We start from the raw sequence: 51,193 nt of genomic DNA, 5'->3' as shown, positions 1-51,193 counted from the left end.
GCGTTGAGGGCTAGGTTCACGGCCAGGGCTCCCCGGAATTCTGCGGCCGGGGCGTCTTGGCCCGCGTCCTCGAGATCGCAGATCGTCGCGGTCGAGGCGATCCAGATCGCGCCGAACAGGGTGGTCCACACGAGGGGGAAGGCGGCCGCGGGCGGCTGCCAGGCGGGCTTGGCCAGACGCCGGTACCAGGCGCTGTTCGGGGTGGTCAGGACGGAGCCCGCGACCGCGCACGCGGCCACGCCCGCCCCGACGCCGGCCAGCGTGCGACTCCACCGCCGGGGACGCGTGTTCGCCGTGGCGCGCCGGATGGCCTCGTCGAATCCCACGGTGCCTCCGGGCGGGTCGCCGAGCAGAGCGGAGGCGTCCTGCTCGCTACGCACGGCGTCATGGATGAGGCTGCCCACCAAAGGACGCGCCACGTGGTTCGACACCGGGGTGACGAACCCCACCCAGTGCGACGCGAGCCCCGGCGTGAGCACGGGTACGGTTCCCACGAGCCGGGGCGCGAGCCCGGTCACCCGGGCGTACCGCCGCATCATGTCGGTGTAGGTGAGCACCTCGTCCATCCCGATGTCGATGGTGCGGTTGACGCCGGGGTCGAGCTTGGCCGCGGCGATCAGGTAGTGGACGACGTCGTCGATGGCGATGGGCTGGATGCGGTTGCGCAGCCACCGGGGCCCGACGCTGACCGGGAGACGCTCGGTGAGGTGCCGCAGCATGTCGAAGGACGCCGACCCCTCCCCGAGCACCACCCCGGCCTGCAGCACGGCGGTGGGGACGCCGGACGCCATCAGGATCTCGCCGACCTCCACGCGCGAGGCCATGTGGTCGGAGAGCTCGCCCTCCGGATGCAGGCCGCTCAGGTAGACGATGCGTTGCACGTCGGCGTCGAGGGCGGCCGCGGCGAAGGTCCGGGCGAGTGCCCGGTCGCGCTCGCGGAAGCGGCCGGCGGCGTCCATGGAGTGGAGCAGGTAGTAGGCGACCCCGATCCCGGCGAGCGCGCCGGCCACGTCGTCGGCGTCGGAGGCGTCCCCCTGGACGACCTCGACCCGGTCGCGCCACGCCGGATCGAGCTTGGCCGGCGTGCGGGCCAGGACGCGCACCGCCCAGCCCTCATCCAGGAGCGCGGGGACGAGCCGGGCGCCGACGGCTCCAGAGGCGCCGGTCACGAGAGCGAGGGGTGGGGTCATGTCAGCCTCCCAGGGCGAAGACGTAGGGCAGCGCCAGGAGCATCCCCAGCGACCAGGTGAGATGAGACGCGATGGGCCCCAACACCCCGCCCGTGACGCGGCGTTGGGCGGTGGTGAGAAACCCGAGGCAGAGAGCGGCGAAGGTGAGCAGCGGCACCCCGGAGAACAGGGTGGACGACGCGTACAACACCGCGGAGCCGAGCCCGTTGACCCGCCGGTCGAGCGAGGCGTAGACGGCGCCGCGGAAGAACAGCTCCTCGGCCATCCCGTTGATGGCCGTGATGATGGCGACCACCCACAGGGATCCGTACCGGGCATGGTTGAGCAGGCCCTCGACGGGCGCGCGCAAGAAGGGGATTTGGGCGACCACGAACGCGCCGGCCAGGAAGATCGCCAGCAGCATCAGCCCCAGGATCAGCCCCTGCAGGACGCCGCGGGTCGGGCCGCCGGAGCGGCCCCGTCCGCGGCCCAGATGCAGGGGGCCGGACGCGAAGGCGCCCACGGTCCACAGTGCGGCGACCCCGAGGGTGGCTGCGTAGAACAGCGGGTCTCCCGGGCGGACGGCCAGCGCCAGGCCCAGCGCGACCGCCCCGAGCACCAAGGTGACCCCGACGACGACGCGTCGACGCCGGCGGACGGCGGGGCTCTCCTCGTGGTTCCGCTCCACCGGACGGATCAGCGAGGCGGTGAAGAAACTCCGCAACTCACCGAACGGATCGGTCACCGGGTCAGACCTCGACGGTGCCGGCGTCGCCGGGCTCGGCCATGGGCGTGTCCTCTCGGGAGTCGCTGCGCTCACCCTAAACGTGAGACAAACCTTGTACAAGCAGGTCAGCCGTTCGAACGGCGCTGGCTCGCGGCGCGACGCCGCTACGCTCGCGGTTTTCCCGGCCCCTCAGTGGGTGGGCCGATAGCCGGAGCGGTCGGCGTCCGTGATGCGTCGGAGGATTCTCGCGGGGGTTCCGGCGACGATGGTGCGCGCCGGGACGTCCTTGGTGACGATGCTGCCGGCCGCGATGACGGCCCCGTCTCCGATGGTCACGCCCCCGAGGATCGTGACGCCTCCGCCGACCCAGACGCTGTCGCCGAGAGTGATGGTCCTTGCGCGGCACGCTCCCTCGCGGCGTTCGACCGGGTCGAGGGCGTGGTCGGCGGTGTAGAGGCCGACTTTCGGGCCGAGCAGGACGTCGTCCCCGGTCGTGATGGGCGCCCCGTCGAGCATCACGCAGTCGAAGTTGCCGTAGAAGCGATCACCGAGGTGGATGTTGCGCCCGAACTCGCAGCGGAACGTCGGCTCGAAGCTCGCCCCCTCACCCGCCGACCCGACCAGCGCGTGCAGCAGCGCCTCGCGCTCGGCCGGCGGGCGGCCGTAGGACGCGTTGTAGTCGTCGCTCGCGCGGACCGCCGCTGCGCGTGCCTCGATCAGCTCGGGGCTGAGATCGTCGTACATCGCGCCGGACGCCATCCGGGCGAACAGGGCGTCGAGGGTCATGGGGGTCCTCCAGATTCGTGGTCGGATGGGCGGGGGAAGCGCGCTTCACCGCGCGCGGTCGTGCGCCGGAAAGAGCTCGCCCAGCACCTCCAGGACGCCGTCGGCAGCGTTCGCCGGCGCGACGCGGTCGGCCGCGTCCTTCACCTCGGGGCGCGCGTTCGCCATCGCGACGGCGAGCCCCGCGGCGTCCAGCATCTCGAGGTCGTTGTGGTTGTCGCCGAAGGCGACGACGTCCGCCCAGTCGACACCCCAGTGGTCGAGGAGTCGGGCGAGTCCCGTGGCCTTGTGGTGGCCGGGCGCGTTCACGTCGACGTCCTCGGGGCCGGACGCCGCCGCCGCGACCCCGTGGCCCAACGCGCGGCTCAGCTGTTCGGCGACCGCGACCGGGTCGTCGACTCGCAGGGACGCCTTCACGACCGTCTCCGCGATCTCGCCGACATCGTCCAGCATCGTCAGGCGCGGGTAGTACAGCCGCGCCCAGGCCTCGTCGGCGTCCCGGACCCAGGTGGCATGCAGGCGCCCTCGACCGAGGAGACGAGGTAGGGGTGACGTAGGTCTTCCAGCGTGCCGACGAGGGCGCGGCCGAGGGCTGGGTCGGGCTCGACCGCGAAGAGCGGCGTCTCGCGGCCCGTGTCGTAGACGAAGTGGCCGTTCTCCGCGGCGAAGGCGACGGCGTCCGTGGGTTCGAAGAACGAGCGCAACTGCCAGCTCTGGTTGCCGCTCGCCACCACGAACCGGACGCCGCGCTCGCCCAGCCGCGCGAGCAGCCGCGCGAAGCGGGGCCGGTCGTAGGTCATGTCGGGGCGCAGGAACGTGCCGTCCATGTCGACGGCGACCACGCGGAGGCTCATGGGCTGACTCTAGACGGCCGCAGAGGAGACCGATTCCCGGCCCCGGCGGGTCGCTTGCGCGACGGTCGGCCGCCCCGGACGCCCGCGTGGGCCACGTTGACGAAGAACACACGTGTGATTACTGTCCGGGGTGCTGGTTCAGCCGCCGGACCCCCTCCCGGGCCGGGTGGCTGAGGCAACAGGGAACCCGGTGCGACTCCGGGGCTGCCCCGCAGCGGTATGAGGGAACGACCGGCGGCATCGAGCACTGGCCAGGTGGCTGGGAAGCGTCGCCCAGTAGGACCAACGCCCTTGGCGTCCGCCCTCGAGCCCGAAGACCTGCCGGCGCTCAGACAGACCACTGCTTCGAGGAGAGAGCATGTCGAACACGACCTCTGACAAGGCGATTCGCACCACGACGTCCGGCAGCCTGCCCCGGACGGACGCCCTCATCGCCGCCAACGCCGCCCGCACGCTGGCCGACGACGGGTTCACGCTGCAGAAAACCCCCGAGTTCGACCGGCTCGTCGCCGAGGCGGTCGCCGACGTCGTCGCGCGGCAACGGGAGGCCGGCATCACGCTGCTGGGCGACGGCGAGTTCGGCAAGGCGATGTCGAACGCGGTCGACTACGGCGCCTGGTGGTCGTACTCGTTTCAGCGGGTCTCCGGACTCGAACTCGCCGACGGCGACCTGTTCACCCAGCCGGACGCCGTCTCCACCCCGGGCAACCTCCGCCTGACCTCGTTCCCCAACCGACGGGATCGGCAGCTCTTCCCCCGCGTCTACTCCGACCCGGTCGACGTCGGCGGGGTCTCCACGGGCTCGATCGCCACCGCGTTCCCGTCGACCACCGGACGGCTCGCTTACACGGGGCACGACGCGGTGGCCACCGACATCCGCAACCTCAAGGCGGCCCTCCGGCCGGGCGAGCAGGGATTCCTGACCGCCATCTCGCCGGGCAGCGCCGCCCGCGTGGGGAACCAGTACTACGCCACGGACGAGGAGCACATCTGGGCCTGGGCGGACGCGCTGCGCGAGGAGTACCGCGCGATCACGGACGCCGGCCTCGTCGTTCAGATCGACGACCCGTCGCTGGCCGAGAACTGGGACCAGATCACGCCCGAGCCCAGCGTCGCGGACTACCAGCAGTTCACCCAGCTCCGCATCGACGCCCTCAACCACGCCATCGAGGGTCTGCCGACGGAGCTCGTCCGTCTCCACCTGTGCTGGGGTTCCTGGCACGGCCCGCACACCACCGACATCGGGATCGCCGACATCCTCCCCGTCGTCCTCAACGCCCGGGTCGGGTCGCTGTCTTTCGAGGCCGGCAATGTCCGCCACGAGCACGAATGGGTGGTCTGGCGCGACGTGGCGGTGCCCGACGACCTCGTCCTCGTGCCGGGCGTGGTGAGCCACGCCACCAACGTCGTGGAGCACCCCGACCTGGTCGCCCAACGCATCCGCCGATTCACGGACGCCGTCGGCGCCGACCGGGTGATCGCCTCCACCGACTGCGGGCTGGGCGGACGTGTCCATGCCGACGTCGCGTGGGCGAAGCTGGGCACCCTCGGCGAGGGCGCCCGACGCGCGATCGCGTCGGCGTCGTAGCCCGGGAGGCGACGTCATGGCTGGTCAGACGCACGCTGCCGAGGGTGAGCGCGGCGCGACGGAAGGTGCGGCGACGAGGGAACTCGCCCTCATCGGCATCGGTGCCGGCGACCCGGACTGGATCACGCTCGAGGCCGTGAAGGCCATCCGGTCCCTCGACGTCCTCTTCGTGGTCGTCAAGGAAGAGGAGTACGACGAGCCCGTCCGGTTCCGGCGCGAGCTGGTGGCCGCCCACCGGACGCCTGAGCCACCCCTGCGCGTCGTCGAGTTGCGCGACCCGCCGCGTCCCTGGCAGACGACCGCCGACTATCCGGCGGCGGTCGCCCGGTGGCGCGCCCAGCGTCTCGCGCAGTGGTCGGACGCCGTGGCGTCCGGCCTGAACGACGGCGAGCGGGGCGGATTCCTGGTGTGGGGCGACCCGAGCCTGTACGAGAGCACGCTCGCGATCGTGCGCGAGCTGGTGGACGCCGCGCCCGCGGGCCGGCGGATCGGCGTCCGCGTGATCCCCGGCATCTCGTCCGTGCTGGCCCTCGCGGCCCGCCACCGCATCCCGCTCAACCGCCAGGGCCGGGCTGTCCAGATCAGCCCCGCCCGGCTCCTGTCCGACGGCATGCCCGCCGACGCCGACGACGTCGTCGTCATGCTCGACGGACGCCAGACCTTCGCCCACATCGACCCCACGGGGATCGACCTCTACTGGGGCGCCTACCTCGGTACCCCCGATGAGATCCTGCTGGCCGGTCCGCTCGGGGAGATCGCCGACGAGGTGCTCCGCGTCCGCGCCGAGGCGGCGGCTCGCAAAGGCTGGATGTTCGACACCTACCTGCTGCGGCGGCGCTGACGGCGTGCAGGGGCCGCGATCGTTGCCGCCCACGAAACAGTTGACACAACGGAAACCATCTAGCTAAAGTTTCCGTCATGGAAAACAACCTCAGTGCTCAGGACGCCGCCTCCGCCCGCGCGGCACTCGCCGATGTGGACGCGGCCAAGAAGGCCGTCAAGGACGCTCCGTGGCCGACGTGGCTCTACTTCGTGAACGCGGCGTTGCTGACGCTGATGGGCTTGTCCCTGCTGCTGGGCGAACCGGCGTGGATCTGGGGCTGGTGCGCGATCGGGGTGGCCATCCTGGTGGTGAACCTCGGCGCGGCCCGGGCGATGGGCATCTCGAGCGCGTTGCCGTCGAGCGTGGCCTTCCTGACGTGCGTGGGGGTCGCGATCGGGCTGCTGGTCGTCCCGGCGGTGCTGCGCGAGGCCGCGTTCTTCCCGGTCGGCCCGGCGCTGATCGTGCCGTGCGCGCTGGGGGCCGGCGTGGTGTACCTGGTCGGGTCCGCGATCCATTACCGGAGCACGCGCCGATGAGCGCGTCCGACCTGGATCCGGTGATCCACCCCACGCATCGGCTGCGGATCTGCGCGATGCTCATCGCCGGCAACTCGGTCGAGCTGGGTGTGGTGCGCGATCACCTGGAGTTGAGTGCCTCGGCGCTGTCGAAGCAGGTGTCCGCGCTGGTGGACGCCGGGTACGTCAAGCAGGAGCGGGACCGGGCCGACTCCCGCAGAGTCTGGCTGTCGCTGACGCGACGGGGGGCGTCCGCTTATCGCAGGCACGTGAGCGCCCTGCGCGAGATCGTCGCCGAAGCCGAGCGGGCGTCGGCGGAGACGTCCTGACGTTCCCGCGGGAACGTCCCCGGGTCGTCAGGGGCCCTCCCGCCGGACGCCGAGCAGCCGCGCGACCAGCGCGGCGAGGCGGGCGGCGTCCATGCTGGGATGGCCGGAGAGCGGGACGACGATCTCGGGCAGGCTCCAGCCCTCGACGTTGAGGCGGGCGGTCTGCGCCGCGAGGTCGACGTGGATCCAGTAGTCGATGCAGGGTGCCTCGTCGAACTGGCTGCCGTACGACTCGCGTAGGCCGGCGTCCGGGTAGCGGGCGTCGAAGAGGCGCGGGTCGGCCTCCCAGAGGAGGGCGGCGAGGCGTCCGTCGGGCTCGGTCACGCACTGCCACACGAAACCGACGCCGGCCGCGTCGAACACCGGGGCGCACGCGGCGACCACGGCGTCCGCCCAGGCGCGATCGGGCTCGGCGAGGCGGTCGAGGTCGCTCATCGGGGATCTTCGGAAAGGTGCGCAGGACGACATCTCATGCGCCCATGGTGACAGCCGACGGCGCCCGGCGTCCCCACGGGGGTGGCCTGCCGGACGCTGCGTGCGTTCCCGCGGGAACGCACGCGCAGGCGTCCGCTCTGGCAGGCTGGCCGTATGCAACGACGCATCGGCTACGCGGACCGCACCGAGAACGCGGCCGCTCTCGCCCGCATGGGCTACGACTACCTGGAGGCGCGGCTGACCGAGTTCGACCTCGGGACGCCCGACGGCACCCGCGCCGGCGCGGCCGCCCTGGGGCGGATCGCGGCCGAGATCATCGCGATCGACGTGTTGCAGTCGTTCATTCCTCAGGGCCTCTTCATCGCGGGCCCCCGGCGCAGCAGCGAGGACGCCCTGCGCACCTACTTCGCGCGGGCTGCCGAGGTCGCGGACGCCGCCGGCGCCGGTTCCGCGGTCTTCGGGGCCGCCTGGTCGCGGAATCTGCCCGACGGCTACGACCGCGACCGTGCCCGCGCTGAGCTTCTCGAGGCGTACCACTGGTGCGCGGACGCCTTCGCCGGCTCCGGCTGCGTCGTCGGCATCGAGCCGCAGAACATCAAGGAGTGCAATTTCGTGCGGCTGGTGAGCGAGGCGACGTCGCTGGCGCGGGAGGTGGGGCGTCCGGAGATCGGCGTCGCCGTGGACTTCTACCACATCGACGAGGAGGGGGAGTCGCTCGACGACGTCGTCGACGCGGGGGCGCTGATCTGCGCGGTCCAGACCGCCGACACCGGACGCAACGAGCCCGGCACGGGCCAGTATCCGCATCGAGCTTTCGTCCGGGCGCTGGACGCTGCCGGCTACCGCGGGCCCGTGTCGGTGGAGATCATGCACGACATCCCGGACGTCCAAAAAGCCGCCTCCCTGGCGTTTCTGCGGGAGCTGTTCGCGTAGGGGTTCGCAGGTCCGTCGCCCTCCCGCGGGATGAGCGGCATTCAGGCGCCCGGGGCAATCAGCATGGCGTGCACGCGATCGGCCGGGTCGAGCCAACTCAGGAGCGCGCGATCGAACGTCGCGAGGCGGGCGCCGTGCTGGGCGGCGAGGTTGACGAGATGCAGATCGGTCACCTGACGATGCCCGACCAGCACCGCCGTCCGAACCATGGGTGCTGCGAGTGTCGTGTCGTCGGCGAGGAACCGCCAGCGGGGGTCGCGCCGAAACCCCCGCACCACCGCGTCCACGTCGGCGACCGAGTGCTCGGCCGCCGTGACCTGGGGATTCAACAGCAGCCGGTACAGCGCCGCCTCGGTGACGGGGGTTGTCGCCCACGACTCGACCGTCGCCAGAAACGCGTGGGCATCGCGGTGGTGGAGATGGTTGGTGACGCACAGCGCGACGAGCGCATCGACGTCGGGGAGGGCGAGCTGCGGCTCACTCATCGCGGTGCGCCGCCACCATGTCGTCGGTGATGACGTGGACGGCGTCGCCGACGAGCAAGGGGAACGGGCTGTAGGAGAGATCGACCGGAGCCGTCGCGCTCTGCTCGATACCGCGGCGCGCCAGCTCGGAGATGGCCGCCCCCAGCGAGACGCTCCGCGAAGCGGCCAACGCTCGCGCGACGGCGAGCACCTGATCGTCGATCTCCAGGGTGGTGCGCATGCCGCATCATAGCATCACCGCATCATGATGCGCACTGGGCCCGCGCACGTCCCGCGGGCCGCGCTATCCAGCGCCGGCCACCGGCAGTACCGTGTGCGGGTGCCGTCTGCCCTAGCCGAGGGGCTGTCCCTCCTGCTGCTGGTGGGCGTCCTCGTGTTCGCGGTGACGCGCCCGCGCGGGCTGCCCGAGGCGGTGGCCGCCGTGCCCGCGGCTCTCGTCCTGTGCCTGACAGGCGCGATCGGCTGGCCCGAGGCGTGGCGGCAGGTCGAGGGGATGCTGCCGACCGTCCTCTTTCTGGCCGGCGTCCTGATGCTCTCGCACCTGTGCCAGCGCGAGGGCATGTTCGACGCCGCGGGGCGGCTGATGGCCCGTCGCTCGGCCGGCCGCCCCGGACGCCTCCTCGGCCTCGTCTTCGTGATCGCCTCGCTCACCACCGCCGTCTTGAGCCTGGACGCCACCGTCGTCCTGCTCACCCCCGTCGTGTTCGCGACGGCGTCCCGGCTCGGGGTCCGGCCGAAGCCGCACGTGTACGCGACCGCGCACCTGTCGAACTCGGCGTCCCTGCTCCTGCCGGTCTCGAACCTGACCAACCTGCTCGCCATGAGCGCCGCCGGCCTGTCGTTCGCCGGTTTCGCCGGCCTCATGGCCGGCCCGTGGCTGGTCGCGATCGGCGTCGAGTACGTCGTGTTCCGGCGCTACTTCGCCTCAGACCTCTCCGTCCACACCGGCCACGACCCCGACGAATCCAGGACGCCGGCCCCCGTCTTCGCGCTCGTCGTCCTCGGGGCGACGCTCGCGGGATTCGTCGCCTCCTCGCCGCTGCACATCGAACCCTTCTGGGCCGCCCTCGCGGGCGTCGCCGTGCTGGCCGCCAAACGCCTGATCGTCCCGGACGCGTCCGGCCGCGGGCCGGACGCGGGGTCCGCCGCCCAGGACGCCCCGGCGTCCGGTGGATCGCCCGGGCGGAGGGCCGGCGGCGAACTGAGCGCCCTGGTGACCGCAGCGAACCCCTGGTTCCTGCTGTTCGTGCTCGGCCTGAGCGTCGTCGTGCAGGCGGTCGTCGACCACGGCGTCGCGGACGCCATGCGCGCGATCGTCCCCGAGAGCCAGACCCTCGGCAGCCTGCTGCTCGTCGCGCTGATCGCGGCCGTGCTCGCGAACCTGGTCAACAACCTGCCCGCGGTGCTCGTGCTGCTGCCGCTGGTCGCTCACGGCGGACCGGTCGCGGTGCTGGCCGTGCTGATCGGCGTGAACGTCGGGCCCAATCTCACCTACGTCGGCTCGCTGGCGACCCTGCTGTGGCGGCGCATCCTCGCCGAGCACGACCACGACGCCGAGCTCGCCGAATTCACGAAACTGGGCCTGCTGACGGTGCCCGTCAGCCTGGTGTTGTGCACGCTTGCCCTGTGGGGGAGCGCCGGCCTGATGGGGGTGTTGCGATGAAGGTTCTGGTGTGGATCGCGCCCGGGACGTGGCCGTCCGCGATCGAGGCGGCGCGCGGCCGTCCGGACGACGACGAGATCACCCTCATCGCCGCCGACGACCCCGCCGAGTCGCTCCCGGCCGGCCTCCTCGGCGGGCTGATGGGGCGCGGGCATCGCGGCCCGCACCCGCACCCCGAGGTGCCGACGCTCACCGGCGACGAGGCGCGCGCCCTGCTGGCGAAGGCGTCCGGCGAGCTGGGGCGTCCGTGCGAGACGCGGGTGGCGTCCGGGCGGACCGAGCGCGTCATCACGGCCGCCGCCGCGGACGCCGACCGGCTCATCATCGCCCGCGACGGCGACCGCAGCCGCCTCGGACCGCCCAGCCTCGGCCGGCACGCGCGGTTCGTCATCGACCACGCGCCCTGCACCGTCGAGCTGATCTGGCCGGAGAATCCGCCCGACCTGGCGACGATCCCGCCGCCGCCCCGCTGAGGGCGGCGTCCGAGAGCGCATGCCCTCGTGGACGCCCGGTCAGTACGCTGAGTGCCGGCGGCCGGCCCCGCGCACGGAGGGGCGCCGGACGCCGGGAGGGAAGGCAAGGACCAGCGATGACCAGCTCCACCAAGCCCCCCGCGGGGGGCGCGGGCAAACCCGCGGCGCCGAACTCCGCCGCGACGTCCGGGCCGACGAAGCGGGCGGGGGCGGCGTCCCCGCCCTCGACGCCTCAGCCCGCCGCGATGCGCCAGCGCGAGGACGCCCTCGCGCTGCTCGCCGCCGTCGCCCACCGGCACGAGTTGCGCGACATCGAGGCGCGCTGCCGGGCCGCGATCGAGCAGGCGCACGGGGCGGTCGTCAACGTCGCGGTGCTCGGCAAGTTCAAGGCCGGCAAGTCCACGCTGCTGAACCGGCTGCTGGGCGCGGACGTCTTGCCAGTGCAGGCCATCCCCGCGACGGCCGTGATCACGCGCGTCCGGTTCGGCCCGGCGCTGAAGGCGACCGTCCACAAGACGGGCGGCGAGACGCTCGCCATCGAGCCGTCCGCGCTCGCCGACTGGGTGACCGAGACCGGCAACCCCGGCAACGCGCGCGGCGCGAGCTGGGTGGAGGTCGAATCGCCGGGGCTCGCAGGCCTGGAGCGGCTCGTGCTCGTCGACACCCCCGGCACCGGCGGCACCTGGGAGCACCACACCGCGACCAGCCTGTCCTGGCTGCCGAACGTGGGCGCCGCGCTGCTCGTCGTGAACGGGACGCACCCGCTCGGCGACGAAGACCTCACGCTCATCGAGCAGGTCCGCCCGCACACCCCGACGCTCATCGTCGTGCTCAGCAAGATGGACCTCATGAGCGAGGCCGACCAAGAGGCCGTCCTCGCCCACGTCCGCGGGGCCCTGCAGCGCCGCATGGAGGACGCCCCGGCCGTCCTCCCGTTCTCGATCGCCGACGAGCACGCCGAGTACCGCGAGCAACTGCGCGCCCTGCTGCGCCGGCTCGACGACGGCCACGTCGTCGCCGCCGAGGCGCTGGCGGCCCACCGGGTGGGGCAGCTGGCGTCCGAGTGCCGCGACTACCTGGAGGTCGCGCTGGCCGCGGCGTCCAGCCACGCCGAGGCGATCGGCGAGCTGCGCGTCGCGCTGGACGCGGAGGCGTCCCGGCTGCCCGAGCTGCGGCAGCAGGCCGCGCGGCAACTGGAGCCGATCAACAAGTCCCTCACCGAGCACGCGCAGAAACTCGCGCGCCGGCACCTGCGCGCCACCGTGGAGCGCCTCGACCGCGACCTCGCCGAGCAACAGCCCACGTGGACCGGGAGCCTGAAACAGGAGAACGAACGCTTCCGGGCGTGGCTGCGGCCGGCGTTGTCGGAGGCCATGGCGCCCGTCGCGCCGGCGATCGCGATCGGGCTCGACCGGCACCTCGACGACGCCATGGACGCCGCAGCGCGCATCGGCGAGGCGTTCGTCCAGCGGCTCGGACGCCACGTCGCCCAGGCGACCGGCGTCGAGCTCTCGCTGCCGGCGCCCGACCCGCGCCGGGTGCCGACCGAGAGCGTGGAGGATCCGGTCAGCGCCACCTACGAGAGCCCGCTCGAGCTGCTGTCGCCCGTGATCCCGATGGGGCTCGCCCGCACCTCCGTGCGCCGGCGCATGAGGAACGCCCTGCCGTGGGAGGTCGAGAAGAACCTCTCCCGCGTCGCCTACCGCACGGCCAAGACGGGCCGCGACGGCCTGCAGCAGGCGCTCGACCTCTACATCGACGGCCTCGCCGCCGTGCTCGACAACTGCCGGCGCGCCGCGGACGCCAGCCCCGCGGACGTCCCGGCGATCTCCGCCGACCTCGAGCGGGTGCGGGGCCTCGCCTGACGGCCCGCGTCGCGTCTCGACGATCGGTCCGCCGCGCGATTGCGACGTTCGGCCCCCGGACGATCGCGACATACTGTCATCATGGGCGGGACGCCGGGCGGGAGGGGGTGTGCGGGTGCGTCTGACACACAAGTCGATGAACCGGAGCGCCCAGCGCCTCGGCATCGTCTGCTACACGCTCATCTTCACCGCGGCGGTGGGCGGAGCGATCAGCCACAACCCCTATCCACCGCTGCTGACGGCGTCCGCACTGATGGCGATGGGCGTGCTCACCACGCTGAGTTGGGTCGAGCTGGTGGTGCGTCCGGGCTCCGCCCTCGTGGGACGCCTCGTCTACGGGCTGTGCATCCTCGTGACGATCGCGCAGGTCCCGCTGCTGCCCACGCTGCGCGGAGAGTCGGACTTCCCCACCCTGGTCTTCCTCAGCCTGCTGGCCGTCGGGTACGCGGCCGTGAGCTTCCGGACGTGGGTGGGGCGCGCGCACGCCCTCGTCTTCGGCGTCTTCTACGGGGCGCTCCATGCGGAGTTCCGCAACGTGCAGAACGGCATCGCCGAGGGCATGATCCTGATGGTGCTCATGCTCGGCGTCGTCGAGCTCTCCCGGCTGGCCGAGACCGTCGCGGCCAACATCGAGGCGTCCTCGCCGCGGCAGTGGCAGCTCCGGGAGGCGCTTGCCCGGACGCGCCGGCGCGCGTTCGAGCGCCAGCGCTGGAACGGCCTCATCCACGACAAGGTGCTGGGCGCCCTGCTGTCGGCGTCCCGCGAGGGGACCATCAGCGAGAACTCCCGGGAGCTGGCCACCGAGGCCGTCGCCGCCCTCCGGCCGGGCAGCGGCCCGGGTGGGCTGCGCTCGGGCCTGTCGGCCGTCGTGGCGGCCGCCGCCGAGCGCCTGGGCCTGAAGGCGATCGTCGACATCGAGGGCGACGACCCGCCCAGCCCGGTGCTCGAGACGCTCGGGGAGGCGACCGTCGAGGCGCTCACCAACGTGGCCAAGCACTCCGGCCAGCGGGTCGTCAGCGTCCAGGGACGCCTCAGCCCCGCGGTCAGCACCGTCACGGTCGCCGACGAGGGCCTCGGGTTCGACCCCGGCGCGCACTCCGGACGCCGCGCCGGCATCAGCATGGGCATCGTCGGACGCATGGCCTCCATCGGGGGTGCCGCCGAGGTGGATTCCCGCCCTGGCGAGGGGACGCGCGTGACGCTGTCGTGGCACACTCATGAGACGCCCCCGACCGGCCTCGAGACGAGCATCGTGCTCGCGGCGCCGTTGCGCAACGTGCTGCTCGTGACGACCGGCATGCAGGTGCTCTTCGCCTGGATCTTCCGCGACCCGATCAGAAACGACTCCGTCCTGCTGGCCACCATGGCCCAGTGCGTGATCACGACGGCGGCGGTGGTGCAGAACCGCGACCGCTCCTGGGTCACGGCCGTCTGCGGCCTGTCGATGATCCTCGCCCCGATCCCGCTCGTGATGAACCTCGCCGACCCGACCTCGTTGGACCGGCACTACTGGTGGGGCGGCGCCTACTCGTCCGCGGTGGGGATCCTGGCCTTTCGGTTCCCGACGTGGGTCGTCGCCGTGATCACGGGCGGGATGGTTCTGACCGAGGCGGTCGTGGAGGCCGCCGTGCTGGGCGCCCCGTCGGCGGCCATCCTGCTGTGGAACTACATCACGACGCTCGTCGTGCTGATCCTGGGCATCGGGACGCGGCGCTCCCTCGACCACGCCGCCGAGGTGCTGGAGGCGTCCGCGGCGGTGGAGGGGCGCGGCCGCGTCCAGCTCGCCGAGGAGCAGGAGCGCGAGGCCGTGGCGTCGGCCCGCCGGTCCGAACTCGAGGCCAAGGCGGTTCCGCTGCTGACGCGCATCGCGGAGGGCGGCGTCCTCACCGACGCGCAGTGCGCCGCCATGGCGCGTGCGGAGGCCGAGGTGCGCGACCGTCTGGTGGCCGACGTCTTGCTGGACCCCTCCCTGCAGGCCGCCACCGCGGAGGCCCGCGACCGCGGCGTCCGGGTGGATCTGGTGGCCACCGGGGAAGAGACACCCTCGCTCGCCGCCTTCCGCGATCTGCTGCGCGAAGCCCTCGCCACGGCGCCCCGATCGAGCCGTCTGACCGCGCATTGGGCGGCCACGGACCGCGTCCGTGGGTCCATCGTGCTCCTCGGACGCCTCGGCCCGGACGCCGTCGGCCGCCTGCGTGGCGCCGGCGGCCGGGCCGCCGGCGTCCTGACGGTCACGCTCGACGCCGACGAGGAGTCCGTGCTGATGGAATGCGGGACGCCGGCGGTCAGTCCGGCGTCCGTGCCCTCTCGCTAGGGGGGACGCCGCCCGCCTTCGCGCGCCGGCGGCCCTGCGCGCCCGTAGTGCGCGGCCTGTTGTGGGTTCGCGCACTGCTTCGGGACGCCGCCCGCCGGGCCCTGGCAGGGGGAGGGTAGATCTACCCGGGGACGATATACCCGCGGGAACTCGCCTCCGGCTACGGCGTTAACCGGGCGACGTAAGTGAAGCGAAGGCCCTGGAACAAGCAAGAAGTTTCGTTGACTGATCGCGACACTCGCACATATTCTGGAGCAGTCATCAGGTGATCGATCTGAAGATCCCGGTGACCATCGCCCGGCAGTCATCCCCCGTCTGCCGTTGTGCGTAAGGGGGGCGCGGGAACTGGTCCCTTCCGCCGCCCCCCTTCTCAATTCCCTCGAGATGCCTCGAAACGACGCACGATTCGGCCGTCGAGCGCCCGGATTCGGGTCGCCTGGCCGGACGCCGAATCGCCCAGCTGACTGCGTCAAACCCGCGGCGAGAATCGCTTCTCCGGGTACGATTCTGCCAGCTATTCAGCCCGCTTGACCACCGGGCTGCGAGGGACCTGATAGGGGAGGAGCGCACGTGCCGACCAACGAGGTAGCCAGGCAACGAGCGAGAACATTGGTGCAGACAGAGATGGCGCGACAGGGGCTGACCTTCGCCGCCTTGGCCGCCAAGGCGGAGATCGATCCCGGCACGTTGGGGAAGTTCCTCGACGGCACCCGCTGGCCGCACATTCCGACGCGCGCGAAGATCGAGAGCGCGCTGGGCCTGGAGCCGGGGTCACTGTCGGCGCCGGGCGTCTCGGTGACGTCGGCGAGCACGCCGGAAGAAGCGAGCCGAGGGCGGGCGGCGGACGTGATTCCGACCGTCGGCGACGTCTCGGCGCTGGTGGAACGCCTGCGCGAGTTGTCTCCGGAGGTGCGGGAGTCCGTCCTGCGGCACATGGCCCACGAGGTGGGCGTCCATCTGTCCAACCAATTGCCGCTCATCGGCACGGTGGACGCCGAACTCGTCCTGGAGGACGGGCGGATGGATCCCATGGTGCGGTTCACGAACCGCATGCTGGGCCAGGGCTTCTACGCGGTGATCACGCCGCTCGACGAGAGCGACCGGCCGGTGTTGGAGAGCCTGGTGGCGATGTTCATGGACGAGGCGAGGCGTGCCCAGCAAGCGCTCTTGCCGGTGAGGGTCGCCAGCGTCTAACCGGCCATCGCCGGCTCGACGTGTGCCTTGCTCTTGTTTCGGCTAGGCTGAATTGGCGCCTGATCGCGGATGTAGCTCAATGGTAGAGCCCCAGTCTTCCAAACTGGCTACGCGGGTTCGATTCCCGTCATCCGCTCCAATGACGTCGACCAAGCAAGCAACCAACAGGAGTCCGTTCGTGCCCAGCACCGTCGAGCAGCTCAGCCCGTCCCGGGCGAAACTCACCATTGAGGTTCCCTTCAGCGAGCTGCAGCCCCACCTGAAGAAGGCCTACGCCGAGATCGCCGCCCAGGTGAACATTCCCGGCTTCCGCCGGGGCAAGGTTCCGGCCGCCATCATCGACCAGCGCTTCGGGCGGGGGGCTGTGCTGCAGGAGGCGATCAACGCCGCCCTGCCGAGCGCGTACGAGCAGGCCGTGCGCGAGACCGAGATCGTCCCGCTGGGCCAGCCCGACATCGACGTGACCAAGCTGGAGGACGGCGATCTGGTGGAGTTCACCGCCGAGGTCGACGTGCGTCCCGACTTCGAGCTCCCCGACTTCTCGGCGGTCTCCGTGACCGTCGACCCGGTCGAGGCCACCGATGCGGGCGTCGACGAGCGCCTCGAGGTCATGCGGCAGCGCTTCGCGACGCGGGTGGACGAGGATCGTCCGGCCGCCGAGGGCGACGTCGTGACGCTCGACATCACCGCGTCCCGCGACGGCGAGCAGCTGGCCGACGCGGAGGCGTCCGGCGTGACCTACACGATCGGCTCGGGCGGCATGCTCGACGGGCTGGACGAAGCGGTCACCGGCAAGTCCGCGGGCGAGTCGGCCGACTTCACGTCCACGCTCGTGGGCGGCCCCGAGGCGGGCAGCGAGGCCGACATCCACGTCGAGGTCACCAAGGTGCAGTCGGAGACGCTGCCCGAGGTCGACGACGAGTTCGCCCAGATGATCTCCGAGTTCGACACGGTCGACGAGATGCGCGAAGACCTCGCCACCCGCGTGGCGCAGATGGCGCGCGCCGAGCAGGTCAACCAGGCCCGCGACAAGGTGCTCGAGGCGGTGCTGGAGCAGGTCGACTTCGAGCTGCCCGAGAAGCTGGTCGAGACCGAGATCGAGGGCCGCACGCAGCAGATCAACGAGCAGCTCGGCCAGGCCGGCTACACGCTCGAGCGCTACCTCGCCGAGACCGACGAGGAGGCGGATACGCCCGAGGAGTTCTGGGCGGAGATCGCGAAGCGGACGCGGGAGGCGCTGAAGGCGCAGATCATCCTCGACAAGCTGGCCGACGAGCAGGAGATCGGCGTCGACCAGCAGGAGCTCACCGAGATGCTGTTCCGCCGGGCCGCGCAGAACGGCTCGACGCCCGAGGCCGAGGCGCAGCACATGATGGAGCACAACCACGCTCCGGAGTGGATGCAGGAGATCCGCCGCAACAAGGCCCTGCAGACCATCGCGACGGCCGCGACCATCACCGACACCGACGGCGAGACCGTCGACGTCAGCGGCGTGAACGCCGACGGCACGCTGGCCGACCCCGAGGCGGAGGGCGACGAGGAGTCGCCCGAGTCCCCGTCGTCGCCCAGCTCGCCCGAGTCGGCGGAATCGGCCGACAGTGCGGAGGAGCCGGAGGCGTCCAAGGAGGCCGAGGCCGACGGGCCGGAGGCGTCCGAGAGCGACGACGAGGCGACGAAGAAGTAGTCCGGACGCCCACGCACGAGCCCTCGCGACCCTCCGGTCGCGGGGGCTTTTGCCATCAGCGAACAAGGAGGGCGTTCTCTCGGTTTTGTCGGTCGCTCCAGGTAGGTTCAGGCTGTGAACGAAAACAAGCCTCTTGGTCCCAGCGCCGCCGGCGCGGCCCCCGGCTCCGTGGGCATGAGCGACTCGGTGTACCAGTCCCTGCTGGCGAACCGCATCATCTTCCTCGGCTCCGAGGTGAAAGATGAGAACGCCAACGCGATCTGCGCCCAGATGCTCCTGCTGAATGCGGAGGATCCGGAGAAGGATATCTACCTCTACATCAACTCCCCCGGTGGGTCGGTGACCGCCGGCATGGCGATCTTCGACACCATGCAGTGGATCAGCAACGACGTGGCGACCGTGGCGATGGGGCTCGCGGCGTCCATGGGTCAGTTCCTGCTGAGCGCGGGCACGAAGGGCAAGCGCTACGCGTTGCCGCACGCGAAGATCATGATGCACCAGCCGTCCGGCGGTCTGGGCGGCACGGCGTCCGACATCAAGATCCTCGCCGAGCAGATCATCCAGACGAAGAAGGAGATGGCCGAGCTCATCGCCGAGCACACGGGCAAGAGCATCGACCAGATCGAGTCCGACTCCGACCGCGACCGTTGGTTCACCGCTCAGGAGGCGCTGGAGTACGGGTTCATCGACCACGTGTACACCCGCGCCGCCGAGATCCTCGCCAACGACGCCCCGAACCAGTGAGGACGCGCATGACCACGATGACGAACACCCCGGCCCCGGGCGGGCTCGCTCCGCAGGGCCCCGGCATGGAGTACTACATTCCGCAGTGGGAGGAGCGCACGAGCTACGGCGTCCGGCGCGTCGATCCCTACACCAAGCTGTTCGAGGATCGCATCATCTTCCTCGGCACCCCGATCAGCGACGACATCGCGAACGCGGTGATGGCCCAGTTGCTGTGCCTGCAGTCGATGGATCCCGAGCGGCCCATCAGCATGTACATCAACAGCCCCGGCGGGTCGTTCACGGCGCTGACCGCGATCTACGACACGATGCAGTACATCAAGCCCGACGTGCAGACCGTGTGCCTGGGCCAGGCCGCCTCGGCGGCCGCCGTGCTGCTCGCGGCCGGCGCCAAGGGCAAGCGGCTCGCGCTGCCGAACAGCCGCATCCTGATCCATCAGCCTGCGACCGAGGGTGGGTACGGGCAGAGCTCCGACCTGGAGATCCAGGCGCGCGAGATCCTGCGCATCCGTACCCTGATGGAGAACATGCTGGCGAAAGACACGGGGCAGACGCCCGAGAAGGTCAGCAAGGATATCGAGCGTGACAAGTACCTCACGGCCGAAGAGGCGCGCGAGTACGGCATCATCGACGACATCCTGATGTCGCTGAAGGACGTTCAGAACTAAGTTCGATCCGGACCATCGAGACAAGGACGACGACATGGCGAGAATCGGGGAGACCTCTGATCTGCTCAAGTGTTCTTTCTGCGGAAAGAGCCAAAAGCAGGTGAAGAAGTTGATCGCCGGGCCGGGCGTGTACATCTGTGACGAGTGCATCGACCTGTGCAACGAGATCATCGAGGAGGAGTTCTCCGAGGGCCATGACGTCGGCCTTCTCGAGGAGCTGCCGAAGCCGCGGGAGATCTGCGAGTTCCTCGACAGCTACGTGATCGGGCAGGAGACGGCGAAGAAGGCGCTCGCCGTCGCCGTCTACAACCACTACAAGCGCGTGCAGGCGCAGGGGGCGTCCCCGTCGCGGCGGTCGCCCGACGACGAGCTGGTCGAGCTGGGCAAGTCGAACATCCTGCTCATCGGGCCGACCGGCTGCGGCAAGACGTACCTGGCGCAGACCCTCGCGCGCATGCTGAACGTGCCGTTCGCGATGGCCGACGCGACCGCGCTGACCGAGGCGGGGTACGTGGGGGAGGATGTGGAGAACATCCTGCTCAAGCTCATCCAGGCCGCCGATTTCGATGTGAAGAAGGCCGAGACCGGCATCATCTACATCGACGAGATCGACAAGGTCGCGCGCAAGAGCGAGAATCCGTCGATCACGCGCGACGTGTCGGGCGAGGGCGTCCAGCAGGCGCTGCTGAAGATCCTGGAGGGCACGACGGCGTCCGTGCCGCCGCAGGGCGGGCGCAAGCACCCGCACCAGGAGTTCATCCAGATCGACACGACGAACATCCTGTTCGTCGTCGGCGGCGCGTTTGCGGGGCTGGAGGAGATCATCAATGCCCGCGTCGGCAAGCGTCCGCTCGGGTTCAACAACGACCTCGCGCTGCGCAAGAAGGAATTCGCGAACCCGTTCGCGGAGGTACGTCCGGAAGACCTGCACAAGTTCGGCCTGATCCCCGAGTTCATCGGGCGCCTGCCCATGATCTCGACGGTGAACCCGCTCGATCGGGAGGCGCTGGTGCGCATTCTCGTCGAGCCGAAGAACGCGCTGATCAAGCAGTTCCGCAAGCTGTTCGAACTCGACAGTGTCGACCTGGAGTTCTCCGACGAGGCCATCGAGGCGATCGCCGAACTGGCGCTCGATCGGGGCATCGGCGCGCGCGGGCTGCGGTCGATCCTGGAGGAGATCCTGCTCAACGTGATGTACCACGTGCCGAGCGAGGAAGACATCGCGCAGGTGAAGATCTCCGCCGAGGTCGTGCGTGACGGGGTCGAGCCGGTGCTCGTCCACCGTTCCCAGCTGAACCGGCGGCGCAACAAGTCCGCCTGAGGCCGCGCGGCGTCCGGCCCGTGTGACGTGACTCTGCTGGGGGACGTTTCTCTGCTGCGTTCTCCCCAGCAGAGGGTGGAGAACGCAGCAGAGCAGCCCGCCCGGGGGCTCCGCTACTGAGCGGGGGCCAGTTCGGCGTCCACGTGCAACGCGGCGTCGCCGGGCGTCCACGCGATGGGGGCGACGATGCGCCCGACGGCCCGGAGGTCGGCCTCGATGGCGCGCAGCCGCTCCAGCGTGTCGGAGGGCCCCGACACGGACGCCGCCGTGATCTCGGTCTTCATCGAGACCTTCGCGGTCGACTTCGCCCCCCGGACGCCGATCAGCACGGCCGCGAGGTCGTCGAGCAGGGCGGCGTCCCCGGCGTCCGGAAGCTCGGACGCCTCCGGCCACGCCGCGTGGTGCACCGAGCCCTCGTGCCACCACGACCAGACCTCCTCGGTGACGAACGGCATGAACGGCGCGAAGAGCCGCAACTGCACGTCGAGCGCGAGCACCAGCGCCGCCCGCGCGGACGCCGCCGCCTCGTCACCCTGCGCCCCGTAGGCGCGCTCCTTCACCAGCTCCAGGTAGTCGTCGCAGAACGTCCAGAAGAACTTCTCGGCGGCCTCCAGCGCGATCGAGTAGTCGAACTGCTCGAAGGCGTCCGTCGTCTGCGCGACGACCCGCCGCAGGCCCGCGAGCATCGCGAGGTCGGCCGGGTTCGTCACGGCGGCGGCGCCGGCCTCCGGCGAGCCGCCGTCGGCAGGCGCGGCCATCCCCAGCACGAACTTGGACGCGTTCAGCACCTTCATCGCGAGGCGGCGGCCCACCTTCATCTGGGTCTCGTCGAACGGCGAATCCATGCCGGGGCGCGCCATCGCGGCGCGCCAGCGGACGGCGTCCGCCCCGAACCGGTCCAGGATCTGCGTCGGGACGACCACGTTGCCCTTGGACTTGCTCATCTTCTTGCGGTCGGGGTCGACGACGAACCCCGAGATCGCGGCCCGCTTCCACGGGAGCTCGTGCTCCTCCAAGTGGCTCCGGACGACGCGGCTGAACAGCCACGTGCGGATGATGTCGTGCGCCTGGGGCGCCAGATCCATCGGGAACGTCAGCCGCCACAGCTCCTCGTCGCGCTGCCATCCGCAGGCGATCTGCGGGGTCAGCGAGCTGGTCGCCCACGTGTCCATGACGTCGGGGTCGCCGACGAACCCGCCCGGACGCCCGCGCTGGGCCTCGTCGAAGCCCGGCGCCGGGGTGGACGCCGGATCCACCGGCAGGGACGCCTCGTCGGCCACGATCGGCTCGTCGTAATCGGGCTCGCCGTCGGCGTCCAGCCGGTACCAGACCGGGAATGGGACGCCGAAGAACCGCTGCCGGCTGATGAGCCAGTCGCCGTTGAGGCCGTTGACCCAGTTCAGGTAGCGGTAGCGCATGTGCTCGGGCGTCCACTGGAGCTCTTCGCCGCGGGCCAGGAGGTCGGCGCGCAGCTCGGGATCACGGCCGCCGTTCGTGATGTACCACTGGCGCGTCGACACGATCTCGAGCGGCTTGTCGCCCTTCTCGTAGAAGTTCGCCATGCGCTGGGTGGGCTTGGGCTCCCCGTCCATGTCGCCGGTCTCGAGCAGCTTGGCGACGATGGCCGCCCGCGCCGAGAACGGGGTCTTGCCGGCGAGCTCCTCGGTGTAGAAGTCGGGGCGGGTCAGCCAGCCGGGCGTCTCGCGCGCGAGGCGTCCGTCACGCTGGATGACCGTGCGCGTCGGCAGGTTCAGCTCGCGCCACCACTGCACGTCGGTCGCGTCACCGAACGTGCAGCACATCGCGATGCCGGCGCCCTTGTCCTTCTCGGCGGCCGGGTGGGCCAGCACCGGGATCTCGACGTCGAAGATCGGCGAGGTCACGGTCGTGCCGAACAGCGGCTGGTAACGCTCGTCGTCGGGGTGTGCGATGAGCGCGCAGACGCTCGGGATCAGCTCGGGGCGCGTCGTCTCGATGTAGACCGGCTCGCCGCCCGGACGCCGGAACGCCACCCGGTGGTAGGCGCCCGGGTAGTCCCGCGCCTCGAGCTCGGCCTGGGCGACGGCGGTCTGGAACGTCACATCCCACATCGTCGGGGCCTCGGACATGTACGCCTCGCCCCGCGCGTGGTTGCGCAGGAACGCCCGCTGGGCGACCGTCTGCGCCTCGGGGGAGATGGTCTCGTACAGCGTGTCCCAATCCACCGACAGGCCGAGGTGGCGCCACAGATCCTCGAACACCTGCTCGTCGACCGCGGTCAGCTCGAGGCAGAGCTCGATGAAGTTGCGGCGGCTGATCGAGACCTGGCGCTTCGGGTCCGGTTTGGCGGGCGGCGTGAAGTCGGGGTCATAGGGGATCGACGGGTCGCACCGGACGCCGTAGTAGTTCTGCACGCGCCGCTCGGTGGGCAGGCCGTTGTCGTCCCACCCCATCGGGTAGAAGACCTGCTTGCCGCGCATGCGCTGGTAGCGCGCCACGAGGTCGGTGTGCGTGTAGCTGAACACGTGGCCGACGTGCAGCGACCCCGACACGGTCGGCGGCGGGGTGTCGATCGAGAAGACCTGCTCGCGGCTTTCGGGCCGGCGGAACGCATAGGTGCCCTCCTCGCGCCAGCGGGACGCCCACTTCTGCTCCAGGCCCTCCAGCGCCGGCCGATCCGGTACCGCGACGGCGGTGATGGACGCGGCGGAAGTCGGGCGTGCGGGCATGGCAGTCATGGTCGCTGATTTTACTGACCCCACGGACGCCGAGTCACATCGTCACCGCGTGGGACGCCGGGCGCGGCCGGGCCCACCACCAGGGACGCCGCCCCGCCCGGGTGGGCGGGGCGGCGTCCGATGGGGAGGAGAGCCGTAGGCGATCAGCCGTTGAGGGCCATCTGGCGCATCTGATCGGGGGTGGTGGCCGGCGTTCCGTCCTGCAGCGGCTGCGGGATGACGCGCAGCACCTGGCCGTTGCGCTTGATCGTCGGGGTGCCGGTGACGCCGTTCTTGTAGGCGGCCTGGTCGATGCCGTCGACGAACGTCTTCGTGGAGCGCTGGTCGTAGCACTGCTGGAACTTGGCCAGGTTGTCGCCGGAGATGCCGACGGCGGTGGGGATGGTCTGGCGCAGCAGGGAATCCTCATACCCGACGCTGCCCGGGATCTCCTGCGCCTGCTGGTGCTCGAAGACGGCCGTGTTGAAGGCCGAGTAGGCCCCGAACGAGTCGGCGCAGGTGGCCGCGTAGGCGGCGCGCGACGACGCGGTGTTCTTCATGTTGTCGTCCATGAACGTCATGGTGTGGTTCACGAGCTTGATGTCACCGGCGTCCGCGAGCTGCAGCAGCGTGGGCGCGAGCCGGGCCTCGAAGACGCGGCAGATCGGGCACTGGTAGTCGAGGTAGACGTCGATCGTCGGGACGCCCTGCTTCGCCTTGCCCGGGTTCATGACGATGCCGTCCTTCGACTCCGTCGCGTTCGGGGCCACCTGGCTGTTGGACGTGCTGTTGTTCGAGGACATCGACGTCACGGCGACGTAGCCGACCACGAACACCAGCACGACCGCGACCGCCGCGGCGACGATGCCGATGATGCGCCGGTTGCGACGCTGGCGCGCCTGCGCCTCCTGGAGGGCGCGCAACTGCTCGCGACGGTTGGAACCTGAGCTGGCCATGGGCGGGGACTCCTTGGTTGGTCTGCTGTCCCGGCCACCCTACTGGGCCGCGCAACGCGGCGTCCGGGCGACGCACGGGCGGGCCGCGATGGCGGCCCCGGGGGCGTCCAGTAGGCGGAGACGGACGCCGCCCCGCTCAGCGGGCGGGCGTCCGCTGGTCGCGGTCGGGGACGCCCGCGGCCTCGTCGTCGCCGCCGAAGTCGGCGAGCGTGAGCGGGCGGAACAGCCAACGATCCATCGACCACGGCGTCGCGGGACGGACCACGAGCCACAGCCCGCACAAGAAGAGCCCGATGTCGCGGGCGATGTCGACGGGGTACTGGGCGACCGCGCGCTCCCACGTGACCTGACCGCCGCCGCCGAAGCAGCCGCAGTCGATGCTGATGCCGCGGGCCCAGGCGCTGGCGATGCCGATGACGAACGCGACCATGAGCAGCGCCCCGGCCGCGGCGGCCCAGCGCGTGCCGAGCCCGACGATGAGCAGCGCCCCCACGATCACCTCCACGATGGGCAGCGCGTAGCCGACCGGTGCCGTCCACGCGAAGGGCAGGATCTGGTACCCGCGGACGGCCACGGCCGACTCCCCGAGATTGCCCAGCTTCAGGCCGCCCGCCACGACGAGCACGATGCCCAGCACGAGGCGCGCCACCAGGCCCACCCAGTCGCGCCAGGTGAACCCTCGGATTCCCGCGGTGCCGTTCACGGCGCCGATTATAGAGGCCGCGGGTTGCGGCCCCGACGAACGCCCCCGACGGACGCCACCGCTACCCTGGGGCCCACCATGAGCAACCACACCGCCGACGAACACGCGCGCATCGCGGCCGAACTGCAGGGCCGCTGGCCCGAGCACCGGATCGGGCCCAGTCTCGACCGCATCCGGTCCCTCTGCGACCTGATGGGCAACCCGCAGCGGGGCTACCCCGTCATCCAGATCACCGGGACCAACGGCAAGGGCAGCACCGCGATCATGATCGAGAAGATCCTGCTCGCGATGGGCCTGCGGGTCGGCCGGTTCAGCAGCCCGCACCTGGAGGACATGACCGAGCGCATCTGCGTCGACGGCGAGCCGCTCAGCCACGAGCGCTTCGACGAGCTGTGGGGCGAGGTGCGTCCGCTGGCCGAGTTGCTGGACGCCGACCGCGTCGGCGGCATCGAACTCACCTTCTTCGAGGCCATGACCGGCCTGGCCTACTGGGCCTTCGCCGAGGCGCCCGTCGACGTCGCGATCATGGAGGTCGGGCTCGGCGGCCTGACCGACGCGACGAACGTGGCGGACGCCTCCGTCGCCGTCATCTGCCCGATCGACTTCGACCACATGCACATCCTGGGCGACACCCTCGAGCAGATCGCCACCGAGAAGGCGGGCATCATCAAGCCCGGCTCGACGGCCGTGATCGCCGAGCAGCGGCCCGAGGCGGCGTCCGTGCTGCTGGATCGCTGCGCCGAGGTCGGCGCGCGCGCTGTGCTCGAGGGGGACGGGTTCGCGCTGCTCGGCCGGCGTCCGGGGGTCGGCGGGCAGGTGCTGCGGCTGGAGGGGGTCGGGGGTCCGGTCGACGACCTCGCGCTGCCGCTGTTCGGCGCGCACATGGCCCGCAACGCGGCGCTCGCGCTGGGCGCCGTCGAGGCGTTCCTCGGCGGCAAGCCCGTTCCGCCGGACGCCCTCGCCGAGGGGTTGGAGGCAGTCCGGGCGCCCGCGCGCCTGGAGGTCGTGCGCACGGGGCCGACCGTCATCATCGACACCTGCCACAACCCGCACGGGGCGCGGGCCACGGTCGACGGGCTCACCGAATCGTTCGACCTGGAGCCGCTGATCGTGGTCGTCGCGATGATGGCCGACAAGGACGTCGAAGGCGTCCTGGAGATCCTGGCCGAGCAGGCCGCGACGTTCGTGTGCACGCGGGTGGCGTCCACGGGGCGCGGGCTCGACACCGACGAGCTCGCCGAGATGGCCGCCGGGTTCGTGGGGGAGGAGCGGGTGGAGCGGGCGTCCGGCATGGCCGATGCGCTCGAGACCGCGATCCGGCTCGCCGACGAGGCGGGGCCGGGGGCAGGCGTCCTCGTCGGGGGGTCCGTGATCGCGGCCGGCGAGGCGCGGGCGCTGCTCGTACGGCACGGCGACGATCCCGAGCCGGACGCCTGGGCCGACGAGGATGCCGACGGGCTGGGCGGCCCAGCGTGACCCTCAGGCCCGGCAACCCCATGACGAGGGTGCTCGCGACGGTGCTCGTGTTCGAGGCCGTGGTGTTCGCCCTGGCCATCGCGGGCATGGTGCAGGTCTCCGCGGTCCCGACCGGCACCGCGGCCGCCCTCGGCGGCGGGGCGGCGCTGCTCGCGTTGGTCGCCGCCGCGACCCTGCGCCGGGGCGCGGTCGGCTTCGCGCTCGGCTGGCTCGCGCAGGCGTCCGGGGTCGCGCTCGGCGCCGCGACGAGCTGGATGTACGTCATGGGCGGCGTGTTCGCCCTCCTCTGGGTCGCGACGTTCGTGCTCGGACGTCGGCTCGACGCCCGCTGAGCGGGCGCGGCGTCCGGATAGTCTGGCCGCATGACAGCAGACGTCGAGCAGACCCTCGTCCTCATCAAGCCGGACGCCGTCGCCCGCGGCCTCGTGGGCGCCGTCCTGAGCCGCTACGAGGCGAAGCGCCTGGCCATCGTCGCGATGGAGCTCCGCACGATCGACGGCGAGTTCGCCGACCGCCACTACGCCGAACACGTCGAGCAGCCGTGGTACCCGCCGCTGCGGGAGTTCGTGACGTCCGGGCCGCTGGTCGCGCTCGTGCTGGCCGGGTCGCGGGCCATCGAGGCCGTCCGCGCACTCAACGGCGCGACCGACGGTGTGAAGGCCGCGCCGGGCTCCCTGCGCGGGGATTTCGCCTTGTCGAACCGCGAGAACATCGTGCACGCGTCCGACTCGCCGGAGTCGGCCGCTCGCGAGATCGCGCTCTGGTTCCCGGGGCTCACCCGATGAGCCAGCCGCCGGTGGGTCCGGTGGGTCCGGTGGGTCCGGTGGGTCCGGTCCAGGGTTCTCCGCAGGGTCCCGGGTATCGGCAGGGTCCGTCCGGCCCGCCGATCGGCTGGGGCGGCCCACCTGTCGCGCCGCCCCCACCCCCCTCGCCGCTGCCGGAGCAGCCGCGGGCGTACCACGCGTTCCTCCGGTCGGCGACGTTCCGCTGGTGGAAGCCGCTCGTGGCGGTGCTCGCCGTCGGGCTGCTGTGGATCGTGCTTCAGACGATCCTCACGGTGCCGGCGATCTTCGCCGACGGGGGCTTCGAGGCGGTCTACCGCGACGGCCAGCTCCGCCTCGGGCCGTGGGTCTTCCTCGCGAACAACGTGGGCATCGCCACCGCGATCCCGCTGGTCCTGCTCTTGTCGTGGGCCTTCTTCGGGCAGCGTCCGCGCTGGGCGAGTTCGATCCAGGGCGGGTTTCGGTGGGGTTGGTTCTTCCGCTGCGTCGGGGTGGTCGTGCCGTTCTGGCTCGTGACGATCGCGATCGAGTTCGCCCTCTCCCCGCCCGACGACCTCGGCCCCCGCTGGTACACGGTGCTGATGGTCGTGGGCATCCTGCTCACCACCCCCGTGCAGGCGGCGGGGGAGGAGTACCTCCTCCGCGGCTTCCTGGCGCGCGCGGTCGGCTCCTACTTCCGCGTCGAGTGGCTCGGGTGGGCCGTTTCGACCGTGATCTGCTCCCTGGTGTTCATGCGCCTCCACATGGCCGCGGACCCCTGGCTGAACGTCTTCTACGTCGGGTTCGGGGTCGCGTCGTCCTGGATGGTCTGGCGGACCGGGGGCCTGGAGGCGTCCTGTGCCCTCCATATCGTGAACAACCTGCTGGCCGAGGTGACCATGCCGTTCAGCGACTTCAGCGGCATGATGGATCGCTCCGTCGGCACCGGCGACCCGACCGTCCTGATCAACATGGGTCTCATGGTCGTGGTGGCGATCATCATCGATCGCCTGGCCAGGCGCCGCGGGCTGCCGCAGCGCACGGCCCCCGGACGCCGTCCGACCCCGGCGCTCCCGGGCGTCCCGGGGGGTCCCGGCGTCCCGGGCCAGCCGACCGTGTGACGTTCTCCACATCAGAGTGTGGAGAACGTCAGGTAGAAACGCACACGGGGCTGGTGAGCCTCGCGTCCGCTGGCCGTGAACACCCCGGCGGTGCCCCCGGGTAGGTGGGATAGGGTGAACGCGCCGACCGTCGCCGACCCGAGAGGGCCCCGTCACGCATGCTCACCGCCCTGATCGTCGCCCATCTGGTGGCGGCCTGCGCGGCCCCGTTGTGGGCCCGCCTGGGCCGGCGCTCGTTCTGGGTGGTGGCCCTGCTGCCGGCCGCGGCGTTCGGGTGGCTGGTGGCGCAGGCGCCGCTGATCCTGGCGGGCGGCGCGCACCGTGAGGGCGTCGCGTGGATGCCGTCGCTCGGCATCAACCTGACGCTGCGCCTGGGGCTCGTCCAATGGGTGCTGGCGCTGATCGTGACCGGCATCGGCGCGCTCGTGCTCGCCTACTGCCGTTGGTACTTCAAACGGACGCCGGTGCGCGTCCTCGGGCTGCTGACGGCCTTCGCGGGGGCGATGCTGGGGCTGGTCACCGCCGACGATCTGGTGCTGCTGTACGTGTACTGGGAGCTGACCACGGTCTTCTCGTACCTGCTGATCGGCTTCGACTCGTCCCGCCGGGCCAACCGCGCCGCCGCGATGACCGCCCTCATCGTCACCACGACCGGTGGGCTGGCCATGCTGGTCGGCATCGTGTCGATGGGCCTGCTGGCCGGCACGTTCAGCCTCGAGGCGATCCTCGCCGCTCCGCCGACCGGGGCCGTCGCCGGCGTCGCCGCGCTCCTGATGCTCGCCGGCGCGCTCAGCAAGTCGGCGCTGGCGCCCTTCCACTTCTGGCTGCCGGGCGCCATGGCCGCCCCGACGCCGATCTCGGCGTACCTGCACGCCGCGGCGATGGTGAAGGCCGGCATCTACCTGGTGGCCGTGCTGGCGCCCGCGTTCGCGACCGTCCCGTGGTGGCGTCCGGCCGTCGCGATCCTCGGCGTGATCACGATGGTGCTGGGCGGCTGGCGGGCCCTCCGGCAGACCGACCTCAAGCTGCTGCTCGCCTACGGCACGGTCAGCCAGCTCGGCTTCATCATGCTCGTCACCGGCGTCGGTACGCAGTCGGCCGCGCTCGCGGGCTTGGCGCTCACGATCACCCACGCGCTGTTCAAATCGACGCTCTTCCTCACCGTCGGCGTGATCGACCACGCGACCGGCACGCGCGACCTCACCAAGCTCTCGGGGATCGGACGCCAGCTCCCCGTGCTCGCGGGTGCCGCCGCGCTGGCGGCGGCGTCCATGGCGGGCATCCCGCCGCTGCTGGGCTTCGTGGCGAAGGAGTCCGCGCTGGAGGCGCTCGTCTACCTCGCGGGCGGGGACGGCACGGGCCTGACGCCGGCGCCCGGCATCCTGCTGGTGCTGGCCGTGGTGCTGGGGTCGGCGCTCACGATGGCGTACTCGCTGCGGTTCTGGTGGGGGGCGTTCTGGGCGAAGCCCGGCGTGGGTCCGACCCGCATCAATCACGCGCCTGAGCTGGGGTTCGTCGGCGTCCCGACGCTGCTGGGGCTGCTGTGCCTGGCCGGCGGTTTCCTCGGCCCGCAGCTCACGCACGTGCTGGAGCCGTACGCGGCGTCCGTGCCGACCGGCGAGCACGGGCACGGGCTCGCGCTGTGGCACGGGTTCACCCTGCCGCTCGGGCTGTCCGCGCTGGCGCTGCTCGGCGGCGCCCTGCTGTTCTGGCGACGGGAGGCGATCTCGCGGGTGCAGGCGACGTTCCCGCGCGTGCTGGAGGCCGACGAGTTCTACCGCCGTTCCATGCGCTCCATCGACTGGCTGGCCGTCGAGACGACCGCGCGGACGCAGCGGGGCTCGCTCGCCCTCTACCTGTCCGCGATCCTGACGACGCTCGTGGTGCTCGTGGGCGGCGTCCTGATGACCGTGCGGGAGTGGCCGAGCCAGGTCGTCTGGTTCGACCGTCCCGGGCAGCTCGTCGTCGGCGGCGTGACGGCGGCGGCGGGGATCATGCTGGTGAGCACGCGGGGCCGCGTCCGGGCGTTCCTGACGCTGGGGGTGACGGGCTACGGCACCGCGCTGCTGTTCCTGCTGCACGGGGCGCCCGACCTGGCGCTGACCCAGGTGCTCGTCGAGACGGCGTCCCTGCTGATGTTCCTGCTCGTGCTGCGGACGCTGCCGAAGTTCTTCACCGACCGCCCGCTGCAGTCCACCCGCTGGTGGCGGATGGTGCTGGCGATCGGCGTCGGAGCGACGGTGACCGCCGTGACGGTGCTGAGCGCGTCCGCGAGGACCGCACCGCCGGCGTCCACGGGCCTAGCCGAGTCCGCCTACCAGTTCGGCTACGGCAAGAACATCGTCAACGTGATCCTCGTCGACACGCGCGCCTGGGACACCCTCGGCGAGATCAGCGTGCTCGTCGTGGCCGCGACGGGCGTCGCGAGCCTGATCTTCCTGCGGTCGCGCGTCCAGCGTCCCCACCGCGAGCAGTACGAGGAGCCGCCGACCGGCACGTGGCTGCGGGGCAGTCAGGCGCTGGAGCCGGCGGCGCGCTCGCTCGTGTTCGAGGTGGTCACGCGGCTGCTGTTCGGGATGATGATCATCGTCTCGCTGTACGTGTTGATCGCCGGGCACAACCTGCCGGGCGGCGGGTTCGCGGGCGGCCTGATCGCCGGCCTGGCGCTGGTCGTGCGGTACCTGGCTGCCGGCTCCAAGGAGCTCGACGAGGCCGCGCCGGTGGACGCCGGCGCCGTGCTGGGCGCCGGTCTCGCGATCGCGGTCGGCTCAGCGGCGGTGCCCGCGCTGTTCGGCGGGCGCATCTTCCAAAGCTTCGATATCCACGTCACGATCCCGGCGCTGGAGACCCTGGCGACCCCCTGGGGCCCGGTGCCGCTGCTGGGCGACCTGCACCTGGTCAGCTCGACGGTGTTCGACATCGGGGTCTACCTCGTCGTGTTCGGCATGATGCTCGACCTGGTCCGCAGCCTGGGGTCGGGCATCGACCGGCAGGCGGCCGAAGAGCAGACGCCGTTGCCGCGTCCCGAATCGACGCTCGCCGTGCCCGCCGGACGCCGCCGCGGAGGTGACCGATGACCCCGAACATCACCCTCGCCGCTGTCGCGGGCATCCTCGTTGCCTGCGGCGTCTACCTGCTCACGGAGCGCTCGCTGTCGCGCATCCTCGTCGGGGTCATCGTGATGAGCAACGGCGTTAACCTGCTGTTCCTCGTGGCCGCCGGCCCCGCGGGGATCCCGGCGTTCGTGGGCGATGGCCCCGAGAGCGCGATGACCGACCCGCTGCCCCAGGCGATGGTGCTCACGGCGATCGTCATCACCATGGCGATCTCGGCGTTCGTGATCACGATGGCCTACCGCAGCTTCCAGCTCGACGGTAACGACGAGGTCACCGACGACGTCGAGGACGCGCGGATCCGCGCGCTCGCCGACCGCGACGACGTGTCGGCGACCTTCGAGGAGATCCGGTTCAGCGACACCGGCGAGGATGTGGTGAGCGAGTGAACAACCTGCTGCCGCTGCCCATTCTGATCCCTCTGCTGGGGGCAGCCCTCACGCTGCTGCTCGGACGCCGTCCGCGCGTCCAGCGCCTCGTCTCCCTCGGCTCGCTCGGCGCCGTCTGCGCCATCGCGGGGATGCTGGTCGCGCAGACGTACCGCGAGGGCGTCCAGACGCTGTGGGTCGGGGCGTGGCCGCGCGGCATGGGCATCGCGCTCGTCGCCGACCGGCTCTCCGCGCTGATGCTGATGATCGCCGGCCTCGTGACGCTCGCGGTGCTCGTGTACTCGACCGGCCAAGACGGCGAGGAGGTCCGGCGCGAGACCCCGGTCTCGATCTTCCACCCGACGTTCCTCGTGCTCTGCGCGGGCGTCTCGGACGCCTTCCTCGCCGGCGACCTGTTCAACCTGTTCGTCGGCTTCGAGATGCTGCTGTTCGCCTCCTACGTGCTGCTCACGATGGGCGGCACGGGCGCGCGCATCCGGGCCGGCTCGATCTACGTCGTGGTGAACCTGCTCAGCTCGAGCGTGTTCCTCATCGCGCTCGCCAACGTGTACGCGGCGACCGGCACGGTGAACATGGCCCAACTCGCCCAGCGGATTCCCGCGCTGCCCGACCACGTGCAGGCGTCCCTGCAGTTCTTGTTGCTGCTCGTGTTCGGCATCAAGGCGGCCGTCTTCCCGCTGTCCGCATGGCTGCCCGACTCGTACCCGACCGCCCCCGCGCCCGTCACGGCGGTGTTCGCCGGTCTGCTCACGAAGGTCGGCGTCTACGCGATCATGCGGACGCAAACCCTGCTGTTCGCCGAGCGACCCCTGCACGAAGGCCTGCTCGTGTTGGCCGCGCTGACGATGCTCATCGGCATCCTGGGCGCGATCGCCCAGTCGGAGATCAAGCGTCTGCTGTCGTTCACCCTGGTCAGCCACATCGGCTACATGCTCATGGGCATCGGCCTGGCGACGACCGCGGGGCTGGCCGGCGCGATCGTCTACACCGCGCACCACATCACGATCCAGGCCGCGCTGTTCCTGGTGGCGGGCCTCATCGGACGCGTCGGCGGCTCCACGGACATCGAGCGCCTCCAGGGGCTCGCTACGCGCTCGCCGCTGCTCGGCGTCCTGTTCCTCGTGCCGGCGTTCAACCTGGCCGGCATCCCGCCGCTGTCGGGGTTCGTCGGCAAGATCGGCCTGCTGCGCGCGGGCGCCGAGGTGGGGACGCCGCTGGCGTGGGTCCTCGTCGCGACGGCCACGCTGACGAGCCTGCTGACGCTGTACGCCGTCGCGAAGGTGTGGAACCGGGCGTTCTGGGGCAAGCCCCAGGACGCGGGAGCGGTCGACCCCGACGACGAGGACGAAGACGACGCCGACGAGAGCGACGAGTCGCCCGGCGTCGCGCTGCCGCCGCGCATGGTGGGGGCCACGATCGGCCTGATCGGGCTGGGCGTCGCCCTCGCCGCGTTCGCCGGGCCGCTCTACGACTACGCCGAGCGTGCCGCCGCCGCCCTGCCGGGCCCGTCGTACGTGTCCGCCGTGCTGGAGGGGGTGCCGACGCCGTGAACGCCGACGAGACGCAGTCCGCCCGGACGAAGGCCGCGCAGGCCGCGAAGTCCGCCACCGCCGCGCGGGTCGCCGCCCGGCGCCGCCGCCGGCGTCGCCTGGGCCTGAGGCAGCCCCGGAACATCCTGCTGCTCACCGCGCTGTGGCTCGTGCTGGTCGGCCAGGTGACGATCGTGAGCGTGGTCGGCGGCCTGCTGCTGTCGTGGCTGGTCACGCTGCTGTTCCCTCTGCCGCGGATGGGGTACCGGGGGCGTCCGCACCTGGTCGGCGTGGTGAAGCTCGGCGTCCTGCTGGTGTGGGATCTGGCGACCGCGTCCTTCCGGCTGGCGGTGAGCGCGTTCGCGCGGGAGCAGCCTCCGTCCGGGATCGTCCGGGTCGACCTGATGTCGGATTCCGACCTGTACCAGGCGAACACGGGCGAGTTGATGTCGGTCGTCCCCGGTTCGATCGTGGTGGACGCCCGCCGCTCGACGCGACGGTTGTACCTGCACGTCTTCGACATGACGAGCCCCCGGGCCAAGGAGGAGATCGTGGACGTCACCCTGCAGGTCGAGGGTCGCGTCCTCGGCGCGTTCGCGTCGTCGAAGGAGCAGGCGAAGGCGCACGAGAAGCTCGCCGACTACCGGCGCCGGGCTCGCGAGGAGGCGTCGTCGTGACCGAACTCACGTGGTTCTTCATCGGGCTGGCCGTCGTGCAGTTGGTGATCGGCGCCGCGGTGGTGCTGTTCCGGCTGGCGAAGGGTCCGACGGCGCTCGACCGGGTGGTCGCGGCGGACGTCATCGTGGCGATCCTCATCGCGGCGGTCGCCGCGCAGGAGATGGTCGACCGCACCGACGTCGGGCTGCCGATCCTGCTCGTGCTCACCATGGTCGGGTTCACCGCGGCCGTCGGCATGGCCCGGCTGACCGCCGGCTCGCGTGCCCGCGACGAGCGCTACCGGAACTACCGCGACCAGAACGGGGGAGCGCGATGAACGGGGCCATGGACCTCGCGGGCGCGATCCTGCTCGCGCTGGGAGCCTTCTTCTGCATGTCCGCGGCGATCGGCGTCCTGCGGTCCTCCGACGTCATGGGGCGGATGCACTACGCCACGAAGCCGCAGGTGTTCGGGCTGATCCTCGTGCTGGGCGGCGTCACGCTGACGCTGCGGTCGGTGCACGTGACGCTCGTGTGTCTCGTGATCGTGGCCCTCCAGATCCTGACCGCGCCCGTCGCCGGCCACATGGTGGCGCGGACCGCGTATCGCATCGGGGCGTGGAACGCCGACGGCGCCGTGGTCGACGATCTCTCCGACGACCTCGCGCGCGCGGGGTTCATCCATCGCCCAGAGGACCTCGAGCCGGCGCTGGCGCAGGAGGGGGCCGAGGCCGGCGAACCGGGCCCGACGGACGCGCCCGACGACCTGGGCGAGCCGGAGGCGTCCACGGACGCCGAGTCGGGCGAGCGCGCCTGAGCGGTTACCCTGGTCGCACCATGAATACTCCGACCGTGACTTCGCCGGACTCGCTGTTCGCCCGCCTGGAGCCGTTGCTCGCCCGCGTGAGCAAGCCCATCCAGTACGTGGGCGGCGAGGTGAACTCCGTCGTCAAGGACTGGGACGCCACGGACGTCCGCTGGTGCCTCATGTACCCGGACGCCTACGAGGTCGGCCAGCCGAACCAGGGCGTCGCGATCCTGTACGAGATCCTTAACGAGCGCGACTGGATCCTCGCGGAGCGCACCTACTCGGTGTGGCCCGACCTCGCCGCGCTGCTGCGCGAGCAGGGCCTGCCGCAGTTCACGCTCGACAACCACCGCCCGGTCGGGGCGTTCGACGTGCTCGGCATCAGCTTCTCCACCGAGCTCGGGTACACCAACATGCTGGCCGCGCTCGACCTCGCGGGCATCCCGCTGCACGCGGCCGACCGCGACGCCGAGCCGCTCGTCATCGCCGGCGGCCACGCCGCCTTCAACCCCGAGCCCATCGCCGACTTCGTGGACGCCGCGGTGCTCGGCGACGGCGAGGAGGCGTCCCTGGCGATCTCGGAGATCGTGCGGGGCTGGAAGGCCGAGGGGCGTCCGGGGGGCCGCGACGGCGTCCTGCTGCGGCTCGCCACGTCGGGCGTGGCGTACGTCCCGCGGTTCTACGACGTCGCGTACCTGCCCGACGGCCGCATCCAGAAGGTGACGCCGAACCGGCCGGGCGTGCCGTTCCGGGTGGCGAAGCACACGCTGATGGACCTCGACTCCTGGCCGTACCCCAAGGCGCCGCTCGTGCCGCTCGCCGAGACGGTCCACGAGCGGTACTCCGTGGAGATCTTCCGCGGCTGCACGCGCGGCTGCCGGTTCTGCCAGGCGGGCATGATCACGCGCCCGGTCCGCGAACGGAACATCGAGACGATCGGCGCAATGGTCGCCGGCGGCCTGGAGTCGACGGGGCTGGAGGAAGTGGGGCTGCTGTCGCTGTCGAGCGCCGACCACTCCGAGATCGGCGACGTCACGAAGGAGCTGGCCGACCGTTACGAGGGCACGAACGTGTCGCTGTCGCTGCCGAGCACGCGGGTGGACGCCTTCAACATCGACCTCGCGAACGAGCTGTCTCGCAACGGACGCCGCTCGGGCCTCACGTTCGCGCCCGAGGGCGGCAGCGAACGCATGCGCAAGGTCATCAACAAGATGGTGACGGAGGACGACCTGATCCAGACCGTCGCCACCGCGTTCGGCAACGGCTGGCGTCAGGTGAAGCTGTACTTCATGTGCGGGCTGCCCACCGAGACGGACGACGACGTGCTCGCGATCGCCGACATGGCCGCCCGCGTCATCGAGACCGGCCGCGCGGCGGCCGGCTCGCGCGACATCCGCTGCACGGTGAGCATCGGGGGGTTCGTCCCGAAGCCGCACACGCCGTTCCAGTGGGCTGCGCAGGCGTCCGCGGAGACGATCGACCACCGCCTGCAGTTGCTGCGCGAGAAGATCCGCTCGGATCGCCGCTACGGCAAGGCCATCGGCATGCGGTACCACGACGGCAAGCCCGGCGTGATCGAGGGCCTGCTGAGCCGCGGCGACCGGCGCGTGGGCGCCGTCATCGAGGCCGTCTACCGCGACGGCGGCATGTTCGACGGCTGGAGCGAGCACTTCAGCTACGACCGCTGGGTCGCGTGCTGCGCGTCCGCGCTGGAGGGCACGGGCGTCGACCTCGCCTGGTACACGACGCGCGAACGCGACTACCCCGAGGTGCTGCCGTGGGACCACCTCGACTCCGGCCTCGACCGCGACTGGCTGTGGGAGGACTGGCAGGACGCCCTCGACGAGCAGCCGGTCGAGGACTGCCGCTGGACGCCCTGCTACGACTGCGGCGTCTGCCCCCAGCTCGACACCGAGATCCAGATCGGTCCCACCGGGCGCCACCTGCTGCCCATCGCACCCGTCCGCTGAGGCGGGCGGCGTCCTGGCCAGGGGGGTGGCCGGCGTGAGAGGATCCGGCGCGTGAGGAGCACTGTCGAGCGGCGACCGCCGCAGTCGCTGCTGATCGCGATCCTCGCCGGGCTGGGCATGGTCGGCCCGTTCTCGATCGACACGATCTTCCCGGCGTTCCAGCAGATGGGGGCCGCGCTCGGGGTGAGCGCGCTGGCGCTGCAGCAACTCGTGAGCGTGTACCTGATCTCGTTCGCGGTGATGTCGCTCATCCACGGCCCGCTGTCGGACGCCCTGGGCCGCAAGCCGGTCATCCTCGTCGGCGGCGCCGTGTTCACGCTGGCGTCGGTCGGGTGCGCGCTCGCACCGTCGCTGGGCTGGCTGCTGGTGGGCCGCGCGATCCAGGGCGCGAGCGCCGGCGCCGGGCAGATCATCAGCCGGGCGATGGTGCGCGACCTGTTCACCGGTTCCCTGGCGCAGCGCGTGATGAGCCAGATCGCCATGATCTTCGGCCTCGCGCCCGCGCTCGCGCCGATCGTGGGAGGCTGGCTGTTGCTCGCCGGCGACTGGCGGATCATCTTCTGGTCCCTCGCCGGCTACGGGTTGCTGCTCGTGCTGCTCGTCGCGCTCTTCCTGCCCGAGACCCACCCGCCGGAGGTCCGGACGCCGCTGCGGCTGCGTCCGCTGGTCGGCGGCATGGCGACGGTGTGGCGCGACCCGGACGGCCGCCGGCTCGTCTTCGCGGGCATGCTGAACTTCGCGGGGATGTTCACCTACATCTCGTCGGCGCCGCTGTTCGTCGTGAACCTGCTCGGCAAGGGCGAGCGGGACTTCTGGCTGCTGTTCGTCCCGCTGATCTCCGGCATGATCGCGGGCTCCTGGGTCGCCGGACGCCTCGCGGGCCGGGTGCCCGGCACCCGGCTCGCCACGTGGGGCTACCGCATCAGCGTCGCCGGTGGGGTGGTGAACCTGGCCCTGGCGCTGCTGCCGCACGCCGACCCGCTGCCCTGGGCCGTCGTCGTGCTGCCGGTCTACACGCTGGGCGTCGCGATCGCCTTCCCGATCCTGACGCTCGCGATGCTGGACCTCTTCCCGGACCGGCGCGGTGCGGCGTCCTCGGTGCAGTCGTTCGTGCAGCTCACGCTGAACGCGGTCATCGCCGGGGCGTGGGCCCCGTTCATGGCCCAGTCGCTCCTGGGGCTCGCGGTGAACGCCCTGGTCGTGACGCTCGTCGCCTGGGTGCTGTGGGCGCGGCACCTGCGCGTGGCGCGTCCGGCGCCGGAGGCGAGGTAGGCGTCCGCGGGTCGCTCAGGCGAAGCCGTGATCGCGGGCCCAGAGGGCCGCGCTGGTGCGGTCGACGACGCCGAGTTCGCGGAAGATGCGGCCGAGGTGGGCCTTCACCGTGCCCTCCGTGATGCCGAGGCGCTTCGCGATCTGCTTGTTGGCGAAGCCCTGTGCGACGAGGGCGAGCACCTCGCGCTCCCGGCTGCTCAGGGCCGCCTCCGCGCCGTCGGGGCGCGGCTCGTCGCGGGGGAGCAGCGCGGCCGCCACCCGCGGGTCGATCGGCACGTGGCCCGCCCGGGCGGACCGGATGGCCCGCAGCAGGTCGTCGGGCTCGCTGTCCTTCAGGACGTACCCGATCGCCCCGGCCGCGAGCGCGCGCTGCACGCGCGAGCGCTCGGTGAACGACGTGAGGACGACGACCCGCACGTCGGGGCACTCCTCGGCCAGCCGCCGGGTGGCCTCGACGCCGTCGGTGCGGGGCATCGAGAGGTCCATCAGGACGACGTCGGGGGACGTCAGCCGGGCCAGCTCGACCACGTCCGCCCCGTCGGACGCCTCGGCGACCACCTCGATGCCGGCGTGGCCCTCGAGCACGGCGCGCAGTCCCGCCCGCACGAGCGGGTGGTCGTCCACGATCACGATCTTGATCGTCTCGGTCATGCGTTCTCCCTCGTCAGCGTCACGACGGTGCCCTCGCCGGGGCGGGTGGCGACGCGCAGGGCGGCGCCGGCGTCCGAGGCCAGGTCCGCGAGGACGTGCAGCCCCAGGTGGCCCGGCTCGGGGGTGCGAAACGTGTCCTCCAGGCTGAAGCCGCGGCCGTCGTCGGCGATCGTGAGCGTCCAGCCGCGGCCGGAGGCGTCCAACCGGACGACGACCCGGGACGCCTCGGCGTGCTTCACCACGTTCAGCAGGCACTCGCTCGCGACGCGGAACACGAGCCGCTGGTCGGGCAGCGGCACCGCGCTGTCGACGCGCGGGTGCACCGCGAGTTCGACGTCGGCGCCGTGGGACCGCAGCGGCTCGACGAGGTCGGCGAGGCTCGCGGCCAGGCCCTGGTCGCCGAGGGTCGCGGGGTACAGGTCGACGAGGAGCGTCCGCAGGGAGCGCATCGCCCCGCGCACGGACGCCGCCGACTCGCGGACCGTCGCCGCCTGCCCGGGGTGGCCGTCGCGGTCGAGGCGCTGCGCGGACGCCGACAGCGCGAGCGTGGCGGCGGCCAGCTCTTGCACCGGGCCGTCGTGCAGCGTGCCCGCGATGCGGCGGCGCTCGAGCTGGGAGGACTCGACCGCCCGCTCCAACAGGGCCTCGCGCTCGGCCCGGGCGTCGTCGAGCCCCCGGGAGAGGCGCCAGGTGATCGGGATGACCAGCAGCAGCATCAGCGCGAGCGACCCGCCGAGGAGGGCGATGAAGACCCGCCACATCTCGACGGCCCGGGCGCCGATGCGGTGGTAGTCGAAGTAGACCTCGACGAGGAACCGATGGCCGTCGGCGACGACCGGCTGCCGCACCTCGACGAGGCGTCCGGGCACGCGCTCGTACTCGTTCTCCAACCCGTGGGGGCTGGAGAGGACGGCGCGGGCGGACGATCCGTCCAGCGCCTGTCGCTCCTCGGCGTCGAACGGGAAGGTCTGGCCGATCAGGCGCGGCTCGTCGGAGTACAGGACGCGGCCGCCGGCGTCGAACACCTTGAGGCGCAGCGCGCCGTCGTGGCGGAGGGTGGGGGCGACGGCGGCGTCCAGGGCGCGTTGCGCGGCCGGGTCGAGTGCCTGCAGGGCGGGCGTGATGCGCGGCTGCAACTCGGAGCTGACCAACAGGTCGGTCAGCCGGGCTCCCTCGTCGAGGATCTCGCGTTCGGCCAGCCGGCTGCTCACCCAGTACGCGAGGACGCCGACGAGCGCCGCGACCAGCAGGGTCGCCCCGACGATCGTGGCGAGCACCGTCCGGCGCGGGGGGATGGCGCGCGCGGCCCGGGGCGCCGCCCTCGTGTCGGAGAGCAGCACCCCGGGCCCAGCGGGGCCGGGCTGCGCGGGAGGCGTCGGACTCACGCCCTCAGTGTGCTCCACCCGTCGCCCAGCGTCGCGAGCGCCAGGCAGATGCCTGACAGGGCGAGGAACCCGGGGGCGAGGGGCGGGGCCCCGCCGGCGCCGCCGGTCGCGGCCTGGAGGAATTGGGCGGACGCCGGCAGCGAGTCCCACGTCGCCGACCAGGCGGCCGACAGCGGGGCGGTTTCCATGTTGGACTCGATGTGCTCCCAGACGCCGACCGCCGCGCCCAGCGCCCCGACGACCCCGACGACCCGGGCCGCCCGCACGGTGACGACCGAGCGGTGGGTCCACAGCAGGCCGGCGGCCGCCAGGACCACGGCCAGCAGCACCCAGGGCACGAGCTGGGTCGGCTTCTTCCAGTGCCGCAGCATCGCCAGCTCGACGCAGGCCCCGAGCGCCGTGGCGCCCGCGAGCCCGATCAGGACGCGGCGGTAGAGCGCGACGAGCGTCCGGTCGCTCATCAGACGGTCAGGGTGGAGAGGATCTTGTCGAGCTGATCCGCCGAGACGCCGTACTTGCCGAGCTCGGTGGAGAGCTTGGTGCGCAGGTTGTCCGCCGTGTACGGCCGGTACTCCTCGACCTCCTTGGCCCACCGGTCGGAGTTCTGGACGCCCGCGTCCTTGAGCGCCGCGGCGATCTCGTCGGTCGAGGCGGTGTTGGCGTTGACGGTGCGCACCGACGGGCTGGCCGTCGGCGTCCCGGTCTCGGTGGGCGTCCCGCTCTCGGCAGAACTGGCCGTCGCGGCCGGGCTGGCCGTGGTGGTCGTCGTGGTCGCGGCCGTGCCGCCGGTGCAGCCGGCGAGGAGAACCGTGGCCGCGATCAGCGACGTCGAGACGAGGGACTTGGCGGGGGACAGGTGCAAAGGCATGTGTGTTCCTTTCTGGTGTCCCCCATCCCACCAGCGCGGACGGCCCCCGACCATTGGACCTTCGGCCTACGACCGCGTCGAGTCGAACCCCTCGTCAGGCGATGATCAGCGTCAGGCTGGCCGGGCGCACATCGTCGGACGCCTCCGGCGCGGCCTGGGCGTCGGCGGCCCCGCCGTCGTCCTCGGGTGCCCGGCCCTCCGCGGGCACCCGGACGACCGGCGCGGGGGCGTGGACGCGGCTGAGGGGGCGTCCGGCTGCGGCGGCGGCGGCGAGCCGCGGGGCGGCGTCGGCGTCCGTCTGGACCAGCGCCTCCTCCCCGACGACGTAGATGTGCAGCCGGGGCGACACCGGCAGCGGACGCCTCCCGCCGGTGCGGTCGAGGTAGAGGCGTCCGCTCCCCGCGACGGCCAGGGCGACCGGCGCGACGAGGGCGCCGGCGGCGTCCATGTGCTCAGTGGACGAACACGTCTGTTCACGCAAGACCCGGACGCCGTCGCCATCGATCGCCCGCTGCCAGGCGGCCGGGAGCGTGGTGGAGACCAGGACATCGTGGACGTCGGCGTCCGCGAGGGTGTCGGCGATCGCGAGGCCGATCTGGTCGGGGGTGGGCTCGGCGGGGAGGTGAATGACGGTGGCTCGTGTGAGCGTGACCTGGTGGGCGAGGAGGCGGGGCAGGCCCCCCGCATGGGCGGACACGTCCGGGCGTTCCTCACGGCTGGTGCACGTCTTGTCCGCAAGTCCGAACGGCATCGTTCTCCTCTTGACAGTTCTGGTCGGCTTCGACGCACAACAGTGTATACCTCAGTGGTAGGACCACATAATCGGCCGTCGGGTGCGCTGCGTGGCGCGACGACAGTGGCACAATCGCCCACGTGAGTTCCCCCCGAGAGGCGCCGGCCGGCGCCCCCACGCCGTCCGCGCATCAGGTCGTCCTCAACCATGTCGAGGAACTGATTTTCGAGGGCAAGCTCTCCGTCGGCGACCGCCTGCCGCCCGAGCGCGAGCTGGCCGCGCAACTGGGCGTGAGCCGGGCGGCGGCGCGCGAGGCGATCAGGACGCTGCAGGCTCAGGGCGTGCTGACGAGCCAGGTGGGCAGCGGGTCGTCGGCGGGCACGCACGTGACCGCCCAGCGAAGCCAGGCCCTCGGACGCCTCCTGCGCCTGCAGGTCGCGCTCGCGATGTTCCCCGTGGACGACGTCGTCGTCGCCCGGATCGCGCTGGAGCGGTCCAGCGCCGAACTCGCCGCGCTGCATCGGACCGACGAGGACATCGAGACGTTGCGTCGGCTCATCCGCGACATGCAAGATCCCCGTCACGACGCGGCGAGCTTCAACGAGTTCGACACGCAGTTCCATGTCGCGATCGCGCGCATGGGTGCGAACACGTTCGTGAGCGACCTGACCGAGGCGATCCGAGAGTCGCTGCGTCGCCCGATCCTCACCGCGGAGCGCAACCTCGAAGACTGGCCGGCCTTCCGCAACAGCCTGATCGTCGACCACGAGGGCATCGCCGACGCGATCATCGAGCGCCGTCCGGCAGAGGCCGTCGCCCGTGTGGAGGAGCACATCCGGCGCTCCTACACGATTCTGCCGATGGGGCGCCCGCTCTCCGACGTGGCGTCCCGGCGGGACGACTAGCTACCCGGTCAGAACGACGTCACGCACGCGGGCGGGACGTCGACGGCGAACAGCCGTGCCAGCGCCCGGACGCCCGCGGCGTCCCCGGTGATGAGACCCGCGCCGGCGAGCGTCCGGGCGGACGCGAGGCCCGCGTACAGCGTGGCCAGGGCGTCGGCGGTGATCCGGACGGCGGCGTCCTCGACCCGCGTGGTCTCGGCCACGCCGTCGCGGACGGCCACGTGCCACGACCCGTCCGCGAAGCCCAGGCGGTCGTCGACCGCGAAGGTGGCCTCGCCGTCGGCGTCGAAGCCCCGGGCGCCGAGCGCGCGCGGCACGTCGAGGACGCGGGTCCAGGTGAAGTCGCGCACCTTCGTCGTCACGAGCAGCCGCGGGTCGGCCAGCGCGGACGGCAGGGGGCTCGCCGCGTCGAAGTGGCCGTACTCGACGACGTCGACGAGGTCGACGCTGGCCAGGAACCGCCACAGCGACAACTCCGCGGCGGGGTCGGCCGCGACGAGATCGATGACCTTGAGGCGCTCGCCGTGCCCGTCGAACCGGTAGCTGACGTGGCCACGCGGCTCGCCGCCGGCGTCGAAGGCCACCGCGACCCGGACGCGCCGGTCTGGCTTCTCCTCCTCGTGGTTCCACAGGCCGGTCAGGTAGTCGCCGTACCAGTGCATGCGCCCGTGCGAGCCGCGTCGCTCGGCGTGGTAGGCGGCGAACGTGCGTTCCAGCAGCGGGGCGGCGGTGGCGGAGTCGACGATCTCGACCGGCAGGTCAGCCAGCCCGGACGCCTCGGGTCGCAGCCCGAACCGCGCGCCCGTGTGCAGCTCGACGGTGCGCACCAGCGACGACACGCCGAACCCGAAGCGCCCGTAGATCGACCCCTCGGTCGCGGTGAGGCTCGCCAGCGCGAGCCCGCGGTCGGCGGCCTCGCCGAGGTCGGTGCGCATGAGGCGGCTGAGGAGGCCGCGCCGGCGGTGCGTCGTCCGGACGGTCACGTCGGTGATGAAGTTCGCCGGCTCGAGGTGCCTGTTCCCGGTGTTGATGGTCTGGTCGAAGCTTGCGAAGGTGGCGACGGGGGTGTGCGGGGCGAGCCCCCGGGTGGGTCCGGTGGGCCACGCCGACCGAAGGCGGAAGCGGTCGGCGCACTGGTAGCCCCACCAGCGCTCGAGCGCCTCGTCGGACAGCGCGGCCTGGCCGAAACCGAGGGCGACCGCGTGGGCCCAGCCGCGCGCGTCGTCGGTGAGGTCGCCGGCCGCCGGGAGGGTGCGAAGGTCGTAGTCGATCACTCGGACCACCCTAGCGGGGTGTCGCCATCACGGGCGACGCCGGGGTCGTACCGTGTCGGCGTGGAGAACAGGCCGATGCCGCGCTGGGGCCGCATCGCTCCGGGCGCGTACACCCTTGCCCACTACGAGCGGGGGTGGCTGCGCGGCGACGTGCTGGCCGGGGTCACGGTGTGCGCGTACCTCATCCCGCAGGTGATGGCGTACGCCGAGATCGCCGGGCTGCCCGCGGTCACGGGCCTGTGGGCGATGTGCGCGCCGCTCGCGGTGTACGCCGTCGTGGGGCCGTCGCGCCAGCTCTCGGTCGGCCCCGAGTCCACGACCGCCCTCATGACCGCCGCCGGGCTCGCGGCGTTGCTGGGGGCGTCCGAACACGACCGCTGGGCGGCGACGGCGTCCCTGCTGGCGGTGGCCGTCGGCGTGGTCTGCCTGCTCGGCTGGCTGGGACGCCTCGGCTTCCTCGCCAACCTGCTGTCGCGTCCGGTGCTCGTCGGCTACCTCACCGGCATCGCCGTCCTGATGATCTGTAGCCAACTCGGCAAGGTGACCCGGCTCCGCATCGCGGGGGAGAACCCGGTCGAGCAGGCGCTGTCCCTGGCCGAGCAGGCGGCGGGCATTCATGTGCCGACGCTCGCGCTCGCGGCGGCGGTGTTCGTCCTGCTGGTCGCCGTGCGGGCGTGGCGCCCCCACTGGCCCGGACCGCTGCTCGTGATGCTGCTGGCCGCCGGGGTCGTCGCCTTGGTCGGCCCGGACCGCTGGGGGCTGCGCGTCGTGGGGGAGGTGCCGGCGGGGCTGCCGGCCCCCGCCGTCCCGGACGCCTCCGGCATCAGCCTGCTCGCCCTCGCGCCCTACGCGCTGGGCATCGCGATGGTGGGCTACACGGACAACGTTCTGACGTCGCGCGCGTTCAGCGCGAAGCGGCGCGAGCCCACGGACGCCGGCCAGGAGCTGTTCGCCCTCGGCCTGGTCAACGTCGCGACGGGCTTCCTGCACGGGTTCCCCTGCAGTTCCAGCGGCTCGCGCACCGTGCTGGGGGACGCCGCCGGCAGCCGGACGCAGGCGCACTCGCTCGTCGCCCTCGCGGGCGTGATCGCCGTGCTCATGATGGCGGGCCCGGTGCTCGGATCGTTCCCGACGGCGGCGCTGGGGGCGGTGATCGTCTACGCCGCCACCCGCCTGGTCGACGTCGGCGAGCTACGACGCATCGCCCGCTTCCGGAAGAGCGAACTCGTGCTCACCCTCGTCACGGCGGTGGCCGTCGTCTGGTTCGGCGTGCTGACGGGCATCGGGCTGGCCATCGTGCTGTCCCTGCTTGACCTGATCCGGCGCATCGCGCACCCGCACGACGGCGTCCTGGGGTACGTGCCGGGCCTGGCCGGCATGCACGACGTCGCCGACTACGCGAACGCCCGCCAGGTGCCGGGCCTGCTCGTGTACCGCTACGACTCGCCGCTGTTCTTCGCCAACAGCGCCGACTTCATGACGCGCGCGCTGCGCGCGGTGGATGTGGCGTCCACGCCGGTCGAGTGGTTCTGCCTCAACGCCGAGGCGAACGTCGAGGTGGACCTGACGGCCGTCGACACGCTCGTCGAGCTGCGCGCCCGGCTGGAGGCGCGCGGCATCACGTTCGTGATGGCGCGCGTGAAGCAGGACCTGCGGGACGACCTCGCCCGCGCCGGCTTCCTCGCGGTCGTCGGCGAGGACCGCGTGTTCGCGACCCTCCCGACCGCCGTCGCCGCGTTCGAGAGCGCGTACGCCGAGCGCCACGGCCGTCCACCGTGGCCGGCGGACGCCGGGTAAGGCGCGCGGGCGTCCGGCTCAGAGCAGCCGGACGTCTCCCGCGGACGCCAGCGCCGCGGCAAGGGCATCGCCCCTGATCGGAACGGTCGTTGGTCAGCGGTCGACCCGGGCGCTGCCCCCGCTGGCGAGCTTCAGGACCTCGGCCTTGCTGGCCATCGAGGTGTCGCCCGGCGTCGTCATGGCGAGCGCGCCGTGGGCGGCGCCCAGGTTCACGGCGGTGTCGAGGCTCTCCTCCGCCAGCAGGCCGTAGATCAGCCCGGACGCGAACGAGTCGCCGCCGCCCACGCGATCGAGGATCTCCAGCCCGTCCCGCTGGACCGCCTGCACCAGGCCGGCGTCGCGGCTCCACGCGATCGCGCCCCAGTCGTTGACGGTGGCGGTCTTCACCCCGCGCATGGTCGTCGCGATCACCCCGAAGTTCGGGTACGCCTGGGCGACCTCGTCGATCATCGCGGCGAAGCTGTCGACGGCGAGATCGGTGAGGTTGTCGTCCACCCCGGGCACCTCGAAGCCGAGGGCGGCCGTGAAATCCTCCTCGTTGCCGATCATCACGTCGACGAAGCGCGCCAGCTCACGGTTGACCTGCTGCGCGCGCTCCGGCCCGCCGATCGACTTCCACAGGCTGGGGCGGTAGTTCAGGTCGTAGGAGACGACGGTGCCGTGCTTCTTGGCGGCCCGGCAGGCCGCCAGCGCCGTGTCGGCCGACCGCTCCGACAGGGCCGCATAGATGCCGCCCGTGTGCAGCCACCGGACGCCGAGTTCGCCGAACAGGTGGTCCCAGTCCACGTCGTCGGGTCCGAGCTGGGACGCCGCGGTCAGCCCGCGGTCGGAGACGCCCACGGCGCCCCGGACGCCGAAGCCGCGCTCGGTGAAGTTCAGCCCGTTGCGCACGTCGCGCCCCACGCCGTCGGAGGGCACCCAGCGGATGAGGGAGGCGTCGACGCCGCCGGCGAGGATGAAGTCCTCCAGCAGGCGTCCGACCTCGTTGTCGACGAGCGCCGTGACGACCGCGGTGCGCAGGCCGAACACCTTCCGCAGCCCCCGGACGACGTTGTACTCGCCCCCGCCCTCCCAGGCGCGGAATGCGCGGGCGGTGCGGATGCGGCCCTCGCCAGGATCGAGCCGGAGCATGACCTCCCCGAGAGAGACGGCGTCGTAGCGGCACTCGGAAGCGGGGCGCAGGGTCAGGGAGGTGGTCACTGGTTCTTCTCCTCGTCGTCGGTGTCGAGTCGGTGGGCGGCTGGGGTCGCTGGCCGGGCGCGGCGTTCTCGAAGCGAACCGGCGACGCCGTACTGTAAACGGTTGCACACAATGCACTCCCGGTGCAAGGCGGGTCGCCTCCTGAGGTGCGACAGATTCTTCTTGCAAACGGTTTCATCCTTGGCTACCGTGATCCCATCACAGTGCAGCGACGAGGAGGGTCGGCGCATGGGGGCCACGCTCAGGCAGGTCGCGCACGAGGCGGGCGTCTCGGTCGCGACGGCGTCCCGGGCCTTCACCAAGCCCGACCTGGTCGGCGAGCGCACCCGCGAGCGCATCCTCGACATCGCGGCGCGTCTCGACTACGCCCCCAACCTGGCCGCGCGGGCGCTGAACACCGGCCGCACGCAGAGCGTGGGCATCGTCGTCCCCGACCTGATGAACCCCTTCTACCCGAGCATCGTCACCGGCGCGCGCCGCCGGGCGTCCGCGTTGGGCTACTCGCTGCTCATCGCCGACAGTGAGGAGGATCCGGCGGCCGAGCTGCCGATCCTGGAGGAGATGGCGCGCAAGGTCGACGGCATCCTGCTCTGTTCGAGCCGCATGGGGGCCGACTCCCTCGCGCGGGCCCAGGAGCTGGGCCCGCTCGTGCTGCTGAACCGGCGGCTCGCGGGGGTGCCGAGCGTGTCGTTCGACAGCACGGCGGCCGTCCAGACGGCGGCCCTCCACCTGCGGGTGATGGGCCACCGGCGGGTCGCCTACGTCGGGGGGCCGGCGTCTTCGACGTCGAACGTCGAGCGCCGCGACCGCATCGGGCAGTTCTTTCCGCCGCAGGGGCTGGAGGTCGTCCAGGTCGGCGATTTCGAGCCCTCGGTCGACGGCGGCCGGGCCGCGGCCGACGGCGTCCTGAGCGCGGGGGCGTCCGCCGTGCTCGTCTACAACGACGTGATGGCGCTCGGCCTGATGGGCCGGCTGATCGGCTACGGCCTTGCCATCCCGCGCGACCTGAGCGTGATCGGGTGGGACGACATCCAGTTCGCCGAGTTGGTCAGCCCCGCGCTCACGACCGTCCGCGTGCCGCGCGAGCGAGCGGGGGAGGAGGCGATGGCCTACCTGGACGCCGTGATCCGGCGCGGCGAGCCGGGGGAGGATCGCCTGCTGTCCACCGAGTTCGTCTTCCGTAGCACGACGGGTCGCGCCCGACCTAACCTGGCACCGGCAACGCCGGACGCCGACCATCCAACGAAGGAGTCGACATGACCCAGCTTCCGCGCCTGTCCCGCAGTTCCCTGGCCGGCCTCGACGGCCGTCCGCACGTGAGCCTGCCACCGAAGGGGTGGGACGCCCAGCGGGCTGGCATCGTCCACTTCGGCATCGGCGCGTTCCACCGCGCCCACCAGGCCGTCTTCACCCAGGATGCGTTCGCGGCGTCCGGTGACGACCGGTGGGGGATCGTCGGGGTTACCCAGCGCTCCGACAGCGTCCAGCGACAGCTCCTCCCGCAGGACTGCCTGTACTCCGTGCTCACCCACTCGCCCGAGGGCGTCGACCTGCAGCTGATCGGCTCGGTGCGCGACGTGCTGTATCCGGCCGAGCAGCAGGCCGAACTGGACGCCCTGATCGCCGGCCCCGACGTCCAGGTGATCTCGCTGACCGTCACCGAGAAGGGCTACCGGCGCAACGCCGAGGGCGGCCTCGACCTGACCGACCCGGCGGTCGCGGCCGATCTGGCCGGCGGGGCGCCGGCGTCCGCCATCGGGCGGCTGGTCCGTGGCCTGCAGCGGCGCGCCGACGGCCCGGGGACGCCGATCACCGTCGTGTCCTGCGACAACCTGGCCGACAATGGCCGGGTCCTGGAGCGACTCGTCCGCGACTACTGCGCGGCCCTGCCCGACGGCGACGAGCTGGCGGCGTGGATCGACGGGCACGTGGCGTTCCCGTGCACGATGGTCGACCGGATCGTCCCGGCGACCACCCCCGCCGACCGCGAACTCGGCGAGGAGCTGCTGGGCCTGCATGACGAGGGCCTCGTCTCCGCCGAGCCGTTCAAGCAGTGGGTGATCGAGGACCGGTTCGTGGCCGAGCGCCCCGCGTGGGAGCGAGTCGGTGCCCAGATCGTCCAGGACGTGGCGCCCTTCGAGGCGATGAAGCTGCGCATCCTCAACGGCAGCCATTCCACGCTGGCCTACCTGGGCGCGCTGCGCGGGTACGCGACGATCGTGGAGGCCGTCGGCGACCCCGAGCTTCACCGGATCGCGGAGTCGTTGATCCAGGACGACGTGATCCCGGTGCTCACCCAGCCCGAGGGCGTCGACCTGCCCGACTACGGACGCCTCGTGCTCGGCCGCTACGCCAACCCCGCCCTGGCCCACAAGACCACCCAGATCGCGATGGACGGCTCGCAGAAGCTGCCCCTGCGGCTGCTGGGGACCATCCGGGACAACCTCGCGGCCGGCCGGATGCCGTCGTCGGCCATCGCCGGCGTCGCCGGGTGGATGACGTACCTGGCCACGCCCAGCGCGTCCGGGCTCGACCTCCCGATCGACGACCCGATGGCGGCCACGCTGTCGTCGGTCCGCGGCGAGACCGACGCGAACGCCCTGGTGGATCGCCTGCTCGGCGTCCAGGAGGTCTTCGGCGACGACCTGCCGGCCGACGAGCGGTTCGTGTCCGAGGTGCGCGCTCGGGTGGGGGAGCTGCTCGCGGTTCGGCGCTGAGGGGCGCCGGCGGGCGTCCGTGAGGCGGTGGGCGAGGGCTGGCCGCTAGACTCCCCGCTCGTGGCAGAACCGAGACGACAGCCGGAGCAGCAGGCGCCCCCCGTGCAGCGGCTGCGCGTGCGGTACGCGAAGCGTGGCCGGGCTCGGTTCGCGAGCCATCGCGACTTCTCGCGGGCGTTCGAGCGCGCGCTCCGGCGCGCGGGCGTCCCGATGGCGTACAGCTCGGGGTTCAGCCCCCATCCGCGCATCAGCTACGCGAACGCGTCGCCGACCGGGGCCGCCACCGAGGCGGAATACCTGGAGATCGGGCTCGCGCGGCCGGCCGACCCGGACGCCGTCCGCGCCGGCCTCGACGCCGCTCTGCCCCAGGGGCTAGACGTGCTGCAGGTCGTCGAGGCGTCCGGCGGGTCGCTCGCCGACGGGCTGCAGGCGTCCGAATGGCGGATCGAGATCGCGGGCCCCGATCGCGACACGGTGGACGCCGCCGTCGCGGCCCTGCTCGCCGCGGAGTCCCTGACCGTCGAGCGCATGACGAAGTCGGGGCTGCGCGAGTTCGACGCGCGCGGCGCGATCGTCGCGCTGTGGGTCATCGACGACCGGACCCTCGGCCTCGTGAGCCGCCACGTGGTGCCGCTGGTGCGCCCGGACGACGTCCTCCAGGCGCTCGGCCGCGTCGAGCCTCGCTTCGCGTTGGCCCAGCCCGCCTTGCTGACCCGCCTCGCCCAGGGCGTCTGGCGCGACGGCCGCATCGTCGGCCCGTTCGAGGACGCCTGAGCGCCCCCGCCGGACGCCCACCGCGGCACGGCGGAACCCGAGATCCCCACTTTCGGACGGGTGTGGAATAATGTCGGCAAGGTCAGGGCGCTAGCCCTACCGATGGCATCCCGGGGTGTGAGGTCGGGGTGTTGCCCTCGGCTAGACCGCGACGAGGTTTTCTCGACCGCGGCGGCCGTCCGGCGACATGCCGTCGCACCCGCAAGCTTCGCCGCCCGGAGGCGTGATTTCTCCCGGTGGCCCACTGTCGGCAGCGTTGCTGCCGTGAAGGAGAGCCCCAATGCTCGATTCGAACGAACCTGAATCCCAGGCACCGTCCGGCGAGGAGACGCCGGCGACCCCGCCGCGTCGGCGCCGGGCGGCGTCCCGCCCCGCGGGTCCGCCCACCGCGGTCGACCGCGCCCCCGAACTCACTGCCCCGCGCACTCCCGCTGCGCTGGAGAACCGCGAGCCCGAGCACGTCGAGGCCCAGGTGCTCGACGAGATCGACGCGGCGGTCGACGCCGCGATGGCGGCGGCGGACGCCGAGGTGGCCGACGCGGGCGAGAGCGACGACGCCTCGCCCGAGCACGAGCCGGACGCCGCCGAGCAGGCCGAGATCGCCGCCGAGCAGGCCCCCGCAGAGACGCTCGAGCAGCCCGCGCAGGAGGCGGAGCCGGAGGCGTCCGTCGAGCAGCCGTCGGGCGAAACCGAGCCTCCCGAGGCCGAGACCCCCGAAACCGAGACCGCCGAGCCCGAGGCGGACGAGGAGTCCGCCGAACCTGAGGCGGACGCCGAGACGATCGCGTCCGAGCCCGGCGACGCCGCCGACGCGCCGACCACCGACGAAGCCCCCGCCGAGAGCGAGGCCGACGACAGCGAGTCCGACGACA

49 protein-coding genes, 1 tRNA gene, 1 pseudogene and 1 riboswitch are annotated in these 51,193 nt (G+C 71.9%); of the genes and pseudogenes, 33 read left to right on the top strand and 18 right to left on the bottom strand.

The annotated features are described in order from the left end of the window. The 5 genes from WMJ97_RS04215 to WMJ97_RS04195 form a co-directional block, all read right to left on the bottom strand. Positions 1 to 1,190 (bottom strand): NAD(P)H-binding protein (locus WMJ97_RS04215; protein ID WP_347347715.1); only part of this gene is annotated, 1,190 nt, incomplete at its 3' end. 1 nt (position 1,191) lies between these two features. Further along, on the bottom strand, positions 1,192 to 1,914 hold the full coding sequence (locus WMJ97_RS04210) for a CPBP family intramembrane glutamic endopeptidase (protein ID WP_347347714.1): 723 nt from the start codon (positions 1,912 to 1,914) through the stop codon (positions 1,192 to 1,194). 171 nt (positions 1,915 to 2,085) lie between these two features. After that, a complete protein-coding gene (locus tag WMJ97_RS04205) occupies positions 2,086 to 2,682 on the bottom strand; it encodes a sugar O-acetyltransferase (protein WP_347347713.1) in 597 nt (198 codons plus the stop codon). A 45-nt stretch (positions 2,683 to 2,727) separates the two neighbouring features. Then, positions 2,728 to 3,132: an HAD hydrolase family protein gene (locus WMJ97_RS04200; RefSeq protein ID WP_347347712.1), complete on the bottom strand. Its 405-nt coding sequence runs from the start codon at positions 3,130 to 3,132 to the stop codon at positions 2,728 to 2,730. Between the two features lie 2 nt (positions 3,133 to 3,134). Next, complete coding sequence (locus WMJ97_RS04195; protein WP_347347711.1) at positions 3,135 to 3,533, bottom strand: HAD hydrolase family protein; 399 nt, start codon at positions 3,531 to 3,533, stop codon at positions 3,135 to 3,137. Positions 3,534 to 3,650: 117 nt separating this feature from the next. After that, positions 3,651 to 3,874, top strand: a riboswitch (cobalamin riboswitch). A gap of 17 nt (positions 3,875 to 3,891) precedes the next feature. Here WMJ97_RS04195 and WMJ97_RS04190 point away from each other — a divergent pair. The 4 genes from WMJ97_RS04190 (at position 3,892) to WMJ97_RS04175 (ending at position 6,788) form a co-directional block, all read left to right on the top strand. Then, the gene (locus WMJ97_RS04190; protein ID WP_347347710.1) at positions 3,892 to 5,121 is read left to right on the top strand and encodes a cobalamin-independent methionine synthase II family protein; all 1,230 of its coding nucleotides are present in this window, start codon (positions 3,892 to 3,894) and stop codon (positions 5,119 to 5,121) included. Positions 5,122 to 5,137: 16 nt separating this feature from the next. Then, positions 5,138 to 5,962: a precorrin-6A synthase (deacetylating) gene (gene cobF / locus WMJ97_RS04185; RefSeq protein WP_347347709.1), complete on the top strand. Its 825-nt coding sequence runs from the start codon at positions 5,138 to 5,140 to the stop codon at positions 5,960 to 5,962. A gap of 77 nt (positions 5,963 to 6,039) precedes the next feature. Further along, on the top strand, positions 6,040 to 6,480 hold the full coding sequence (locus WMJ97_RS04180; RefSeq protein WP_347347708.1) for a hypothetical protein: 441 nt from the start codon (positions 6,040 to 6,042) through the stop codon (positions 6,478 to 6,480). Further along, positions 6,477 to 6,788 (top strand): transcriptional regulator, encoded by a 312-nt coding sequence (locus WMJ97_RS04175; RefSeq protein ID WP_347347707.1) that lies wholly within the window; start codon positions 6,477 to 6,479, stop codon positions 6,786 to 6,788. Before WMJ97_RS04180 ends, WMJ97_RS04175 begins: the two co-directional genes overlap by 4 nt. Before the next feature lie 27 nt (positions 6,789 to 6,815). Here WMJ97_RS04175 and WMJ97_RS04170 read toward each other — a convergent pair whose 3' ends face one another. After that, a complete protein-coding gene (locus tag WMJ97_RS04170) occupies positions 6,816 to 7,223 on the bottom strand; it encodes a hypothetical protein (protein WP_347347706.1) in 408 nt (135 codons plus the stop codon). Between the two features lie 153 nt (positions 7,224 to 7,376). Between WMJ97_RS04170 and WMJ97_RS04165 the strand changes: the two genes are divergently transcribed. After that, complete coding sequence (locus tag WMJ97_RS04165) at positions 7,377 to 8,156, top strand: TIM barrel protein (RefSeq protein ID WP_347347705.1); 780 nt, start codon at positions 7,377 to 7,379, stop codon at positions 8,154 to 8,156. A 41-nt stretch (positions 8,157 to 8,197) separates the two neighbouring features. Here WMJ97_RS04165 and WMJ97_RS04160 read toward each other — a convergent pair whose 3' ends face one another. After that, positions 8,198 to 8,641 carry a TA system VapC family ribonuclease toxin gene (locus WMJ97_RS04160; RefSeq protein WP_347347704.1) on the bottom strand — a complete coding sequence of 148 codons (444 nt, stop codon included), beginning with the start codon at positions 8,639 to 8,641 and terminating at the stop codon, positions 8,198 to 8,200. Continuing rightward, complete coding sequence (locus tag WMJ97_RS04155) at positions 8,634 to 8,861, bottom strand: DUF2191 domain-containing protein (protein WP_347347703.1); 228 nt, start codon at positions 8,859 to 8,861, stop codon at positions 8,634 to 8,636. The genes WMJ97_RS04160 and WMJ97_RS04155 overlap by 8 nt, the downstream gene beginning before the upstream one ends. Before the next feature lie 99 nt (positions 8,862 to 8,960). Here WMJ97_RS04155 and WMJ97_RS04150 point away from each other — a divergent pair, with 99 nt between their 5' ends. The 10 genes from WMJ97_RS04150 (at position 8,961) to clpX (ending at position 20,567) form a co-directional block, all read left to right on the top strand. Beyond that, a complete protein-coding gene (locus WMJ97_RS04150; RefSeq protein ID WP_347347702.1) occupies positions 8,961 to 10,304 on the top strand; it encodes an SLC13 family permease in 1,344 nt (447 codons plus the stop codon). Beyond that, the gene (locus WMJ97_RS04145; protein WP_347347701.1) at positions 10,301 to 10,777 is read left to right on the top strand and encodes a universal stress protein; all 477 of its coding nucleotides are present in this window, start codon (positions 10,301 to 10,303) and stop codon (positions 10,775 to 10,777) included. The genes WMJ97_RS04150 and WMJ97_RS04145 overlap by 4 nt, the downstream gene beginning before the upstream one ends. Positions 10,778 to 10,893: 116 nt before the next feature. Then, entirely contained in the window at positions 10,894 to 12,642 is a 1,749-nt protein-coding gene (locus WMJ97_RS04140; protein WP_347347700.1) for a dynamin family protein, read from the top strand. Positions 12,643 to 12,757: 115 nt separating this feature from the next. Continuing rightward, positions 12,758 to 14,956, top strand: coding sequence for an ATP-binding protein (locus tag WMJ97_RS04135; RefSeq protein ID WP_347347699.1), 2,199 nt, complete (start codon positions 12,758 to 12,760; stop codon positions 14,954 to 14,956). Positions 14,957 to 15,568: 612 nt separating this feature from the next. Next, positions 15,569 to 16,150: a helix-turn-helix transcriptional regulator gene (locus WMJ97_RS04130; RefSeq protein WP_347347698.1), complete on the top strand. Its 582-nt coding sequence runs from the start codon at positions 15,569 to 15,571 to the stop codon at positions 16,148 to 16,150. 65 nt (positions 16,151 to 16,215) lie between these two features. After that, positions 16,216 to 16,289: transfer RNA gene (locus WMJ97_RS04125), tRNA-Gly, on the top strand. A gap of 39 nt (positions 16,290 to 16,328) precedes the next feature. After that, positions 16,329 to 17,834 (top strand): trigger factor, encoded by a 1,506-nt coding sequence (tig, locus tag WMJ97_RS04120; protein ID WP_347347697.1) that lies wholly within the window; start codon positions 16,329 to 16,331, stop codon positions 17,832 to 17,834. Positions 17,835 to 18,008: 174 nt separating this feature from the next. Beyond that, positions 18,009 to 18,578 carry an ATP-dependent Clp protease proteolytic subunit gene (locus WMJ97_RS04115; protein WP_347347716.1) on the top strand — a complete coding sequence of 190 codons (570 nt, stop codon included), beginning with the start codon at positions 18,009 to 18,011 and terminating at the stop codon, positions 18,576 to 18,578. Positions 18,579 to 18,586: 8 nt separating this feature from the next. Next, positions 18,587 to 19,246 (top strand): ATP-dependent Clp protease proteolytic subunit, encoded by a 660-nt coding sequence (locus WMJ97_RS04110; RefSeq protein WP_347347696.1) that lies wholly within the window; start codon positions 18,587 to 18,589, stop codon positions 19,244 to 19,246. Positions 19,247 to 19,280: 34 nt separating this feature from the next. After that, a complete protein-coding gene (gene clpX / locus WMJ97_RS04105; RefSeq protein WP_347347695.1) occupies positions 19,281 to 20,567 on the top strand; it encodes an ATP-dependent Clp protease ATP-binding subunit ClpX in 1,287 nt (428 codons plus the stop codon). A 113-nt stretch (positions 20,568 to 20,680) separates the two neighbouring features. Here the strand turns inward: clpX and valS are convergent, their stop codons facing one another. The 3 genes from valS to WMJ97_RS04090 form a co-directional block, all read right to left on the bottom strand. Beyond that, a complete protein-coding gene (gene valS, locus WMJ97_RS04100) occupies positions 20,681 to 23,284 on the bottom strand; it encodes a valine--tRNA ligase (protein WP_347347694.1) in 2,604 nt (867 codons plus the stop codon). A gap of 143 nt (positions 23,285 to 23,427) precedes the next feature. Beyond that, positions 23,428 to 24,219: a thioredoxin domain-containing protein gene (locus WMJ97_RS04095; RefSeq protein ID WP_347347693.1), complete on the bottom strand. Its 792-nt coding sequence runs from the start codon at positions 24,217 to 24,219 to the stop codon at positions 23,428 to 23,430. A 136-nt stretch (positions 24,220 to 24,355) separates the two neighbouring features. Beyond that, positions 24,356 to 24,922, bottom strand: a complete 567-nt coding sequence (locus WMJ97_RS04090; RefSeq protein WP_347347692.1) for a MauE/DoxX family redox-associated membrane protein — start codon at positions 24,920 to 24,922, stop codon at positions 24,356 to 24,358. Positions 24,923 to 25,000: 78 nt separating this feature from the next. Here WMJ97_RS04090 and WMJ97_RS04085 point away from each other — a divergent pair, with 78 nt between their 5' ends. The 12 genes from WMJ97_RS04085 to WMJ97_RS04030 all read left to right on the top strand — a co-directional run bounded on the left by WMJ97_RS04085 (position 25,001) and on the right by WMJ97_RS04030 (position 38,017). Then, entirely contained in the window at positions 25,001 to 26,398 is a 1,398-nt protein-coding gene (locus tag WMJ97_RS04085) for a folylpolyglutamate synthase/dihydrofolate synthase family protein (RefSeq protein ID WP_347347691.1), read from the top strand. Beyond that, positions 26,395 to 26,730 (top strand): DUF4233 domain-containing protein, encoded by a 336-nt coding sequence (locus WMJ97_RS04080; RefSeq protein WP_347347690.1) that lies wholly within the window; start codon positions 26,395 to 26,397, stop codon positions 26,728 to 26,730. The genes WMJ97_RS04085 and WMJ97_RS04080 overlap by 4 nt, the downstream gene beginning before the upstream one ends. A 30-nt stretch (positions 26,731 to 26,760) precedes the next feature. Beyond that, complete coding sequence (ndk, locus tag WMJ97_RS04075; protein ID WP_347347689.1) at positions 26,761 to 27,183, top strand: nucleoside-diphosphate kinase; 423 nt, start codon at positions 26,761 to 26,763, stop codon at positions 27,181 to 27,183. After that, a complete protein-coding gene (locus WMJ97_RS04070) occupies positions 27,180 to 28,280 on the top strand; it encodes a type II CAAX endopeptidase family protein (RefSeq protein WP_347347688.1) in 1,101 nt (366 codons plus the stop codon). Before ndk ends, WMJ97_RS04070 begins: the two co-directional genes overlap by 4 nt. Before the next feature lie 158 nt (positions 28,281 to 28,438). Further along, positions 28,439 to 31,357 (top strand): Na+/H+ antiporter subunit A, encoded by a 2,919-nt coding sequence (locus tag WMJ97_RS04065; RefSeq protein WP_347347687.1) that lies wholly within the window; start codon positions 28,439 to 28,441, stop codon positions 31,355 to 31,357. Then, complete coding sequence (locus tag WMJ97_RS04060) at positions 31,354 to 31,782, top strand: Na(+)/H(+) antiporter subunit C (RefSeq protein ID WP_347347686.1); 429 nt, start codon at positions 31,354 to 31,356, stop codon at positions 31,780 to 31,782. The genes WMJ97_RS04065 and WMJ97_RS04060 overlap by 4 nt, the downstream gene beginning before the upstream one ends. Then, positions 31,779 to 33,332: a Na+/H+ antiporter subunit D gene (locus WMJ97_RS04055; RefSeq protein ID WP_347347685.1), complete on the top strand. Its 1,554-nt coding sequence runs from the start codon at positions 31,779 to 31,781 to the stop codon at positions 33,330 to 33,332. The genes WMJ97_RS04060 and WMJ97_RS04055 overlap by 4 nt, the downstream gene beginning before the upstream one ends. Continuing rightward, positions 33,329 to 33,988 carry a Na+/H+ antiporter subunit E gene (locus WMJ97_RS04050; RefSeq protein ID WP_347347684.1) on the top strand — a complete coding sequence of 220 codons (660 nt, stop codon included), beginning with the start codon at positions 33,329 to 33,331 and terminating at the stop codon, positions 33,986 to 33,988. Before WMJ97_RS04055 ends, WMJ97_RS04050 begins: the two co-directional genes overlap by 4 nt. Then, positions 33,985 to 34,305: a monovalent cation/H+ antiporter complex subunit F gene (locus tag WMJ97_RS04045; RefSeq protein ID WP_347347683.1), complete on the top strand. Its 321-nt coding sequence runs from the start codon at positions 33,985 to 33,987 to the stop codon at positions 34,303 to 34,305. The genes WMJ97_RS04050 and WMJ97_RS04045 overlap by 4 nt, the downstream gene beginning before the upstream one ends. Then, positions 34,302 to 34,784: a monovalent cation/H(+) antiporter subunit G gene (gene mnhG, locus WMJ97_RS04040; protein WP_347347682.1), complete on the top strand. Its 483-nt coding sequence runs from the start codon at positions 34,302 to 34,304 to the stop codon at positions 34,782 to 34,784. The genes WMJ97_RS04045 and mnhG overlap by 4 nt, the downstream gene beginning before the upstream one ends. A 20-nt stretch (positions 34,785 to 34,804) precedes the next feature. Continuing rightward, positions 34,805 to 36,745 (top strand): TIGR03960 family B12-binding radical SAM protein, encoded by a 1,941-nt coding sequence (locus WMJ97_RS04035; RefSeq protein ID WP_347347681.1) that lies wholly within the window; start codon positions 34,805 to 34,807, stop codon positions 36,743 to 36,745. 51 nt (positions 36,746 to 36,796) lie between these two features. After that, on the top strand, positions 36,797 to 38,017 hold the full coding sequence (locus tag WMJ97_RS04030) for a multidrug effflux MFS transporter (RefSeq protein WP_347347680.1): 1,221 nt from the start codon (positions 36,797 to 36,799) through the stop codon (positions 38,015 to 38,017). Positions 38,018 to 38,032: 15 nt separating this feature from the next. On the opposite strand, the gene WMJ97_RS04025 is transcribed toward WMJ97_RS04030, so the two are convergent. The 5 genes from WMJ97_RS04025 to WMJ97_RS04005 all read right to left on the bottom strand — a co-directional run bounded on the left by WMJ97_RS04025 (position 38,033) and on the right by WMJ97_RS04005 (position 41,618). Next, complete coding sequence (locus tag WMJ97_RS04025) at positions 38,033 to 38,668, bottom strand: response regulator transcription factor (protein WP_347347679.1); 636 nt, start codon at positions 38,666 to 38,668, stop codon at positions 38,033 to 38,035. Continuing rightward, on the bottom strand, positions 38,665 to 40,053 hold the full coding sequence (locus tag WMJ97_RS04020; RefSeq protein ID WP_347347678.1) for an ATP-binding protein: 1,389 nt from the start codon (positions 40,051 to 40,053) through the stop codon (positions 38,665 to 38,667). Before WMJ97_RS04020 ends, WMJ97_RS04025 begins: the two co-directional genes overlap by 4 nt. Further along, a complete protein-coding gene (locus tag WMJ97_RS04015; RefSeq protein ID WP_347347677.1) occupies positions 40,050 to 40,514 on the bottom strand; it encodes a hypothetical protein in 465 nt (154 codons plus the stop codon). Before WMJ97_RS04015 ends, WMJ97_RS04020 begins: the two co-directional genes overlap by 4 nt. Continuing rightward, complete coding sequence (locus WMJ97_RS04010; RefSeq protein WP_347347676.1) at positions 40,514 to 40,921, bottom strand: hypothetical protein; 408 nt, start codon at positions 40,919 to 40,921, stop codon at positions 40,514 to 40,516. The genes WMJ97_RS04015 and WMJ97_RS04010 overlap by 1 nt, the downstream gene beginning before the upstream one ends. A gap of 94 nt (positions 40,922 to 41,015) precedes the next feature. Beyond that, a complete protein-coding gene (locus WMJ97_RS04005; protein ID WP_347347675.1) occupies positions 41,016 to 41,618 on the bottom strand; it encodes a hypothetical protein in 603 nt (200 codons plus the stop codon). 176 nt (positions 41,619 to 41,794) lie between these two features. Here WMJ97_RS04005 and WMJ97_RS04000 point away from each other — a divergent pair, with 176 nt between their 5' ends. Next, positions 41,795 to 42,559 carry a FadR/GntR family transcriptional regulator gene (locus WMJ97_RS04000; protein ID WP_347347674.1) on the top strand — a complete coding sequence of 255 codons (765 nt, stop codon included), beginning with the start codon at positions 41,795 to 41,797 and terminating at the stop codon, positions 42,557 to 42,559. 8 nt (positions 42,560 to 42,567) lie between these two features. On the opposite strand, the gene WMJ97_RS03995 is transcribed toward WMJ97_RS04000, so the two are convergent. Next, positions 42,568 to 43,833 carry a GNAT family N-acetyltransferase gene (locus WMJ97_RS03995; RefSeq protein ID WP_347347673.1) on the bottom strand — a complete coding sequence of 422 codons (1,266 nt, stop codon included), beginning with the start codon at positions 43,831 to 43,833 and terminating at the stop codon, positions 42,568 to 42,570. A 60-nt stretch (positions 43,834 to 43,893) separates the two neighbouring features. Between WMJ97_RS03995 and sulP the strand changes: the two genes are divergently transcribed. Then, positions 43,894 to 45,630: a sulfate permease gene (sulP, locus tag WMJ97_RS03990; RefSeq protein ID WP_347347672.1), complete on the top strand. Its 1,737-nt coding sequence runs from the start codon at positions 43,894 to 43,896 to the stop codon at positions 45,628 to 45,630. Between the two features lie 93 nt (positions 45,631 to 45,723). Here sulP and WMJ97_RS03985 read toward each other — a convergent pair whose 3' ends face one another. After that, complete coding sequence (locus WMJ97_RS03985; RefSeq protein ID WP_347347671.1) at positions 45,724 to 46,830, bottom strand: sugar kinase; 1,107 nt, start codon at positions 46,828 to 46,830, stop codon at positions 45,724 to 45,726. A gap of 228 nt (positions 46,831 to 47,058) precedes the next feature. On the opposite strand from WMJ97_RS03985, the gene WMJ97_RS03980 reads away from it, so the two are divergent. The 4 genes and pseudogenes from WMJ97_RS03980 to WMJ97_RS03965 form a co-directional block, all read left to right on the top strand. Next, positions 47,059 to 48,090 (top strand): LacI family DNA-binding transcriptional regulator, encoded by a 1,032-nt coding sequence (locus tag WMJ97_RS03980; RefSeq protein ID WP_347347670.1) that lies wholly within the window; start codon positions 47,059 to 47,061, stop codon positions 48,088 to 48,090. Further along, positions 48,087 to 49,547: a mannitol dehydrogenase family protein gene (locus tag WMJ97_RS03975; RefSeq protein ID WP_347347669.1), complete on the top strand. Its 1,461-nt coding sequence runs from the start codon at positions 48,087 to 48,089 to the stop codon at positions 49,545 to 49,547. The genes WMJ97_RS03980 and WMJ97_RS03975 overlap by 4 nt, the downstream gene beginning before the upstream one ends. 60 nt (positions 49,548 to 49,607) lie before the next feature. Next, on the top strand, positions 49,608 to 50,321 hold the full coding sequence (locus tag WMJ97_RS03970) for a TIGR03936 family radical SAM-associated protein (RefSeq protein ID WP_347347668.1): 714 nt from the start codon (positions 49,608 to 49,610) through the stop codon (positions 50,319 to 50,321). A 280-nt stretch (positions 50,322 to 50,601) separates the two neighbouring features. Further along, positions 50,602 to 51,193 (top strand): annotated as a pseudogene (locus WMJ97_RS03965) (hypothetical protein); the annotation flags it as partial.

The organism is Nigerium sp., from assembly GCF_039811905.1.
GTDB lineage: Bacteria > Actinomycetota > Actinomycetes > Propionibacteriales > Propionibacteriaceae > Propioniciclava.
Note: the sequence above shows the minus strand (reverse complement) of the source record. Positions and strands in the feature narration are given on the sequence as shown.

Bases quoted from the DNA above. Each gene is read 5' to 3' on its own strand.
- WMJ97_RS04205 (WP_347347713.1), bottom strand. From the start codon at position 2,682: ATGACCCTCGACGCCCTGTTCGCCCGGATGGCGTCCGGCGCGATGTAC.
- WMJ97_RS04200 (WP_347347712.1), bottom strand. From the start codon at position 3,132: ATGCTGGACGATGTCGGCGAGATCGCGGAGACGGTCGTGAAGGCGTCC.
- WMJ97_RS04195 (WP_347347711.1), bottom strand. From the start codon at position 3,533: ATGAGCCTCCGCGTGGTCGCCGTCGACATGGACGGCACGTTCCTGCGC.
- WMJ97_RS04190 (WP_347347710.1), top strand. From the start codon at position 3,892: ATGTCGAACACGACCTCTGACAAGGCGATTCGCACCACGACGTCCGGC.
- cobF (WP_347347709.1), top strand. From the start codon at position 5,138: ATGGCTGGTCAGACGCACGCTGCCGAGGGTGAGCGCGGCGCGACGGAA.
- WMJ97_RS04180 (WP_347347708.1), top strand. From the start codon at position 6,040: ATGGAAAACAACCTCAGTGCTCAGGACGCCGCCTCCGCCCGCGCGGCA.
- WMJ97_RS04175 (WP_347347707.1), top strand. From the start codon at position 6,477: ATGAGCGCGTCCGACCTGGATCCGGTGATCCACCCCACGCATCGGCTG.
- WMJ97_RS04170 (WP_347347706.1), bottom strand. From the start codon at position 7,223: ATGAGCGACCTCGACCGCCTCGCCGAGCCCGATCGCGCCTGGGCGGAC.
- WMJ97_RS04165 (WP_347347705.1), top strand. From the start codon at position 7,377: ATGCAACGACGCATCGGCTACGCGGACCGCACCGAGAACGCGGCCGCT.
- WMJ97_RS04160 (WP_347347704.1), bottom strand. From the start codon at position 8,641: ATGAGTGAGCCGCAGCTCGCCCTCCCCGACGTCGATGCGCTCGTCGCG.
- WMJ97_RS04155 (WP_347347703.1), bottom strand. From the start codon at position 8,861: ATGCGCACCACCCTGGAGATCGACGATCAGGTGCTCGCCGTCGCGCGA.
- WMJ97_RS04145 (WP_347347701.1), top strand. From the start codon at position 10,301: ATGAAGGTTCTGGTGTGGATCGCGCCCGGGACGTGGCCGTCCGCGATC.
- WMJ97_RS04140 (WP_347347700.1), top strand. From the start codon at position 10,894: ATGACCAGCTCCACCAAGCCCCCCGCGGGGGGCGCGGGCAAACCCGCG.
- WMJ97_RS04115 (WP_347347716.1), top strand. From the start codon at position 18,009: ATGAGCGACTCGGTGTACCAGTCCCTGCTGGCGAACCGCATCATCTTC.
- WMJ97_RS04110 (WP_347347696.1), top strand. From the start codon at position 18,587: ATGACCACGATGACGAACACCCCGGCCCCGGGCGGGCTCGCTCCGCAG.
- clpX (WP_347347695.1), top strand. From the start codon at position 19,281: ATGGCGAGAATCGGGGAGACCTCTGATCTGCTCAAGTGTTCTTTCTGC.
- valS (WP_347347694.1), bottom strand. From the start codon at position 23,284: ATGACTGCCATGCCCGCACGCCCGACTTCCGCCGCGTCCATCACCGCC.
- WMJ97_RS04095 (WP_347347693.1), bottom strand. From the start codon at position 24,219: ATGGCCAGCTCAGGTTCCAACCGTCGCGAGCAGTTGCGCGCCCTCCAG.
- WMJ97_RS04085 (WP_347347691.1), top strand. From the start codon at position 25,001: ATGAGCAACCACACCGCCGACGAACACGCGCGCATCGCGGCCGAACTG.
- ndk (WP_347347689.1), top strand. From the start codon at position 26,761: ATGACAGCAGACGTCGAGCAGACCCTCGTCCTCATCAAGCCGGACGCC.
- WMJ97_RS04070 (WP_347347688.1), top strand. From the start codon at position 27,180: ATGAGCCAGCCGCCGGTGGGTCCGGTGGGTCCGGTGGGTCCGGTGGGT.
- WMJ97_RS04065 (WP_347347687.1), top strand. From the start codon at position 28,439: ATGCTCACCGCCCTGATCGTCGCCCATCTGGTGGCGGCCTGCGCGGCC.
- WMJ97_RS04060 (WP_347347686.1), top strand. From the start codon at position 31,354: ATGACCCCGAACATCACCCTCGCCGCTGTCGCGGGCATCCTCGTTGCC.
- mnhG (WP_347347682.1), top strand. From the start codon at position 34,302: ATGAACGGGGCCATGGACCTCGCGGGCGCGATCCTGCTCGCGCTGGGA.
- WMJ97_RS04035 (WP_347347681.1), top strand. From the start codon at position 34,805: ATGAATACTCCGACCGTGACTTCGCCGGACTCGCTGTTCGCCCGCCTG.
- WMJ97_RS04025 (WP_347347679.1), bottom strand. From the start codon at position 38,668: ATGACCGAGACGATCAAGATCGTGATCGTGGACGACCACCCGCTCGTG.
- WMJ97_RS04015 (WP_347347677.1), bottom strand. From the start codon at position 40,514: ATGAGCGACCGGACGCTCGTCGCGCTCTACCGCCGCGTCCTGATCGGG.
- WMJ97_RS04010 (WP_347347676.1), bottom strand. From the start codon at position 40,921: ATGCCTTTGCACCTGTCCCCCGCCAAGTCCCTCGTCTCGACGTCGCTG.
- WMJ97_RS03980 (WP_347347670.1), top strand. From the start codon at position 47,059: ATGGGGGCCACGCTCAGGCAGGTCGCGCACGAGGCGGGCGTCTCGGTC.
- WMJ97_RS03975 (WP_347347669.1), top strand. From the start codon at position 48,087: ATGACCCAGCTTCCGCGCCTGTCCCGCAGTTCCCTGGCCGGCCTCGAC.